The organism is Providencia burhodogranariea DSM 19968, assembly GCF_000314855.2.
In the GTDB taxonomy this organism is placed as follows: Bacteria; Pseudomonadota; Gammaproteobacteria; order Enterobacterales; family Enterobacteriaceae; genus Providencia; species Providencia burhodogranariea.
In genome coordinates this window covers 1,278,194-1,335,864 of the sequence record NZ_KB233222.1, presented here as the reverse complement: position 1 = coordinate 1,335,864, position 57,671 = coordinate 1,278,194, and the positions used below count along the sequence as shown (strand labels likewise).

Below are 57,671 nucleotides of genomic sequence, written 5' to 3'. Positions count from 1 at the left end.
GCTGGCGAATAACGCGCAACTTGATCGTGCTTCGGCAATAATGATGTACTGGTCTTTAGGGGCTGCGTGGTATGTTCAATATGCTGAGGAAGAAGAAATACCGGAACATGAGCAAAATGCTTGGCAGTTAATCAAAATGCTTGAATCACGTTGTTTAAACGGTTTCTATGCAGATCATGGTATTTGGTTTGACGCAATGCATTCTGATAGAGGAGGGGCAGATAATTATCCTCATTTAATCGTGAAACGGCCGATCCCTGAAAGTATGCTTGTTGCAACGGCAGGAAGAGAGTATGTCGAACTCGAAGATGATAATTATGATGAAGGCTTGCCATTACCGCTTGCAGAGCAGATCTTTGCTTTATACGAGATTTAATTAAATAAGGGCACTTAGTTTTTTCGTATATGCCCAATTGTAATAGGATAGTTCGATTCCTACATGCTGCTCGAATTATTTTGTGTATATAATAGAAAAAAATAAGCCTGATAAGAAGCTGACTTATGGATCCTCTACACAGCATTACTCTCACTCTGTTTTTATTTGTCCTGACTTTTTTTAATCCAGGAGCAAATTTATTTGTTATTGTGCAAACCACGCTAAGCTCTGGGAAACGGGCGGGCTTAACATGTGGATACGGAGTTGTCTTAGGAAATGCAATTTACTCAGGTCTTGGTTTGTTTGGTTTAGTAACGTTGATGGCTGAATTCGGCGAGTTTTTTTCTATCATAAAAATCTTAGGGGGAGCGTATCTGTTGTACTATGCGATATCAACCTTTAAAAACAAAACTCAGCTCAATCTCAATACGAATACTCAAGCAGAAAATTTTCGCGCAGTGATTTATTTTAGGCGAGGTTTAATTTCTGACTTATCAAATCCACAGACAGTTTTATTTTTCATCAGTATTTTTTCAACAACGATTACAATTAATACACCTTTATGGGCAAAACTTGTCATTTGGCTCACTATTATTGTAGCCTCTTTAATCTGGCGAATTATTCTCTGCCAAACTTTTTCATTAACATCTGTAAGACGGACATATTCGAAAATTCATAAAATGTTCGGGAAAGTAATTGGGATTATATTGGGTGGATTAGCGTTTAAATTAATTTCTCAAGGCGTATGGGAGTTAATCTATCGTGAAAAACCTGATTTACTATAAATCAGATTGCTAGCTCTTTACATATGATTTTTTTATGTAAAGAGTAAAGTAATTAAATATAGTTAATTACTATCACAATGAAAGTTACCATTTATAGCCTACACCAATGATGTAGTTAGTGTTGCTAGAATCACCTTTTTCTGCATTTATTTTTTCTCTAACTATATTAGTATTTAAATTTAAAGAGTCGGTTAAGTAATACATCATCCCAATACGCATATTTAAATCAAGGCTAACATCATTATTGAAACCTCGACCGATACGACCTTTTGTATAAACACTCATCGTTTTAGCAAAAAGATATTGGTTAAAATCCCAAGATAGAGAACCTTCCATATATTTTTCATCATTGTCATCTCGATATTTTAACTGCTGATAACTAAGAAGACCCGTAAATGAGAGTGAACTTAACTCATCGTTCCAAACTTGCCAACCTGGGCCAGTGCCCATTCCGCCTTTTGATTTGATCTCCTCAATCCAGTCATGCTGATATGCGAAGGAACCTCGCCAAAAGAACGATGTAGAGATAAAATGGTCAAGTTGGTAACCTAAGTTATAGTAATAACTATTAATTTTTTTATCATCTTTATTTCTGGTCATCGAGGCATTAAGGCCTTGACGCCATTCGCCTTGTAATATTTGCATATTACCATCGAGTGAGTATTTTTCACTTTTTGATGCACTTTTATTATATGATCCACCAGCATTGAGTGAGCCTGTTATTTTATAATCTTTAGGTATTTCACCTTCAATTTTTTTACTCAAAACCAAATCATTAGTAATAGGAATGGGGTGACTATTTTCACCATTAATTAAAATAACTTCACCATCTTTAGATTTATTAATTGAATCAACTTTTTTCCATGCGGAAAAATGTTCATTTTTAATGATGGCTGGCTCAGTAATGTTAAAAGACTTAATTTTATTAAGTTCAATTCTTAATTGACCTGCATATTCAGTTGTTATCAGTGCACTATCGCTGTCAATTATTTTAATATTTCCTGATATCAAATCACCATTTTTTAAATAGATATTATCCGCAATAGAGTACGTTGCAAATGGAATTAAAAATAATATGTAAAACTTACGCATTGCATTAAACCTTATACTTGACTAAGCGTATAAAACAACAAACCCTAGTATTTATGAATTTAGAACGCAAGTATTTTTACGAAAATAAACAATGCAAGTGTTTATACTTATTTTCTGGTGTTGCATTTAAGAACTATTGAGTGGCATTGCGTTATATAGGGAAATATTACAATTTAAAATAAATTAATAAATATCTGCACTATATGTTTAGATATATGAACAATTAGCGTTGTTGTTATCTCGACACAAAGCAAATGGCAGGTATTAGAGTTAGTAGAATAATTCAAACTTTAGACATAAATATGATTTTATTTTGTATAATAGATTTTTTTGAGGGAACGAGTTCCTTCAATGTGTTCCTATCTAACCATGAGGTCTCCATGTCGTTCTCTAAATCTGTGCTCGCCCTTACTGTAATTGCAGCCTCTTTTTCAAGTTACGCGATCAAAGACGCATCGTTAATGATTGTTGATGGCACTATTCTTACTATGAATCCACAAAACCAGGTCATCGAGAACGGTACTGTGGTCGTCAAAGACAATAAAATCATTGCGGTTGGTGGTTCTGAACTGGCGAAAGAATACAAAGCAGAGCAGGTTCTCAATGTTGATGGCGATATTGTTATGCCAGGCCTAATTAATACACATACCCACGCTTCAATGACTGTTTTTCGCTCACTTGCAGATGATGTACCTGATCGCTTGCATCGTTATATTTTTCCACTAGAAAGCAAAATGGTTTCACGTGATATGGTTCGTATCGGTGCAAATTTAGGGAACGTGGAAATGGTTAAAGGTGGCGTTACCACCTATGTTGACATGTATTATTTTGAAGATGAAGTCGCGAAAACAGTTGATAAAATGGGTAACCGAGCAATTCTGGGGGAATCAGTTATTAAATTCCCAGTTGCTGATGCTCAAAATGCTGATGAAGGTATTGCATATGCGGTTAATTTTATTAACCAATATAAGGACCATCCTCGTATTACTCCGGCATTCGCTCCTCATGCTCCTTATACTAATACAACTGAACATTTACAGAAAATTGCTAAACTTTCGCAAGAGCTTGATGCTCCAGTTATGATCCATTTGGCAGAAACTGATCGTGAACAAGAAGAAATTGCTAAGCGTACTGGTGGTAAAAGCCCTGTACAATATATGGCCGATATTGGTGCACTGAATAATAAAGTTATCGCCGCTCATGCGATAATGGTTGATGATAAAGATATCGATTTACTTAAAAAATACGATGTAGGTGTTGCACATAATATGAGTGCTAACATTAAATCGGCTAAGGGTGTTGCACCCGTTACGGCGATGCTAGAAAAGGGCGTCCGTGTTGGACTTGGTACTGATGGTCCAATGTCGAGTAATACGTTAACCACAATGAATGAACTTGGCTTAGTTGGTAAAGTCCATAAATTAGCAAATAAAGATCGCTCAGCAATGCCACCAATTACTGTTGTTGAAATGGCAACCATGGGCTCGGCTAAGGCTATTCATATGGAAGATAAATTAGGTTCTTTAGAAGTAGGTAAACTAGCGGATATTATAGTTGTTGATACTAAATCACCAAATATGGTTCCAATGTATAGCCCGTATGCAGCTTTAGTTTATGGCGCAAATGGTAGTGATGTTCGCCATACTATTGTTGATGGCAATGTGCTAATGCAAGATCGTAAACTTCTTACCGTTGATGAAGCCGCCATTATTAAAGAAGCACAAACATTTGCTGGTAAGGTTCGTGAAAGCGTTATTGCTAGCGGTGAAGTGGTTAAATAACACGCTATAATAAAGCCTGAATCACAGCCAGTATAAGTTACTGGCTGTGATGATAAAGAGAGTATGATATTAATAATAACAAGTGTTAATTTAAGTTAAGTAGTCATCATTATCAAAATAATCATTTTCTAGCCACTGGTTGAGGGAACGCTTGTTTAACTGATTAATTTTAAGTTTTTCAATAGAATAATATTCAGGAAATGTGGGTTCATTCTCCGTTGATTTTAACTCTAATATTTTTATCTTTTTTTGTGCTGCTTCTTTTGAACCTAAAATAGAGTCAATATGGCGGTAAATCTGACCAAAGCCCTCATTAAATATTGAAGCAATATAAATATGGTTTACTAATTGATATTGATTCTCATATTCCACAATTTTGATATTTTTAATCTCGACAATTTTTTTATCATTAGTGCGAATGATGCTAGGGGATTCTCCTTCGATGGAAGATAGATCTTTGATAAACGTTTCTTGAGCTATTTTAGCTAATGATAAATCATCAAAAACACCAACTACATAATCGGCACCTTCGTAAGCAGATACTATCATTAAGCAAATAAAATATTTGTACATCCGTTAGGCCATGTAGATAGGTTATACATACCAATTTTATACACAACAATATGTGCGGATGAAAGTAAAGAGGGTAAGGTTTTCGCTAAAGTGGATAATTAGCGTGTTTCATATGCATGGCCTATTCAAAGCTAATTATAGAAAATAATGCAAAACCCATGTTCTTGATAGTCAATTAATCAAGTAAAGTGTTATATTATTGGTTCCAATGCGATGACCGAGGTAATGAAATGAAAATGTTAACGCTACAAGAAATGACCGATGCTCAAAGGCTTAGAGTCTCAACTCGATTAGGTCAGGAAAGAAAAAAATTGGGGCGCGAATTAACCAACGCAGAGCATGGCCGAGTAAAAACAGAAATTGTTACAGAAATCTCGAAAGAAGTTGAGCTAGAAGCTAAAAAAGTTAGAGTACAGAAAAAGAAAAATAAGGCAGTCTCAAGTGATGAAACTTATAGCTGGTCATCCAATAACCACAGCCGAGGGCTTCGTTAGAAGTTAAAATTTAATAGCGGTAACGCGATACAGTACAATAAATTCAATACTTACAGAGTCATCATTCTGACTCTGTAAGTACCGTTAACTAAAATTTTCTGTTGCTGAAAATTAAAAGGAGTCATTCACATTTAAAGGTATTTTAATTTCATTAGTCGCTAATAAAGCTACGCTCTTAAGATGTCCTAACCCCAAACATTAGCAGACAGTAATAATATTGATTTATTTTTGGTCAGGTCATATTTGGTATTTTTATCGTAATGATTTATTACCTTCCCCTGTAGAGTAATTACCTTTTATATTTTAATTTACTCTTCTTAAACAATGCCTTACCTAGACCATTGGTAAGCAAGCACTCGAGTATTCTAGTGAAATATTAGCAAGCTAAAGTAATCCTTGGTTAGCTATCAATCTAACTAAATTACAGAAAGCTTTGTATGAGGAATGAATAAAGTTGTTTGCACATAATAGTAAATTTTAGAAGTGATTCCGGGGGCTAAGCTCACAGATGTAGAACTATATAGAGATACTACATTTTGGAAGATAAGCACTAAGGATTACATATATTGTTGTTAATTTTAGTATGCAAAAGGGATGTGCTTTATCTGCTGTATCTAATTACTTATATATTAAATAAGTAATTTAACGTAATTAATGTGCTAATAAGGTGTAATTAACTCGATGTTTAATTTTTAGATAGAGGAGCTTTGACTTTAAAACGTTTACTTACTTCTTTATTTAACATCTAAAATGTATCTGATTATTTCAAATTGAAATTTAATATTTCAAATATCATCTCTGTTTTGTATTGACTTCATTTCTTAAATTGATTTTTATTTTATTTTTAAGTCGATATTGTAGTTTGTGTTAATGTTATTTTTTTGTTATCAACAAAGATAAGTAACAAAAATTTCATGCGAATATATAAATTTTCATTTAGAATAATTAACTGCTCAAATATATCTTTATTAAAGATTAACCTTTTTAGCTTTTATTATCATCAGAGAAGAATTGCTTTTTCTAGTAGACTATTGTAAGTGAATTATGACCAAATAATCCAATTTAAGCGTAGCTAACCTTTATTGGGAGTAAAATTAAACATTTTTCGGGTGTGATTTTCGTAATTTATTAAATAAAATAATTTCCACTAAATTTTTGTAAAAAACAAACAAAAAAAATCAATCAAGAAGGAGAGCATTATTTGTTAATTGCAAAGCGTTCAATAAATGTTTTTTAATGTTTGCTGATGTTGCATTCCTTTAACATTAAAAACAATTTAATATTTAATTATAGATAAGCTTGTGTTAATTTCATGCTGAAAACCACAATATTATTTGAAACATTTATTGTTAATTTTTTTTCAATTTAACACTAAGAAGAAATTTTGATGTTTTAAATCTTGCATATTACTAGATAGATCACTGATAATAATAATTCTATGTAGTTTCAAATAAACAAAAATAAGTTCAAACTATTTTTTCAAAAAAGAAAATCAATGGAGTTTTAATAATGAAACGTAATATTCTAGCGATAGTAATTCCAGCTCTATTAGCTGCTGGTGCAGCAAATGCAGCGGAAGTCTATAATAAAGACGGCAACAAATTAGATGTTTACGGTAAAGTTGACGTTCGTCATTATTTTGCTGACGGTAAAGGTAGTAATGATACAGGTAGCGAAGATGGTGATGATTCACGCGTTCGTTTAGGTCTTAAAGGTGATACTCAAATCACTGATCAGTTAACAGGCTTTGGCCGTTTTGAATGGGAAACTAAAACAAACAAAACGGAAAAGGAAAATGATAATAAAAACCGTTTAGCATACGCTGGTTTGAAGTTTGCTGATTTTGGTTCAATTGACTACGGTCGCAACTATGGTGTTATTTACGACACAAACGTATGGACTGACGTCCTGCCACTGTGGGGTGCCGACACAATGGCACAAACTGACACTTATATGACAGAACGTAACCGTAACTTGTTAACATACCGTAACAATGATCTTTTCGGTTATGTTGATGGACTTAGCTTCGCACTGCAATATCAAGGCAAAAACACTGAAACCAATAAATCAGGCTCATCTGATGTTTATAAAAATAACGGAGATGGTTACGGTTTCTCAACTGCTTATGACTTAGGTTGGGGTGTGACATTAGGTGGTGGTTACTCTAACTCTACTCGTACTTCAGCTCAAAAAGAAGATTCATCACTAAATGCAACTGGTAAGCGTGCTCAAGCATGGAACGTTGGTGGTAAATTCGATGCTAATAATCTTTATTTAGCAGCTATGTATGGTGAAACACTGAACACAACTCACTTTGGTGAAGATCATACAATTGCTAACAAAACTCAAAACGTGGAGTTAGTTGGTCAATATCTGTTTGATTTTGGTTTAAAACCATCTGTTGCTTATATTCAGTCTAAAGGGAAAGATTTACGTGGTGGATATGGTAACGAAGATCTCGTTAAATATGTTTCTTTAGGTTCTTATTATTACTTCAACAAAAATATGAGTGCAGTTGTAGATTATAAAATTAATCTTCTGAAAAATAATGAATTCACTGAAAGTGCTGGTATTAATACAGATAACGTTGTTGGTCTGGGACTAATCTATCAATTCTAGTTTTTATAGATTGAAGACTCAAAGCCACCCGCATCGCGGGTGGCTTTATGTTTAAGAAACTAATGAGACATAAACATAAAATCATAAATAAAAAAAGGCGAGATAAATATCTCGCCTTTTTTATGGTTCAACCTAATGATGAAAGAAAGAAGAACCAATGAGGTTTAATTATTATAAGGTAAATTAAGATAAATGCTAGCGTATATTTAATTAATAATTCTAATTGAAGGCAACGCGTAATGCGAGTTAACAAAGGTCGCAATTATCATATCAGCAGATTCATTCTAACATTAAAGTGTAAATAGCATTAATGGTTACTTATTATTGATAATAATAGTATTTGATGTGAATTGATTTTTCGTTTCAATTAATAGCTTTTTTATATCTTGCAAGTAAAAACAACAATGGAAAACATTTCACCATTCTTAGGTAGTTATACTCAAAAATGTAAATTTTAATGACCATGTTTTATATGGCAAAGTTTTTCAATTTATTTCTAGTTGTATAAAACTATTTCCTTATTAGTTATCGAAGACAGTCTCCATATAGAAAAATGCAAATTATTTTTTCTTAAAACATACCCAAGATATTACATTATGAACAGTACAGTACGTTGGTTATATTAAGACGATACTAATCTACATAGAGAATATACGGTTAAGTGCCCTAAAAGAATTAGTTATTATCGATATTAGTAGGAGTACCTTTTGATGAAAAATGAAAACTGGGTACCCCGAGAAAATCACGTTAATGGCTAACATTATTTATTCATTAGCCATTGCATGACATCTTCATAATTACCACGGTAGGCAATCCTATTTTGCTTCTGATTCAGTTGATAATTATACATTGGGTCATAATATTCATTTAGCAATGGGCACAGCCAAGTAAAGTGGGCGTCTGTAGAACCGCTGGTTTTTTGGGTTGCTAATGCAATATTCAGTAATTCTGCTAGTTCAGTAGCACGTTGTGATCCTAACCGACGACGAATTGCAGATAAGCCATGATGTAAATATTCGCTATAGCGTTGCCAACCTTGTTCTTCACCATAAACGGTTAAGAAATCATGCGTCATGCGGTCAAAATATTCTTCCTTCAGTCGTTCTAATCGGCGTTCAAATGGGTCTTCAACAACAACCAATAATGCTTGCGCCATTTGTGTACGTAAGGAGTCGGGGAGGCCATTTGAACCAATTGCACGACCTTCATCCTCAAGAACCCAGCGGGTATGCTGCTGCTCTTTTTTAAGCATTTCCACTGCAAGATAGTTTTCGAATGTTGCTTGAGAAGGTTGAGCTTGCAAGGTACTCCCAAAAGAAGAGCCTCTATGATGCGCTATTCCTTCTAGATCTATTCCATCAGATAACGCGCGCACCATAGTCGTTTTGCCACTCCCTGTGCATCCACCAATAAGGATCATAGGGCGCTGTACTAGTTCTTTTGTCGATTCAATGACAGTTTGTCGTAATGCCTTATAACCACCGACGATTAAAGGGTAATCAACGCCAACTTCGTGAAGCCATTTTTGTACGATGTGAGAGCGCATACCCCCACGAGCACAACAGATATAGCCTCCAGGAAAATGAGCACAAGCTTCACGCCAAGATGCCAGTCTTTCTGCTCGAATTTCACCATCGACTAATTGATGACCCAATTCAACAGCCTTTTGTGAACCTTGCTGTTTATAGCATATCCCAACAGCAGTGCGTTCATTGTCATTCATCAAGGGAATATTATAAGCTGCGGGCATTGCTCCTTGAGAAAATTCAATAGGAGCTCGGACATCGATTAATGGCGTTGCTTCAGAGAGTATCTGTCGGATATTTTGAGGTGAAGGGCTTAATTCCATAATAAAAATTGTGATATCAATTCAGGTAACAATAATAACTATTATACGCTTATGTTGGTTAGATGGCACGTGGTGATGGATTTTAGTAATACTGATTATTTAAATTGACCGGATATTCTCTGCATTTAGCGCCAAAATCACTCAGCTAATGAGATGTTTTTGGTTTTGCTATATTAAGTGGTCATGATTTTAATCACTAATATTTAACATGTTGATTTTTCTTTGCTTAACTATCAACTAACGTATTGATAGAACAGAGAGAAGTAACCAAGGTATTAATGCTAGATTTAATGCCGTCCATCCAAGATAATTCAATAAGCCGCCCGAAGCTAATGAACAGGTAAGGCTAACAACGAATATACTCATATCATTTATTGCCTGTGCCTTTTGCTTTTTCTTTTGGCGAATAAGTGGTGCAATTTTAAGCTGAGACAGTACCCAGTAGCAATAAATGAGATAACTGAAAAAAGCAAGAATGGCCCTAAATAGTCAGTTTAAAATAACGTACCACCATAATGAGCTAATAATGGACCAATTAAAGCTGCAATCACACAAACGGTCATTACCATTACTGAAATAATTTAAAATAGCGCTTGAGAGCAGGCTAAAAGCAACACCTGCTGGTGCATAATATTTTTTTGTATCACTGAGTTCTCAGCTAAACAGTGGGGCTATCAGAAATAGTGCATCTTAATTGATTCACAACTTGATCTATATCTGACTTTTCGATCCCGTACCCTAGGCTAAAACGGATTGCACCCATTCCGATTTTTGAGTCAATACCCATGGCAGCTAAAACAGGGGAAATTGTTGTTTGCCCTTCATGACAAGCAGAACCTGTTGATGCTGCAATACCATCTAGCCCAGCCAATACATTAGCTCCAATATGATTCAAAAAACTGATATTTAAAGTATTTGGTAAACGTTCAATTTCATGTCCGTTTAGTACAACATTATCGCCAAAAGTATCATTTAATTGCAGCCAAAAATAATCTCTTAAAGAGCGAATGTTATGATTATAAAGCTCTTTTTTAGCTAGCTCACAGGCAGTACCTAAAGCGGTAGCAAGTAAAATACTTTCTGTACCAGCTCGTATGCCTTGCTCATGTCCTGCACCATGATTAACAGGTTCTAAAGCTGTACCTCGACGAATATAGAGAGCACCAACACCTTTAGGGGCATATAACTTGTGACCTGCAATGCTTAATAAGTCGACATTCATTTTATTTACATCAACCGGTATTTTTCCAATCGATTGAGCTGCATCAGTATGAAAACAAATGTTGTGCTGCTTGGCGATTAATCCGATTTCTTCAATAGGTTGAAGGGTGCCTGTTTCATTATTTGCATGCATGATGCTAATCAGCGTTGTTTCAGAAATGATTGCGTTATTGACATCTTCAGGATTGACGCGGCCAGTGCTATCTACAGGGAGATAAGTGATTTTTGCACCTAAACGTTCAAGAAAAGCCAAAGGATGGAGAATAGAAGGGTGCTCAGTAACTTGGGTAATAATATGTTGTTGAGCTACATTATTGTATAAAGAAAAAAAACGACCTTTTAATGCTAAGTTATTTGATTCTGTTCCGCCACTGGTAAAAATGATTTCATCTGGTTCAGCACCAATTAAAGCTGCGATGTGCTTTCTTGCTTTGTTTAAGTAGGATTTAGCATTTTTGCTCGCCCAATGGTTGCTTGATGGATTGCCGTAAACGCAATCTAAAAGTGATTGAATATTTTTTTGCACTAAAGGATGAATCGGTGTGCTTGCATTAAAATCGAGATATATGGTGGGCATATTGAGTCCAAAAATTTTAAAAGTGATAACGTGGTTAGTTGTCGCAATCCAATCAGATAGATGTTGAATTGTAGGCTTTTTAATCTCAAATAAAAATTATTAAATCTAACTATCTAAATCTTATAATTATTCTTTTTAGAACTTAATGTACTGCGTGTATTTTAAATGAATGTACCTTTTTATCAATAATGAAATTCACATCGATTAATATTACCTATTTGGGAGTATTAAAATTTATTCATAATTAATTACCTTCATTCCCATTTGAGTTATACGTGATTAAACTTAAATGTCTTCCGCATCAAAATAATCTAATTTAAGTCTAGTTTAAGTTATATTCTCATGTGCTTAATCCAAATAATTATTATGTAATTAATCGTAATAAAATAGATGAAATGGATATTTAAACAGAATAATTTTTAGCTATAGGATGTGATAACTTATTCAACACAGGGTTATTACATAATGACAGCTATAGATAACGATTATAAAATTAGCAAAAAAGAAAAGAAATATGCACTAGCATCGTTTATAGGAACAGCTATAGAATGGTACGATTTTTATATTTACAGCACTGCTTCTGCGCTTATTTTTTCAACTCTTTTTTTCTCTAAAAGTACGGATCCAACAGTTGCTTTATTATCTTCATTCGCTGCTTATGGTGTTGGCTTTTTTGCTAGACCATTAGGCGGTTTTATTGCAGGTCATGTTGGGGATAAAATAGGTAGGAAAAAGGTTTTAGTTTATTCATTACTATTAATGGGCGTCTCTACATTTATTACAGGCTTAATACCAAGTTTTGATGCAATAGGTATTTATGCGATTGTGTTGTTGGTTATTATTCGCTTATTACAAGGGTTAGCGAGTGGTGCAGAATGGGGTGGTGCCGCATTACTTGCTGTAGAGCATACAAAACCACAACGTAGAGGCTTCATTGGTTCATTTACACAAATTGGTTCCGCTACTGGTATGCTACTTGCTTCGGCTGCATTTCTTGTTGTGAAATCAAGTATGTCTGAAGATGATTTTATGGTTTGGGGATGGCGAATTCCATTCTTTATAAGCATCACATTAGTCATAGTTGGCTTAATAATTCGCTTAAAAACTAGCGAATCAGAGGAGTTTTTAGAATCAAAAAGAGCAGGTAAGATTAAAAAATACCCGATTATCGAGTTGATGAAACACCATAAAAAAGCGGTATTGGTCACGATAGGCTTAAGAATTGCTCAGCCAGCCATGTATGCAATATTGACAACGTTCATTTTGAGTTATTTAAAAATTAAAGCGTTAGATACAAGCATTGTTTTAACCTCTATAATTGTCGCATCAGCTGCATCTGTAATTACTACGCCTTTCTGGGCATTATTATCGGATAGAATTGGCCGTAAAAAACAAGCGTATTTTTCATTAATCAGTATTGGGTTGTTTGTTTGGCCATTTTTTTACTTTTTAGATAATGGAAACTTAATTTTTCTGCCCTTAGTAATGGCTATATTTTTAGCAATATTTGATGCGGCAATTTACAGTATTGGTGCTGCTTGGTTTGCAGAGCAATTCCCTGTTGAAGTTCGCTATAGTGGGGTTTCTGTTGGTTATCAAGTCGGTACATTACTATCTGGTGGGTTAACACCATTTATCGCTATCGCATTGTTAAAATATAATGACCAAAGTCCTTATTTAGTAGCATTGTACATATCAGTTCTATGCTTAATTAGTTTAGTCGCAGCTTATAAAGCGAATGACCCTATATCTAAAAATACTAAGGATAAAACGGAAGACTTAACTCAGCATAAAGCTGTCACTTTATAATTACAGAAGGTGTTACACCCATGGTTAATACAGTTAAGAATGTAGCCGCGTTAGATAAAACTCAATATCAAACTAATAATTTTAGAACGTTATCGACTAATAGTTGGAATGACGGGGATATATCTAGTAAAGACAAACATCTTATTGCCGTTGCGATCGCACAAGCGACAAATTGTAAGCATTGCTTATTACATCATGCAAAAGCCGCGCAAGATGATGGTGCATCTTTTGATGAAATTGCTGAAATATCTTATTTGACTGGTGTTATTAATATTGCAGGTGAACAACTTTTACAATTAACATCTGAATTGCAGTTAAATTATAATATCAATGGCCGATTAAAAGCTTATACTTCAATAAAGACACGCGACTTTATCAATCAACAGTTGGAATCAAAGTTTGTGGATAAAGAAATAAAAATATTAGCATTAATTGGTATAGCTAAATTCAGACATAATACTTCACTTGTCGAGCATTTTTTAACAATAGCAAATGCTCATCAAATTAATGAAGCTAAACTTACTGAAGCTTTACAGGTAGTCGATATTTTAAGTACGGGTGTTATTTATTCTAATAATCAGGATATTTATAAATTCCTGAACAATTAGATAATAGACTCTAGTTTATTTAAAAAGCCAACTTAACTGTTGGTTTTTTAAATTAAATACATAATAAATTATGATGATAAATATTATGAATCGAGTAGTAAATATTGACTGAAAATGAGAGTTAGTATAAATAAAATGAGGAGTTAGCGAACAGAACATAGAGGCGGTAGGGCGTATGAAAATTAATGTTAAAATTGAGCTCTTAAATTAAGAGCTCAATTTTTAATCTAGTCAGAAGGATGTTTTTTATTCGTAGGTTGGGTTTGTTGTCATGCTTTTAATCACCGAAGTACGTCAGCTTATTGTATTGCTGCCATTTTAATCTCAATCAATGATAACAATAAAAATAAACCGTAGAGGTCAATCAATACTAGGCTAAATACTCAATTATTGACAAACCACCATTGTAATCGGTGCTATAAATAATACCTTGAGAATCAACAAAAACATCACATGATTGGATGACTTGCGGTCTATTTGGGCGAGTATCCATCATTTTTGTCGGTGAAGCAGGAACTAATGCTCCAGTTTCAATGGGTTGATAAGGATTGGATATATCATAGGCACGTACGCCAGCATTTTGATATGTTGCAAAAATCAATGTGGAGCTAATAAAGCTACTGGGACGGTTTTCATGTAAGTTATGCGGGCCAAAATGTGCACCTTTAGCGACATAATCTACTTCGTTTGGCTGCGGGAAAGTGGAAATACTGATTGGGTTTGCAGGATCACGAATATCAAATATCCATATTAGTTTTTCACCATCTTCTTGGTTATCAAGAACCGCCTCATCCAACACCACTAGCAAGTCTCTATCTGGCAATGGCAATGCAGTATGGGTGCCGCCCCCAAAAGGTGGACTCCAGTTACGGTGGCTGATAAGTTCTGGCTGCGCTCTATTTTTTATATCTAAAAGAGTAAGTCCACCGTCACGCCAGCTCGCATAAGCAGTGTCACCACTAATAATCGCGTGGTGTAATGCATAGCGTTTCCCTTCTGGCCAATCAGGCGTTTCACCTGCGAATTTATTCATACCCGGCAACCACCAGCGGCCTAAAATTTCAGGTTTACGTGGATCAACGAGATCAATTGTTAGCAGAATATAATCAGTAAAGCCATCAATCAATGCGGATACATAAGCCCAACGACCACCCACATACCAGATGCGGTGAATACCAATACCATTGACAGGCAAGAAGCTGATTTCTTTTGGTTTATCCGGCGTAGAAATGTCAAAAATACGCAGTCCCGCACTCCAACCTCTATCTTGAACATCGCTAACCGTATCACCAACAGAACGGGTGTAATAAACTTTTTCATCAGCAAAGCGTGTGTCAGCGAATAGGTCGCGCGCATTAATAACAAGTAATAAATCATCATGCGCCTGTAAATGCACATTCCATGTTCCAGGAGGTGCGGGGATATACCCCGCAGCACGTGGATTTTTTGGGTCTCGTACATCAACAATTGAAAAGCCTTGCGACACCATATGGCCGATATAGGCAAACCCACGATGCACCATGACTTGTACACCATCAGGTCGACCACCCTGATCACTATGACCTATTAGCCGCATGTTGCGGCTATAATCAGGTTTAGGTAGCTCAATTGCCATCTCGTGACTTCCTTATTTGTTTTTAGCTTCTAATGTTGCAAACCATGGTGCAACAAAATCATTAGATTGTCCCCAACCTGGAATGATTTTACTTAGTGATGACACATTAACTGCGCCTGGTTGCGCCACTAATAGTGCTTGTGGGATTGACGCTGCCTTAAAATCATAAGTTGCAGGTGTCGGTTCGCCGGCAATTTTATGTGCAATTAAGCGTAGATTGACTGCACCAATGGTTTTAGGATCAACAGCAACGCTGACTTTCCAAGGGCTACCCGCTTCACGCATTAATTGTAGGTCTTGGTTAGAAATATCAATACTGTAGAGTTTAATTTCAGTACGACCATTTTCTTTTAGCGCTTTATAAGCTCCTTGGCTGAAAGCGTCCCATGTTCCCCAAATAGCATCGATTTCACCTTTTGGATATTTCGCCAGTATTGCACCAACTTTATTGGCTGTATCACCTTGGACATCAGAAGAAACTGCGCCAATTGATTCTAATTCTTTGATACCCGGGTTTGCTTTTAAAATTTCTTGATATGCTTCTTGTCGACGATCCATTGGTGGGAAGCCTGCAACCCATAACTTTACAATCTTCGCATTGCCATTAAAATCTTTAACCAATTCACCAAAAGAAAGATTAGTCAGTGAAGCATCATCTTGCTGTGTGACTGTTACACCAGGAATATCACCATTGATGGCAGTATCAAATACCGAAACGGCAATACCTGCATCACGTGCTTTTTTTACGAGAGCCGTTGAGTAAGGGTCACGACCTTGAGAGAGAATAATACCGTCATATTTTTGGCTGATAGCTTGGTTGACGAAATCTTGGAATTTCGCATCATCACCATTACTTAAGAAGGTATTGACTCTAAATCCCAGCTTTTTACCTTCTTGAATTGCACCGGAAACAAATTGCGTGGTGTTGTCATCGGAACCTAAGTTACGAATAATAGCCACACGAACTTGTCCATCATGATTCGCAATAGCGGCAGGAATATCAGTTTGAGTCGCTGCATGACTCGTTAGGGCGCTAAACAACCCTAATAAAAGTAGTGATAGCGTAATTTTTTTCATTGTTATTCCTGTTTATTTAACGTTTTTGTATATAGGTAATGGCAAGCGCCGCAGCGAGTACCAATCCTTTAATAATATCCATGGCGTAATACGGAACTGAAATCATGACAAGCCCATTTTGTAATACGCCTAATAGGATCGCGCCAACTAGAGTGCCTAATGCATTTGGTTTTCCTGAACCGGCGAGTGAAAAACCGATCCATGCAGCTGCAACAGCATCCATCAGGTAACCACCACCAGCATTGACTTGTGAGGAACCAATTCTCGATGCTAATAAAATACCGCCTAACCCAGCTAGTAGTGATGCAATTACGTAGGCAATAACTTTATAACGCGTAGTTCTGATCCCAGATAAACGTGCGGCTTCATGGTTACCACCTATCGCGTACATACGGCGACCATGTTTGGTTAATGACAAGCCAACCTGAGCAATGATAGTGACAACAATCATAATGATAACGATGGTTGGTACTTGTCCTAGTAAGCTGAAAGTTGCCGGAATCGTCCCTTCAGCCATGTCACCATCGGGCAACATCATATTTTCGGTAATAGAACCGCCACCACTATAGGTCATCGCAACACCTTGGATCACAAACATGCTGCCAAGTGTGGCCAACATGTCGGGAATTTTTAGTACGACGATAAGAAATGCGTTAAATAATCCAACTAGTGAGCACAACGCTAATGTCAGTAAAATAGCCTGTGTGGTATCTAATCCATGCCAAACAAACATCGAAATAACGAGTGCATTTGCCAAAGAGGCAGTCGCTCCAACCGAAAGATCAAAACCACCTACAGTGAGTGAAATCGAAACGCCAATCGCAATCACCGTTACAATCGCGATAGAACGTAATATGTTAATAATGTTAAATGGATCTAAAAAGTTATCTGACACCACACCAAAAATTGCGATTAATGCAACAACCGTGAGTAACATGCCCCATTTATAAAGAAAATCAAAAATTCGCTGACGATAAGACATCGTCGCGTTTACTGAAAGGGCTTTGCTCACGCTGCCGTTCCTCCCGTTGAATAATAAAGTAATGACTCTTCGCGGGCATCCTCACCGTTGATTTCTGCCACGATACGTCCATCCCATAACACACAAATACGATCACATAGTCCAACCAGTTCTGAAAATTCACCGGATGCATAAATAATGCCTTTTCCCTCTCTGGCTAGACCATCTATAAGTTGGAATAAATCTGTTTTTGCTTTTACATCTACTCCCTTGGTTGGTTCATCAAAAATCATCACATTTGCGTGACCCTGTAACCATTTACCAATCGCCACTTTTTGTTGGTTTCCCCCTGATAACCGACGCAGTATTTGAGCAGGTCCAGCGGTACGCACTCCAACGCGTGTGATCATTTTTTGTGCCCATTGCCAAGCTTGGCGATGCTTAAAAAATCCCCAGCGTGACAAGCTGTTATCTGCACAGACGGCTAAATTCATATTGATAGATTCATCAATAAAAATACCTTCTTTACGGCGTTCTTCGGGTACTAATGCCAATCCACGAACCACTGAGTCCGCTGGGTCGCGTGGTTTCCAAGCTTGATTGTTTAAGGTTCCTTTTTCGACCCGACATTTAGTTGCGCCAAATAGGGCTTTACATAGCTCTGTTTTACCCGCTCCCGCTAATCCAGCGATCCCTAAAATTTCACCTTTATGCAGTTTAAGCGAGATGTCATGTAGCAAATTGTCATCGTGCAATCCATTGATACTTAAAAGAATCTCATCACTTTGAGCAGCACGTCGAGGGGGATAGATATCACTAAGCTCATGGCCGAGCATCTTTTCCACAATCTCTTCGCCACTAAGCTCTGTCATTGATCCTGATTCGATTAATTTGCCATCTCTTAGCACCGTTAAGGTATCGCAAATTGCTTTCAATTCATGAATGCGATGAGAGATAAAAACAATACCAATACCTTGCTTCTGTAAGCGTCTGACTACCGTAAATAAACGTTCACTTTCATGTTGATCAAGAGGCGCGGTCGGCTCATCAAGGATTAAAAATCTGCAATGATGAGAAAGAGCACGGGCAAGTAATATCTGTTGTTTTTCTGCTAATGTGCAGCTATCAATTGAGCGCTTTAAATCGAAACTCACATCTAATTGAGCAAGTGCGGTACGGGCTTGTTGATAAATCTCTTTCCAACGATAGCAATGACCCGGCTCTGATAACTTATCAAGCATGATATTTTCAGCGATGCTTAACCCCGGTATAAGAGCAACGTCCACTTCTTGCTGTACCAGATGTATACCTGCTTTTTTAGCGTCAAGTGGGATCCGAATTGAAGTTTCTTCATTATTAATGGTTATTTCGCCATCATAATGATTGTGCGTTCCACACAATACGGCCATCAATGTCGATTTTCCTGCGCCATTTGCACCTGTTAATGCATGCACAGAACCACCGTAAAGCGTAAAATCGACATCAGATAATGCCTGAAATCCTGAAAAGGCTAAGCTGATATTGTGCATATCGAGTCGATTTACTGTCATGTTACAAAAACCTCTAATATATTGATTCGTTTTTACTTTTCTCAAACGGTGTTTTTTTAATCATTGTGAATTTTCTTTGATTAGCCGTCCAGATGGCTAGGTATAACATAAAGATAAAAATAATCCATTAAAACTATTCTCTTCAATGATGAAATAAATTCATGTTAAATGATTGGTTTTGAAATCAATGTTAATATCAATGAGTTGAAGTTATTTTAACGTGATTAAAATGTATATTTCTTATTTGATAGAAGGGTAGTATTCACGTTCATTTTTATATTGCTGCAAATAATTCATGATGTTAGTATCTGACCATAAGGATGTTTAGATGTCTAGACGTCGATTTTTTGGCTGTGTATTTACCAATAGAATATAACTAAAAAAGAAAAAACTTTAAGGGAACACCATGATAGAACATCAACAGCTCAAGACCTTGGCGCAAACGTGTCATTGGATAGGGGGTAAGGGCTGGGCACCAGCTACTGGTGGTAATATGTCAGTACGCGAGGATGAAACATGGTGCTGGCTAAGTGAATCTGGAAAAGATAAAGGAAGCCTAACCGCAGAGGACTTTTTACAAGTCGATATCAAAACAAATCATGTGCCATCAGGCCGTAAACCATCGGCAGAAACGGGTTTACATACGCTTGTTTATCGTTTGTTTCCGCAAGTATCTTCAGTCTTACACGTTCACACAGCGAATGCGACGATTTTATCAAGAGTCATTAGTACTGACAAATTAGTGCTTACTGGTTATGAGATGCAGAAATCGTTAAGTGGGCAAGTCAGCCATTTAGATGAAGTGGTCATTCCTATTTTTGATAATGACCAAGATATTGATGCATTAGCAAAACGTATTGAAGAGTATGCGGTACAAAACCCTTTACGTTATGGTTTTTTATTAAGAGGGCACGGGTTAACCTGTTGGGGTAACACGATCCAAGAAGCCGCTCGTCATTTAGAAGGGCTAGAATTTTTACTTGAGTGTGAAATGCAGCGCCGCCTGCTGGAGAGACTATGATCCGCGCTATTGTGACTGACATTGAAGGAACGACAACTGATATTCGTTTTGTCCATAATATCTTATTTCCTTATGCACGCGAACGCTTAGCTGATTTTATTGCTCAATATCAAGATGAAAAATCAGTAAACGAAGCACTTGTTGAACTAAGAGCAGAAATTGCACAGCCAAATGCTAGCACCGAGCAATTGATTGAAACGTTATTACGTTTTATGGATGAAGATAAAAAGTCTACTTCATTAAAAACGCTTCAAGGAATTATTTGGCGTGAGGGGTATGTAAAGGGCGATTTTACCGGGCATTTATATGAAGATGTTTTACCAACTTTTTTAAACTGGAAAACACAAAACATTGATCTTTATGTTTACTCATCTGGCTCAGTCGACGCCCAAAAATTATTATTTGGTTATAGCGATGAAGGGAATTTAACGCCGTTATTTACTGGATACTTTGACACTCGTGTTGGTGCAAAAAGAGAAGAACAATCTTACCGTAATATCGCTGATAATATTGGTATTCCTGCAAATGAATTATTATTTTTATCGGATATATACCATGAGCTTGATGCAGCAAAAGCCGCAGGTTGGCACACAATTCAGTTGATCCGTGACGATGCAGACACAATTAGTACCCATCATCAGGTTCATTTATTTGATGAAATTAAATTGGAGGACATTGCTTAATGAGCGCACTGACTATTTACTCGGAAAATGAATCAACACAACCGCTTTGGTTCAGTGATGATGCGGATAAAATTCGTGAACAACTCAATGCTAAAGGAGTCCGTTTTGAGCGCTGGAACGCTGATCGTGATTTAGGGATTGATCCAACACCTGAATTGGTAATTAATGCATACCAGCATGCAATTGATAAACTTGTTGCTGAAAAAGGCTATCAAAGTTGGGATGTTATTAGTATGCGAGCTGATAACCCGCAAAAAGAGGTATTAAGAACTAAATTTCTATCAGAACATATTCATGGTGAGGATGAAGTTCGGTTTTTTGTTGAGGGCGCGGGGCTATTTTGCCTGCATATAGGAGATAAAGTATATCAAGTATTGTGTGAGAAAAATGATTTAATCTCTGTTCCTGAAGGCACTCCACACTGGTTTGATATGGGGTCACAACCGCATTTTACTGCGATCCGTATTTTTGATAATCCTGAAGGTTGGATTGCACAATTTACTGGCGATAATATCGCTGAAAATTATCCGCGTTTAGACTAACGGATATAAATAAGTTCTCTCTCAATAGAGAATGGACATATTGAGAGAGAAACTACTATTACGCTGCGTTAAATATTCCGTTCTGAACCTGCTCTGGCGTAATAATGCCACTATCTAACACCCAAGCGCTAATTAATGCTGCTGGAGTAACATCGAATGCAGGATTATAAACTTTTGCATTTTCTGGTGCCCAATTAACAGTGCCGAATTGTCCAGAAACTCCCGTTACTTCGCTTGCAGCACGTTGTTCAATCGGAATTAAATTGCCATTAAGACAATTGGCATCTAATGTTGTTTTCGGTGCGGCAATATAAAAAGGGATCTGATGATAATGCGCAAGGACTGCTAAGCTATACGTTCCAATTTTATTCGCGACGTCGCCATTGGCTGCAATTCGGTCTGCACCGACCCAAACGGCATCGACAAGGCCTTTGGACATTAAACTTGCAGCCATGGAGTCACAAATTAATTGATATGGAATATTTAATTCACCTAACTCCCAAGCAGTTAAACGTCCTCCCTGTAATAAAGGACGGGTTTCATCAACCCAAACATGGTCAATTTTCCCACTTTCAAAACCACGGCGAATAACCCCCAAAGCAGTACCGATCCCAGCAGTTGCTAATCCACCAGTATTGCAGTGAGTCAGAATCCGACTGTTTGGTTTTATCAGGGTATTCCCAGCCACAGCAATGGCTTCACACAAATTTTTGTCTTCTTCTACCAGATATAATGCTGCATCTGACAGGGCAGGTACAAAATTATTTTGCTGCAGTACTTTTTTCATGAAATCTAAATTATTCATTAAGTTAACAGCAGTTGGACGCGATGCACGCAGTTGTTCTAATGCCGTCAATAAATCAGGCTGAGAAACGCCTTCTTCGGCTAATAGTGCTAAAAGCAAACTCGCGGACAAACCAATCAAAGGTGCGCCACGAACTCGTAATGTACAAATATGGTCAACAAGTTGTTCAACCGTATTTGCGGGTAGCCAAATTTGTTTTTGTGGGAGTGCTTGCTGATCGAGTATCCACAATTGATTATTTTCTATTTTTAAGCTTGTGGTTTGAAATGATTGCATAATTGTTAAATCCATATTGCTTTATTTGGTGAAGTTATGCCAATATACACAGAATCATTATAGACGTCTAAACATCTTTACGGATACTTGGGCTAATATGACATAAGTTTAAATAATACGTTAAATACATGAGCAGGGGATTAATATCTATGTCGCACTACCAAACATTCACAGCAAATGACGCGATTGCTTACGCTAAAAAACATGGTGGGCTGGAAGATCCTTCAGTATTAGTCTCTGCTGACGAAATTGGCGACGGCAACCTAAATTTAGTGTTTAAAATCCGTGATGCACAAAATAATAGCCGTATTATTGTAAAACAAGCACTACCGTACGTTCGTTGTGTTGGTGAATCATGGCCATTAACATTAGATCGTGCACGCTTAGAAGCGCAAACACTGATTGAGCACTATAAGCATTGCCCACAACATACAGTTAAAATTCATCATTATGATGCAGAATTGGCTGTAATGGTGATGGAAGATCTCTCCTCACATCAAATATGGCGTAATGATTTGATTCAAGGAAAATATTACTCACACGCATCACAGCAGCTTGGAAGCTATTTAGCGGAAACCCTTTTTCATACTTCTGATTTTTATTTAGCACCGCATAAGAAGAAAGCGCTGGTGGCTCAATTTATTAACCCAGAAATGTGTGAAATTACGGAGGACTTGTTTTTCAATGATCCGTATATTGTCCATGAGCGTAATAATTATCCAGCTGCATTAGAAAATGATGTTGATAAATTAAGAAATGACCATGAGTTAAAAATTGCTGTTGCTACACTTAAACACCGTTTTTATTCTCATGCAGAAGCTTTATTACATGGTGACATTCACAGCGGATCAATTTTCGTCGCGGATGATAGCTTGAAAGTTATTGATGCAGAATTTGGCTATTTTGGGCCAATCGGTTTCGATATTGGTACGGCGATCGGAAATTTATTACTTAATTATTGTGGTGTCACTGGCCTATTATCTGCTCGTGAAGCTGCGAAAGCGCAAGAACAGCGTTTAAATGATATTCGCGATTTATGGTTCCATTTTTCAACGTTATTTACGCAATTAGCTAAAACTAAAACACGCGATATCGCATTATCATTCAGTGGCTATGTTGAAACATTTTTACAAAAAGTACTGACCGATAGCATAGGTTTTTGTGGTACAGAATTAATTCGTCGTACAGTAGGATTATCACATGTTCTTGATTTAGAAAATATTGCAGATGAAGACACTCGCCATGAATGCGCTCGTCATGCAATTCGCCTAGGCCGTCAATTAATTTTAAGTGCAAATCAGATTCATAGTATTGATGAACTACTCACTGAAATTAAACGAGTTTCTTAACTTGGTGAAAGAGTAGAATCAAAGCTTGTCAGTCAGCTAGAACGTACTTTGAGGCTGACTGACAGTGCAACCGAGGTAAATTAAAATAATTTATAACAATGAAGATAGGCATCCAGTATATAAATTATAGGCAGTTAACATCTCTTTCTCATCAAAATCAAATTTAGCTTGATGGTGTCCTGCGGTTCTATCGGCACCCACGACAAAATAAAGTGATTTACCACCATGACGTTGTACGCGTTTTGCAAGGATGGTTGCGTCTTCACTTCCTCCGAAAGGTTTTGTTGCAATTGCTGTTAACTCACTATGTTGCATAACCACATGATTTAATATATCAATATCAAACCGTAATACAACTGTGGGGTCTGGTTTCCCACTATCGTTCATTTTTCTATTGCGCTAAGTGCTACAGCTGTAACGATCAATCCACCACCTATCAATGTTTGTATACTTGGTAAGGTGCTAAACCACAGTGTTGCAAAAAGAATCGCCCAGACAGGTTCTAGTGAAATAATAATAGCCGCTTTATTGGGGTTAATGTGTCTTAATGCAAAGGTAAGTAGGCTGTAAGCCAATCCTGTACACATCACACCAATAAACATTAAATGCCAAAAGCTTTCATTGAATGAGTCGATAATAGCTTGATAACCCCAAGGCAATGTCACTAATGCGCAAGCCAAACACTGTATAAGTGAAGATTGAATAGATAAAGCGGCGGTTTTTGCATAGCTATTATAAAGAATAATGATCGCATAGGATAAACCCGCAGCTAAAGCCCAGAGGAGTGCGGTACCATCTTCTTGGGAAAACAGTGCTGTTGGGGATATCACAAATAAACCAATGACAACTAATAGCATCGCAATCACGGAACGGCTTGAAATAGGCGCCCCAAATAACAACTTTCCTAATAAGGTGACAAATACAGGAAAGCAGGCAAATCCAAGCGTGCCAATCGCTACTCCACCTTTTTCAACGCCAATAAAAAAGCAAACCCAATGTCCAGCGAGTAAAACACCATTAACTGACAAATGAAACCAATCGCGCCATGCAAGTTGGTTCCATTGAGAGCTACGCAGGATTAAAACAATAATGAATAATGTAATTGATGCCCATAATGCACGACCAGTGACAATTCCGGTTACCGGAAATGACAAGTCTTTGGCTAATACAGCAGATAAACCAAATAGCATGGTACAAATTTGTACGCCAGCTGAAGAGCGAAATTGAATTGTAAACATATATTCCTCCAGCCAAAAATTGTAACGTTGAGAATGTTATTGTAAAAGCGCATAATTCAGGATGAAATCATTCGATTTTCAAATAGGTAAGATTATGAGTAAGCAGGATCTTGAAATTCAATGGTTGAGAACATTCTTGTCAGTTGCTCATACGGGCTCAATGACAGCATCATCATTACATCTGAATCGTTCTCAATCGGCAATCAGCATGCACATCAAAAAAATTGAAGATGTTTTGGGAACGCGAGTGTTTAATCGTGAGACTAAAAATATTCAGTTAACCTCCGCTGGCCATGAGCTAATCAGATATGCAGATACTATTTTGAAAATTCATGCTCAAGCGATACATCATGTCTCAGGTAATGAACAGCGTGGAAAAGTGAGTTTAGGCATTCCCGATGATTATGCGTCTTATTATTTATCTTCGATACTTCGCGCATTTAGCCAGCGTTACCCGAAAATTGAAATCTCACTGATATGTGAGCCATCTTCACAATTGATCCCTAAAATTGAGAGTGGAGAACTCGATGTAGCCATAATAACGAGGGATGATCACTCACGCGGAATATTCTTGATCAGTGAGCCACTGATTTGGGCGGGAACAGCAGCCGCATTAATTTTAGATGGTGGTCCTTTGCCTGTAGCAATGTATGAATTTGGCAGTGAGGCAAGAAAAAAAATTACTCATATCCTGAATACCATGCCTGATGGTTATCGAGTTATCTATAACAGTCCTTATATCGCAGGGCAGATAGCGGTGGCTGAGAGTGGCCTTGCTATTTCAGTGCTGACTCGATGCTGTGCTCCTGCTCATCTAATTTTACCCGTGAGTGACATTCTGCCAGATTTACCTGTTCTGGATATCGCCGTTGTTAGAAGTGAATTCCAAAAAGAGAACCTGATCGCTAATCTATTAGTTGATGAAATTATAGATACGTTCAAAAGACACCATTGATTAATTTAATGCTTCAGTACTCGATATTAATCAATCATCCGATTGCCCTTACACCATTAGGGACAAAGCTATGCCACCGTTCTAAAGTATAATTAAATACGATGGTGAAAAACTAACGGTGAAATTTTGATTTAAAATTAAATATAATAAATTATTAATTATTTGTTTTTAATGTTAATTACTAAGCAATTACTAACATTAATTATATATATTGATTTATCAGTAATATGTTTTTGATTATAGCTCTTAATGATTATGCTGGTATTTTTCTGTTTTTCATGGTTTTTCATGGTTTTTTTGTTTTTATTTTATCTTATGGTTATTTTTATAAAATTAGGCTGGGTGTTTGTTTTTCATGAACATTAATGGTTTATATTTATTAATATTATGACGATGTCTTTTTGTGTTTTTACGGTTTTTATATAAGCAAATAGATTCGAGTAATAACTTAACTATTGAACAATGGAATTAATAAAGTGATTTATCACTAAACATCATATAATCAGAGTTGCCAGTGTTAATTAAATGTTATAGCTTGATGGCTCAAGGTTATAGGGAGGCTAAAAATGTCGATATTTAAAGAAGAACCTGACATTCAAATTACAATGTCAAAATCTGAAATTAATTCTAAATATAAATACTGGCGCATACATTTAATGATTGTTAGTTATATCGGATATGCGATTTTTTATTTTACGCGTAAAAGTTTTAATTTTGTGATGCCTGAGATGTTGGCCGATCTTGGGATAACAAAAGGCGATATTGGAATGGTAGGCACAGCGTTTTATTTAACTTATGGTGCATCAAAATTTATATCTGGAATTGTAGGTGATCGGTCTAATCCGCGTTATTTTATGGGATTAGGGTTAATTGCTACTGGTATTGTCAATATTTTATTTGGCCTAAGCTCTTCAGTCACGATGTTCATTTTTTTATGGATGGTAAACGCATTTTTTCAAGGTTGGGGCTGGCCTCCTTGTGCAAAAATACTAAACACGTGGTACTCACGTAATGAGCGTGGATTATGGTGGGCAATTTGGAATACTTCACATAATATCGGTGGTGCAATTATACCAATATTATCTGGTAGTATTGCATTAGCACTAGGTTGGCGATATGGAATGATTATTCCAGGCATTATCGCAATTATTATCGGTATTGGCTTGTGTATTTTTCTTCGGGATAGGCCTCGTACAATGGGCTTACCAACGGTAGGTGAATGGCGTAATGATTTAGAGGAAATAAAATACGAAGAAAAGGGGGCTGGTTTAGCATTACGTGAAATACTTAATCAATATATTTTTAAAAATAAAATATTATGGGTCTTAGCGATTTCATATGCGGTTATTTATATTGTAAGAACAGGTATCAACGATTGGGCTAACTTATATCTTATTGAAGCGCATAGTTTTAATTTACTTTCTGCTAACGCCGTTGTAATGATGTTTGAAATTGGCGGTTTTTTTGGTGCCATTGTTGCTGGTTGGGGTTCAGATTTAATATTTAAAGGTAATCGTGCTCAGATGAACGTTATCTATGCACTGGGTATTATTGTATCTTCATTCTGCTTGTGGGCAGTTCCAGTTGACAATACCTATGTATTTTCATTTTTATTTTTTATGACGGGTTTCTTTATTTTTGGTCCACAATTCTTAATTGCAATGGCGGCAGCAGAAAATTCGCATAAGAATGCCGCTGGCGCATCGACTGGTTTTGTTAGCTTATTTGCTTATATCGGCGCCTCTATTGCTGGATATCCATTATCAATTGTAATTGAAAAATATCAATGGAATGGATTCTATTCATTGTTATTAGGATTATCTGTCTTTTTGGTTTTATTATTAACTCTAGCAATGGTAATGACGAAAAAAGAAAAATAATATGAATAATGAAGTGGCCTGTAATTTACAGGCTACTTCAGCGATAATTTACAGATATCAAATGGGAAATATCTGTCTCCTAGATTATTACGTTTATTTTTAATTCCTGCTGTTAAAATATGCAATAACACCAAGGTATCCTCTAAATTTAATTTAGAGGCATCCCTGAATTAAATTATTTATTATCAAATAGATACATAATAATTGCACTGGCAATGTAGTTGAACGTATATCCCTTAGATTATTACTTAAACATACCACAATTCGATTTTTATCTTATGTAAGGCATCGAGTGTGGAAGGGATTATGTTCTGCAGTTAATAGGGAACTGAACTAAATTCAAACTCATCAGACCTATCAGATAAAATAAATCCTCTGGATTTTGCACTAAGATTAATGAGTAAACGAAAAATACAACAAATCAATTGGGGTAAAAATGCAGGTAAAGGATATCACTATGGCTAAATATTCACTCTCAGTTTGTGCATAAATGCTTTTCTTGGATCTTCCATTTATTGAGCGTGTTAAACGTCTCCATCGAATGGGATTCGGTGTTGAAATATGGGATTGGACACAAAAGAACATCGATGAATTAATTGATACCGGTGCAAAATTTACGTCTATGACGGGGTATATTTCCGGCAACTTAATTGACGATGTTGCAATAGAAAAGCTACTAAATAGTGCCTCATTATCAATAGATATTGCGAAGCGCTTGGAGTGCCCATCATTAAATTTACACGGTACCGGATTGAGTAATACCGGATTACCCGTTGATCCTATCGAGCATGTGACAGGTGAGATGTGGTTGAAGGCTCAGGAAACATTAGTAAAGCTTGCTAAATTGGGTGAACAATCGAAAAAAGTGTTTACGTTGGAAAACTTGAATACACAAATTGATCATCCTGGCACTCCTTTTGCGAAAGCTGAAGATACATTAGCGTTAGTGAGAGCCGTTAACAGTGCTGGATTGAAAATGAATCTAGACCTATATCATGCACAAATTGGTGAAGGGAATTTAATTGAGTTGATACGACGTAGTCATCAATATATTGGTGAAATACAAGTTGCAGATGTACCGGGTCGTAAAGAGCCAGGTAGTGGAGAAATTAATTATCCTGCGATTGCTCGAACATTAAAAGAGATCAATTATGATGGCGTAGTTGCAATGGAGGGATGGGCTTCAAGCGATCCGATTATAGCATTAAATGCATTTCGCCAAGCATTCACTTAACGGCTGTGAGCTTGTTGGTTATGGTACTTCCGCTGATGCTTGGCATCTAACAGCTGGGCCAGAAGATGGTAATGGTGCAGCAAGAGCCATGATGACCGCAATCAACCAAGCAGGAATAAAACCGACCGATATTCAGCATATTAATGCTCATGCAACTTCAACACCGGTCGGTGATAAAGGGGAGTTAGCTGCAATTAAAACGATATTTGATGACAATTCCGTTGCAGTATCGTCAACAAAATCAGCCACAGGGCACTTATTGGGGGCAGCTGGTGGAATTGAAGCGATATTTACACTTTTGGCATTAAGAGATCAAATGGTTCCACCAACATTAAATTTGCATAATCCCGATGAGAATGCTGAGGGCATTAATCTTATTGGACTTAATGTACAACAATTACCATTAAGTTATGCACTATCAAATGGATTCGGATTTGGCGGTGTAAATGCCAGCTTATTATTTAAGAAATGGCTAGCTTAAATTTTTTTGGGCAATCTCTGTCATTGCCCTTATAAAGCGTACTATGGGTTCATTCATATGTCCCTTAACATAAATAATGTAGTTTTAAACTGAAAATAATTAGCAAAAAGTGCTATTTATTTAGATTGGAAAATAAACAATATTGACATAAGTTTGCATCCATCACTCATTCCATCAGTTTTTTTTACAAATACACACGTTTAGTAATGATAATTAATACTATATGGTAATGCTTATCATTTAGTTATTGGCATGCTAATATCCAGCCGCTTATAAATTAGATTGGTTTTTCCTTTATTTATTGGGGTGTTGGATTAAATGACTAACAAAAATTTCCGCCTTACACCGTTAAATGCGTGCCTGCTATTGTGCTCATTTTCCGTTCCTTCATGGGCTGCAACGATTAACACTACACAAACAGCTAACAACACACAAAATAACGATGCAGTACAATTTAACCCTCTGAAAGTTTCTACTGAGGGTGGCGGTAGTGAAAGCGAAAATAATGAAACTCAAAATAGTATTTATAGCACGCCAGCAGCCGTTAGTTATGTGAGTGGCAAAGATATACAGGAAAAACGTAATGGTGACATTAATTCGGTACTGCGTGCAATTCCGGGTACTTTTACGCGAGTGAGCTCAAGCCAGCCGGGAATAGAAGTAAATATCCGCGGTTTTGAAGCAGACGGTCGTGTTAATACAATGATCGATGGCGTACCACAAACCTTTCGTAACTCAGCAGGGCATGCATCTACGGGAGGGGAATTGATTTATGTTGACCCCAATTTACTCAGTGGTGTAAGTGTTGAGCGCGGCAGTATCAATGGTGCGGCCGGAATGGGAGCATTGGCTGGTGCGGTTAACTTCCATACCTTAGATTTTGATGATGTGGTTTTATCAGGGCAAAATGCAGGTATTAGAACCTTAACTAAATATGGTAATAACGGTTCAGGCTTCTCTGGCATGTTATCCGGTGGTGCGAAAACGCAGTTAGATAGCGGTGCAGAAGCGGATGTTGTGGGTGGATTTAGTTATAGTAATTATCATAACTATAGACGTGGTGGCAAAGATGGTGAAATGAACGTACCTAATGCCAGTAATTCACCAAAATCTGGTTTACTCAAATTCCATGTAAAAGCTGATGATGCTAATGATTTTAAGCTAGGAGCTCGTTGGTATAACAATGGCTTCTTAACTTCTGGTTATTATTGGGAAATGAAAAACTCTACCTATACCTTTAACTATGCCTTTACCCCAGATAATGATCTCGTTGATTTTAAATTCAATAGTTACTATAACGTATCAAAAATGTCGTATGACCCGACGATTGGCGGTTCTTATACTAAGCGAGAAACCGAAGCGACTACCATTGGTTTTGATTTAGCGAATACTAGTCGCTTTAGTTTCGATAATACCTATTGGTTCACATGGAATTATGGTGGTGCTTATTCTCATGACCACTATGCAGTGAATGAATATCGTGGTGCTAACCCTCCGGGAAAAATGGATAAAGCACGTGCCTTTACTGATCTGACCGTTGGTTTGGGCATGTTTGATCTGACTGGCGCAGTTAACTATGACTATTGGAAACTTTCGGGACATCGTGGCCCTTGTGAGCCAGGTATTGGATTCTGTCCACCGACAGGCGGCGATGTTGATGTATCAAACAGAAGCCAAGCGGTTAACCCCAAGGTCACTTTAGCGGCGAACCCTGTAGATTGGTTACAACCTTATGTAAGCTATGGCCAAACTTCGCGTCCACCTTCTGCTCGTGAAGCTCTTTGGGCGTTAGCGCCGATTGGTGCAGGAACCGGTGGTGGTCAATACGCTAACTTAGATCTAAAACCAGAAACAAGTAAAGGTTGGGAATTAGGTACTAACGTATTAAAAAACGATTTGTTCTTTAGTAACGATGTTTTGCGTTTAAAGGTTAACTACTACAATTATGACATTAAAGACTTTATTTATAACGCGAGCGTAGCGGTTCCGGGCGAACAATATAAAAAACTGCTCTGGGTGAACTCGCCGGGTACGACTAACTCAAGAGGTACGGAGATACAAGGAACTTATGATGCTCGCGTCGCATATATCAACCTAGCCTATACTCATGCTAAAAATGATCAGCCTGTGGGTTGGGGAACGGGTATCGGTGTAGGTGATATCAGCTTTTTACCAGATGATACAGCAACTATTGATATAGGTGTCCGACTGTTCGATGAGGATCTAACCCTTGGTACCGCGATGGATTATGTCAGTGGGAATACGCAGGCAAGTGGATTTGGTAAAACCGAGCGTAAAGAGAGCTACCGTTTATACAGCGTCTACGGTTCTTACAAAATCAACAAACACGCTTCTACATTCTTTAATATAGAGAATCTGACTAATGAATCATACAGTCCAGCAATGTCCGGTGATGCTGAGGAGAAATCAGGTCGCGGACGGACTTTTGTCGTAGGATTAACCACTCAATTCTAATCATTTTTATTTATATTTTGCGTATAAGGCCAGCATCTTACATCGATAATGTTGGCCTTATTGGAGATTAAATGGAAATAGGCAAAAATGCTGCGTTAAGTGAGTTATCTGTTTCTATTACAAAGTCATAATCATTTCGTGCCATGCCATACCACCGTGCTCTGACCCTGAAGGTTTGATATAGCTGTAGCCAAATTTTTTATACAGCTCGATGTGATGGGTTTTACACATGAGATGAATGGATTTCTTCCCTTTCTCTTTCATCATATTAACGAACTCACGCATCATAAGGCTAGCGTAGCCTTTACACTGATAGGCTGGATCAAGTACGACTGACATAATCACGACGTTGGGTGCTGCGCCGTCATGCCCGATCAGCTCCTTGAACTCTTCATCTGACATGACAACTTCCCAGGCACATCCTGAGTTGATAAAGCCGATAACTTGACCGTTGAGCTCAGCGCAGACAAATCCTTCGGGATACTGCTGAATACGTATAGCAATTTTTTCCCGCGTCGCTGCTTCATCGCCTTCATAAGCTTCACTTTCAATGGTATAACAGCGTTCTAGGTCAGTTTTGCTGACTTCGCGAAAAATGGGATTGGTCATATTATTACCTTTAGTTATTGGTGCTGGACGTAAATATTATACTCACCAAGAATTACACCGTCTCTATAGAAGATGAGTATCATAAAATTGTTGATTTATTCAAATAGCCCCTCGACGTGTCAATTTACGTCGTTCTGACTTGTTTAGAGTAACATTGGTGACATTGGCGAAAACGACCCTTTGAAGATATCAAAGTAGCGTTAGAATTGAGCTTGGATATGCAGCCTGAAGATATAAAAGATTTATATAATAAATTTCATAAGTAAAGTGGCGGTTAACTCGCTACATGCTTAATAAATGAAGTTATAGTCAGTTTTATTGAAAAGGATTCGACTATTTCGACATCAAAACTTATCCCAATAGAAGTATAAAAGGTCTTCAGTGTATTCAATTAGGTGAGGGGGGCTATTTATATAGTCACCTATTGAGATAATTTAATTTTGCTAATTACAGCGAGTCTATGAGTGTGAACATCACGGTCATTTCCCCAACAGAATTTATCCCACGTATTATAAAAATCAGACATTGTATTTACAGTGGTTAAAGGTCTCTCTTCTAGTGTTCCGTCAGAAACGTAAACGTAGTAACCAGCACTCATTGCCCAGTCAATCATTCCTTCCCAAAAACGTTTTCCATCACCTGTTTGTTCTTCATCAGACACAACAATACTATGGTCATTAAGTAGGTTTGCGAAAAAAGTACGTGGTAGCTCTTTTACAGCATCACGATGTTTGGCTGAAATAGTTCTCCAAACTTTAATCTGAGTACATGTTTTTTTTCCATAAACAATATCAGTACGGAAACATAGTTCAACCAGATAGGCTGTTTCAGGCTCATCACCTTCAGCAACCAGTCTATACTGGTCACTTTTTGAGGATTTTACAAGCCTGTAGCCGTGAGGAGTAATATAACCAGGCAATGTAAAATCTTTGACGCCGGATTCCAAAAAAACCTTGGTATAATCGATATTTTTTTCAGGCACTTTTAGCTTTGTGTTAAAATCCGCATCTGTGTCTGGTATTACATAAGGCATTGACCGATTACCCCTTGGTGGCGTTATTCTAGTATTCATGATATGCCCTCGCAAAGTTGGACAATCTATAATTTTAGTATACACGAAAAAACATTTGATCACATATCCGTCGTTTGTTTGCGAGTTTACAATAAAGCTTATCTGTGCAGCCAATTAGTTACTGCTATGGCGAATAATGAAATACTAAATTGTGAGTTTAAGTTTCATCGAATCTATATAATGAAATAATCGACAATATTATTTATAAGATTGTAAAATTGATGTACTCCAGTCATGAAATGCTCTAATAGCAGGGCGTAAATGTTGGCTTTGTGGGTATACCAAAGATAATGGCAGATCAAAAGAATAGCCGCCCAGACAAGGGATTAATTGGCCATTATCAAGGTAAGAAGCCGCAAGATAACTAGCGATACGAATTAAACCAATTCCTTGAATTCCAGCCTGAATATAAGCATCTGTATCATCTACAACTAATAACTCTTTCATACGAATTGCAAGTTCAACGTCATCTTGAGTAAAAAACCACTCTGTCGTACGGCCTGTTCGATGATTGAGATAACCAACTGCATAGTGATTGATTAGTTCTTCAAGATTATCTGGTTTACCATGTTTATTAATATAATCTTGAGAAGCAAAAACTGACCATTTAAATTTGACAAGAGGGCGCGCAACCAGTGTTGTTGAATCTTCTATTACACCGGCTCTGATAACACAGTCGAACCCTTCTTGTATTAAATCCACGATGTTATCACTTGAACATAGCATTAATTCTAGCTCAGGATAGCAACGAAGAAATTCTTTTATATGAGGCATAAAGCAATGTCTGGCAAGCGACTGTGGCATACCAATTTTTAATCTGCCTTTTGGTAAAGCGCTTCTGCCTGAAAAAGAAGATTCAATAGCAGAGATATCGTTGAGTATTTTCTTACAGCTTTCGTAATAACTTTGACCTTCAGCTGTTACGCTCAATTTCCTTGTTGTGCGTTGTAGTAATTGTAAACCAAGATATGTTTCTAACTCTTTTATGACTCTAGATACTGTTGAACGCGGTAATCCCAAAACTTCAGCTGCTTTGGCGAAACCTTGAGTTTCGACGACATAGACATACAGCTTCATCGACTCTAGTTTATCCATTTGACGTCCTAATAAATTAATATTTTATTGTTCCATTTTTGCGAACAGTCTAACCCAGGTTCAGATACTTATTAAAACATAATGGCAGTAGTAATATTCATCGCAAGTTAGATATTTCATGTGTAAGTGGATAAGGATACTTGAAGTGAATATAAATAATATTAATTTAAATGAAAAGATATTAGTGCTTGGAGCAGGACAATTAGGTTCAGCAGTATTGGATTCACTTGTACCTGAAGTGACTAAGAGAAATGGAACGGTAACTGTTGTTGTTTCACCCACATCCCTTGATAAACAAGGAAATGTGATTTCCGACCGCCATCGTAAATATGCAGCTATGGGGGTAACATTCATCGCTGTAGATATTGCAACAAAAGGTATTGATAACTTAACGCCTATTTTTAAACCTTTTCATACAGTGATTAATTGTATGGGCTTTATTGCAGGTTCAGGTACACAGCTAAAAATCACACATGCCGTGCTAAAAGCAAACGTTCAGCGTTATTTCCCGTGGCAATTTGGAGTTGATTACGATGCTATTGGTAAAGGTAGTGGTCAACCCGTATGGGATGAACAATATGATGTACGAGAAGTTTTGCGGAATCAAACCTCAACCGAATGGGTTATTGTTTCCACAGGGATGTTTACTAGCTTTCTTTTTGAACCTGCATTTGATGTTGTTAATTTATCTGAAAATACGATTAATGCTCTGGGGGGATGGGGTACTCAGGTTACCGTGACTTCACCTATTGATATTGGCCGCCTAACGACAGATATTTATCTTCATCAGCCACGTATTGTGAATGAAGTTGTATTTATTGCAGGAGAGACACTCTCTTATCGTGCACTAGCAGATGTTGTTGAAAAAATCATAGGGAAGCCTTTTATCCGAAAGGCATTTACCTTAGCGTATTTGCAAAAAGAACTTAATGATAAACCAGATGATCAAATGCTTCGTTATCGAGTGGCTTTTGCTAAGGAAAATGGGGTTTGGTGGCCTATATCACAAACTTATAATGTGCAAAATAATATTCAAACTCAGAATGTAGAGGCATGGTTGAAAGAGTTAATTTTATAATATTGTTTACATCATGAGTTCTGTCGTGTCCCTTAACCACCAATCTTTTATGAATACTATAAATTCAGTATGGTTGGCTCATATTGAGAAGTTGGTGGTTAAGATATTATTGTTAGTAGAGAAAAACAATACACCTATTCCGTTTGCTCACCCCAAGGATTAACGCTTTTAGAGGTTGGTTCTTCTGTAATCATATCATCAAGAGAATCAAGATATAGTGCTTCAACCTCTGCGCGAGCCCAAGGAGTTCTGCGAAGAAATTTTAAACTCGATTTGACACTAGGGTCACTTTTAAAACAATTGATTTTAATAATATTACTAAGTTCAACCCAACCGTAATGGGCAACGAGAGCATTGACCTGCATCTCAAGTGTTACACCATGTAAAGGGTCTTTAGAAACGTGTGCTGTCATGGTCCATCCTGCATTGGCATTAAAAACATGTGAAGATTACAAGAAAGAAGAATGAGAGGCAATGAAATGCTGAGTTAGGCTCATGCTAGCAGCCAATCGAGTTCATTTATTTGGTGAGCTATCCTTAGTGTTCGTTTCAGTCGTTCTATAATGGATGATAAATGTCTATACATTGGAATAATGTAAGCTAAATAAATCAATGTTTATCCACGAGCCTCGAATTTCCTTCGCTTATAATACAACGTGTCTGTTATTGCTCGCTCAAAAAACATCGTATAAGTTGTTTTAAATTTAAGTAGGTAGAAGGCTTCAACATTCAATAACATGGGGTCAATATCGCTGTTATCGAGCATTATGCTGGTGGACAAATATATTAATGATTAATCCTGATTTCATTGCAATACCCACAGTCGTTATCTTTATGCAGTTTCATTATCATGAATAAATAACAGGAATTTATTGAATCATATATACAAAAATGACTGCTATTGAGTGCAGCCATTAGATAACTAAAATTTCTATTTATTCATCATTTGGATAACAATTTTTCTTGTTTGGTATGGTAATAAAATAAATACAACAAACCGATAGGGGCTATGAATATTGAAAATCCCCAGCAAATTATCATGGTGATAACTTTAGTCGCTAACAGTAAGATTGCATTAACAATAAATACGTTATCACCCATCACATAACCAATAATTTGCTCATAAACAAATCGTGAATATGGATAAAGCAGGGCATTTATTGTCGCAATAAAAAAAAGGCTAAATGAACTTCCTTCTGTATTGCTAAAACCGATCATAAATGGAACTGCTGAAATAGCAGCACCAAATAATAGATGACGTAAGTAATAATTTAGTTTTAAACCACCAAATGTTTTAGAAAAAATATTTTTTGCTTGTTCTTTCATTGACAACCTATTTATTTATCAGACCGCAGGGAATGCAATAATCATAAAATTCTTTAACTATAAAATGGTTCATTTATTAGCCAACATATTTGTGATTATTAATTTTCATCGATAGTATGAAGAAATGAAAAGAGATTTGGATAGGAATAATCGCAATAAACTCCATTAATAACATGTCGTTACTAATGGAACCAAAGATTCGTTTTATTTTTGAGCAACACATTTAGCATTAATAATACTTATGTAATATTGTTAGTATGGTTATAATTTACCGGGTGGTTATGAAATTAGTCTCAGTAAATAACTCAACGAGTCATAAATGGATTTTATCGATATATAACAAGAGCTATCATGATGCATATGAGATATCTTTTTATGATGAACTAATTTGCAGTAGACAGGAGAAAATGTCACAAATAATGCGATAGTTAGGTGACTTTTTTTATTAACGCATAGGTTTTCTTGACAAAAAAAACAGTGAAGGCATATTCAGATATGGTTATTTTAGTTGCTATATGGGTACTTCATTAATTTATAACCTTACAACAATTCATTGTAACGGAAGAATATCAAGTCTACCCCGTTGCACATAACATCAACAATCCAGATGATATTAAATAAAAAAATGACAATCGTTCTAATTCTGTCCATTCTTGTGGCTATTATAGTAGGTTACAAAGTGTTTTCGCGCGACTATCCGAATTATCCTGAAAGTGCCAATTACGATAATATAAAAAAAAGATTTATTAACCCACAAGAACTACGCAGTGTAACCATAACTGATGGTATATCTGGATTATTCAAAATGTTGGGTGGAGAAAGCCAATATGCACCCAAAGCAACATTTCAGATGGAAAAGCCGGATTGGTCATTATTTTTAAGTGACGATGGTATCAGTCGGTTTATTTGGTTGGGTCATTCCACTTTATTAATGCGTATTGGCAAACAAACCATAGTGACAGATCCTGTTCTAGGTTCATCAGTATCACCATTAGTTATTAATATGCGCCGATTTCAGAAACCCGCAGCACCACTTTCTGAATGGCCTCAAACAGATGTTGTTCTAATATCTCATAATCATTATGACCACTTTGAAAGTGAGACTTTGCAGGAAATGGCGAAGACAAAAGTGCAATTTATTGTACCTTTGGGAATGGGAGAATATCTTAAGCCTTTTGGTATTGATCAAGCCAATATTAATGAGCTAGATTGGTGGCAAACAATTGAATATGCAGGTATCCACTATACATTAGTACCTGCATTGCATAATTCAGGTCGCAGTCTAAGTGACAGTAATAAAAGTTTTTGGGGTGGCTATATTGTTCAGCAGGACGATGAAACTATTTATTATAGTGGTGATAGCGCATATGGTCCGCATTTTACTGAAATTGCTCAACGATTCCCTAACATTAGTATTGCTTTTATTGAAAATGGCCAATATGACCGGCGCTGGCCAGATGATCACATGCTACCTGAAAAGACTGTACAGGCAGCTGTAGATATAAAACCTCGACGTGTAGTTCCCGTGCATTGGGGGGCATATACAATGGCGTTTCATCCGTGGAATGAGCCAGTGCGAAAAAGTATTCCGTTGATGAAACAAAAGGGGTTACACCCACTGACACCTTATCAAGGGCAAGTTTTTGATGCAGAAACTAAAACACAGGAATGGTTTTTAAACGTCGAGTAAATTGAGTTGGGGGAACTTGATTGGGAACCAAATCCCCTGATAACAATTATTCAAAGAGCAATATATCGCACTAGTATTAGTGTTTTCTAGATAGGCGTACAATAATCTCAATCTTTAATTACGATTCGGTATAACGAATCGTAATTAAAGATTGAGATTATTGCCATTATTTCTAATTAATACAATAAATCAACTTGCTCTGGCTCTGAATAAAGAGTTAACCCACTACGATTGCTCCATTTAAAAATAGCTTGATAACGAACATTGTCAATTCCAGAAATTATATTATCTAAATCCGTATTGGAAAATCTTATTGATTTATTTTTGGCCCAAGCGGGGAGATTGTTAATTAAATATTTGAATTCGACAATTGTAATCCCCTGATTATTTGTGTAAATGTTTTCTATCGATTTCACCTTGATTTTACCATAACAAAATCCGAGTCCTTTAGAGAACTCATGTTTACCATTTCTACTGAGTTCCCATATTTTTTCCCCTGATTTTAAGTGCGAAAATGCCAGCCCAGATTCAACAAATGATTCCATTTTCGCATTAAGCCAAAGATCATTACCAATAATGACTGATACAGGCCATTTCGTTGGGCCAAGACATAATGGTTGTTTATTGTAAAAATCTTGGATCTTTTTTTGATATTCAGCATTATCGTAACTATAAGCTTGAGTAGTAAACTGCATTATAAATATGATAAATAAAATTCTCATTTAAATTTACTCATATCTAGAAGCTTAAAGGCTTCATCTACATTCAGGTATTTCTCATTTGTAAGATAGCTACCTGTTGGCTGCCAGTACAGCTCTGGAACACCTGGATCCGTATGATTACTGACTATTTTATAACGTGTAAATTTAATTTTTGTATAGTCAGTTAAATCAGATCTGTTATATAGTTCTGAAAATTTTATCCCTTTTATCATAAAGTAAGTATTTTTATATTGATGTAATTCAAAATCAACTATTTTAGTCATTGAAGCTGATAAACTAAAGTCACTCCAAACAAAACCATCATCATCAGGAACCAGAATAATAGACCAGCGATTGTTCTTTCGCATAAAAAAAGTCGCAGTATGATTAGGATGTGAAGTGTTATTATCAAAGGAAGCGAAAAAAACAATGTCTTTAGTACCATTTCCATTAAGGTCTATATAATTATGGCCATCTTTTAATTTTACTAGTGTACTGCTATATAAATTAAAGCTTAAGGAAAAAAGAATTATAATAAGGAACTTTTTTGATATTATCATTTTGCTGACCTCACTAATCTAAAACCTATGTCTGGCATAACAAATCCTGCACTGTGAACATCACAACTTGATAATATACCCGGCTGCAAATAGCTACCTCCACAGAAATAATACATTGCATTATTGAATGTAGTCTCACTGTCATAAACCCATTCATAAACATTACCACTCATATCATAGAGCCATAGAGCATTCGCTTTTAATTTACCTACAGGGGAAGTACCAAATTGGTCAGTATTTGGTGTAGGAAACCAAGCTACCTCTTTAACATTATTACTTCCTGAATAATAATTCCCATAAGTTCCATCTTCTAAAGCTGGTTTGCCGCCTCTTGCAGCAACCATCCACTCAATCATAGTAGGTAATCGATAACCATTGGCATGATAGTTGACTATGAATTTATATTGAGAAGTATCACGTAGAACGGTATTTTGCTCTGTTATATATACAGGGGATAATCCTAATTTCTCACTAAGAGCATTAGCAAATATGATTGTATCTAACCATGCTATATTGGTAATGGGATGTTCTTTATTATCAGCTTCTGAGGAGCGGCAATCATCATAGATTGAACCATTACAACCATCATTGAAGTTATAACCATGACCTCTAGCCCAGAGTAGAGTTTCATTATAGGAATTATACGTTATTTCTGTACGCATAATATAATAACTATCGAGTGTAACATTAGTATTAGATTGATAATCATATTTACCAAACACAGGTCCCACATAATAGTTACCTTGTACGACTAAACTCTCATTCATTAATGAAAATGAGTAACTAGAAGCGTAAATAAGTTTAGGAATTATAAAAATGAATACAACGAAATATTTCATAATAAACAAAAAAGTTCTACCTATAAAACGTAATAGTTTCAAACGCATTGATATTACTGGATAAAAGGAATTGATGAGTTTATATCAGCTTATGATCTTAAGACAAATGGTAAAAACTATCAGGTGGTAATAGCTAAGCTTATGTATACTTTAATATGATATTTCAAGAAAAATAAATTTTTATTTCTCTAATGCAGTAGATAATCGAAAACATAAATTTATTGCCATTAAATGAATCAATATTAATTATATAATTTAAAGTAAGAGTAGGGTTTTTTATTAATGTTTGTTGAATAGTAGAATGGTAAGTTATTATCTATCTCTCCATAACTGATTATTTAGGTAAATTAATGAAATTCGATAATATTGAGGCAGTTAGGCAGGTAATTGATAGTTTAGATGCACAGTTAGTTTCGCTTATTGCACAGCGCAGTGAATGTGTAAAAGCTGCTGCTAAGTTTAAAAAGGATAGTGAAGCAGTTCGTGCTCCTGAACGAGTACAGCAAGTAATTGATAAGGTAAGGGAGCAAGCTAAACTAAATGGGCTATCAGAAGACATTATTGAACAGGTTTACCGCACAATGATTACTGCATTTATTGATTTTGAACTGCAACAGCATGCAAAATTAGAGCAACATAATTAATACTTATGTTTATTTTATCATATTGGCACAACGTTAAATTTCTACCTGTTTATATGGAAAAATAAGCTAAGCCGCCAAATGTGGCGGCTTATATCTACGCTAGATAACTTAAATGGCAACTAATCCTCGCACACCTTCATGACCCATATTTTTTCCTAATCCTTTTTGTATTATCTCACCTCGTGACATTACTAAATAAGTGTCTGCCAGTTCAGCCGCGAAATCATAAAATTGTTCAACCAATAAAATGGCCATATCACCACGCTGTGCCAGTTGTTGTATAACTACACCAATTTCTTTAATAACTGATGGCTGGATCCCTTCGGTGGGTTCATCAAGAATAAGCAACTGAGGTTTACAGGCAAGAGCACGTCCGATAGCTAATTGCTGTTGTTGCCCACCGGATAGATCTCCTCCACGACGCATTTTCATTTCTAGCAACACAGGGAATAATTGATAAATTTCTTCTGGTATGACCTTCGCTTGTGCGCTAGGAAAGCATGAAAGCCCAATCAGTAAGTTTTCTTCTACGGTTAGGCGAGGAAATATTTCTCGTCCTTGAGGAACATAAGCGATACCGGCTTGAACTCGTTGATGCGGTTTGTGGTTATTAATCATTTTATCCTGCCAGCGTATCTCACCTGATTTGGCTGGAATTAAACCCATTAAACATTTTAATAACGTTGTTTTCCCCACGCCATTTCGACCTAGAAGGCAGGTAATTTCGCCTTTTTTAACTTCAAACGATAAACCACGAAGAATATGACTGCCGCCATAATATTGATTTAGTTCAGAAACTTGTAACATATTAGCGCCCCAAATATACGTCGATAACGCGATCATCAGCTTGCACTTGGCGTAATGAACCTTCAGCTAACACTTGCCCTTGATGTAGTACGGTTACGTGATCGGCAATGGTTTCTACAAAACCCATATCGTGTTCCACTACCATTAATGAGTGTTTACCCGCTAAATTACGGAATAGTTCCGCTGTGTACTCAGTTTCAGCATCAGTCATGCCAGCCGCTGGCTCATCAAGCAACAGTAAATGTGGCTTCTGTACTAGCAACATACCAATTTCAAGAAATTGTTTTTGCCCGTGAGAAAGCAAACCTGCTTTACGCTGCCGCTTGTTACCAAGCTTTAGCAATTGGAGTGTTTCATCAATATGATCCCGTTGCTCACTATTGAGCTTAGCTCGTAGGCTACCCCATACCGATTTATCATCCTTTAACGCAATCTCAAGATTTTCAAATACCGTTAATGCCTCAAATACCGTGGGTTTTTGAAATTTACGACCAATCCCAGCTCGTGCAATCTCGACAGGCGATAGACTGGTTAAATCGATATCTTGATCGAAAATGACTCTGCCAGTATCTGGCTGTGTCTTACCCGTTATAACATCCATCAGCGTAGTTTTACCCGCGCCATTGGGTCCAATAATACAGCGTAATTCACCAACCCCAATTTGTAGTGACAGATCAGTTAGTGCGCGAAAGCCATCGAAAGAGACATTGATATTTTTGAGCAACAGCACTGGGTCATTTTGATCACGAAAGCGATCTGCTAGTTGGATCTTCGTAAATAGTTGATCAGTCATCTCTCCTCCGACGCACTAACCCAATAACACCACGCGGTAAAAATAACGTAACTAAAATAAACATTAAACCAAGGAAAAATAGCCAATATTCAGGGAATGCAACGGTAAACCAGCTTTTAGCGCCGTTAACAATCACGGCGCCAAATAACGGGCCAATCAAAGTGCCACGACCACCAATAGCCACCCAAATCGCAGCTTCAATCGAGTTAGTCGGGGACATTTCACTGGGATTAATGATACCGACTTGTGGAACATAGAGTGCTCCAGCTAATCCACACATCACAGCAGAAAGTACCCAAACAAATAATTTAAAACCTTTAGGATCATAACCACAGAACATCAGACGGTTTTCAGCATCGCGCACGGCAGTCAGCACGCGACCAAATTTACTGCGCGCTAATGCAAAACCAATTATTAGGCTAATCAAAAGGAGTAATACTGTCGCGACAAAAAGACTGATACGGGTGCCAGTGGCTGTGATATTAAAGCCAAGTAGGGTGGTGAACCCTGTAAAGCCATTATTGCCACCAAAGCCAGTTTCGTTACGAAACAGTAATAGCATGCCTGCATAGGTAAGTGCTTGCGTCATTATTGAAAAGTAGACACCTTTAATCTTTGAGCGAAAGGCAAAAAAACCGAAGATCAATGCCAGCAATCCTGGAACTAAAACAATTAAACAGAGCGCCCAAGCGAAGTGTTGAGTTCCTGTCCAAAACCATGGTAATTCATTCCATGATAGAAATGACATAAATGAGGGAAGGCCATCTCCCGCAGCTTGGCGCATTAAATACATCCCCATCGCGTAACCACCGAGAGCAAAAAATAGACCATGACCTAAGGATAATAATCCCGCGTATCCCCACACCAGATCAAGAGCTACTGCAACAATGGCATAGCAGAGGATCTTGCCGACCAAGGTCAGTGTGTAGGTTGAAACAGCCAGTGGATGACTGGCGGGCAATAGAGCTAAGAACGGCATAATCAATAATAGCAGTGTAATAATGATGCCAAGACTGAGGGCTAGGCGTGGTACTTTACGAACCACAGTTAAAGTGAATGGTTGGCTCATTAGTCAATAATCCTCCCTTTGAGAGCAAATAAACCTTGTGGTCGTTTCTGAATAAACAACACGATAAAGACTAAAATTAGAATTTTGCCTAGAACTGCGCCTACTTGTGGCTCAAGGACTTTATTTAGGATCCCTAAGCTAAAGGCCGCAACGACAGTACCTGCCAACTGGCCTACACCTCCTAATACCACAACGAGGAACGAGTCGATAATATATCCTTGACCCAACTCAGGGCCAACATTGCTTAGTTGTGAAAGTGCCACACCACCAAGGCCAGCAATACCTGAACCCAAGCCAAATGCCAGCATATCGACACGGCCAGTAGGAACGCCACAGCAGTCTGCCATGGCGCGGTTTTGTGTTACCGCACGCAAGCTTAACCCCATACGGGTTTTATTTAGTAATAACCAAGTTAGGCCTAGTACGGCAAATACAAATAAAATCACTGCAATTCGGTTATAAGGCAGAACTAGGTTTGGTAATACCTGCAGCCCACCAGAAAGCCAGCTAGGATTAGATACCTCTAGGTTTTGAGCTCCAAATAGCATACGTATCAGTTGAATTAGCATTAGACTAATTCCCCAAGTGGCAAGTAATGTTTCAAGTGGCCGCCCATACAAATGACGGATTATGGTACGCTCTAAAAGCATGCCCATTATGGCTGCAACTAGAAAAGCGACAGGTAATGCTATAAGTGGATACCAATCCAGCCATTGAGGTGCAAACTGCTGAAACAAATTTTGAATCAACCAAGTTGCATAAGCACCTAGCATAAGCATTTCACCATGAGCCATATTAATTACACCAAGTAACCCGTAAGTAATCGCCAATCCCAAAGCTGCCAATAGCAGAATTGATCCCAATGATATACCACTAAACGCCTGACCGAGTAGGTCACCCCATAGAAGGCGATGTTCGATTTGTTGCAGGCTTTTTGCCGCTGAAGTACGAACTTGTGCATCAGGCTCATTATCAATATGAGTGAGCTGTTGAAGCTTTACCTGACTATTAGGGTCATTTGATTCTCCCAGAAGTTTTACCGCTTTGAGCCGTATTTGAGCATCACTGCTAGCCAGTTGTAGATTTGCAGCAGTAATCGCCAAAATAGCATGCACCTTAGTATCGCGCTCACCAGCAAGATGTTGTTCAATTAATGGTAATTGCTCTATCGTTGAGTTACGTTGTAACTTCTGTGCTGCTTGTAAGCGTATAGTGGGATTATTACTCACTAATTGATGAGCAGCCAAAGCGCTGGCAATTAACACACGCAGTCGGTTATTTATAAACAGCTTTTTAGTTTCACCATTCGGTTTTTTAGCCGTATCGAGAGAGTAAAAGTTATCCCCCTGTTGATTAAAAGGCTGATGATCTTGGTCAATGACCACTGTTTCATTACTCAATGCTTCTAATAGTGGTAGGCGATTATCCTGAGGTACAGCCGCCCATTGTTGGAGTAATATAACCTGTTGGGGACGGCTTGCTGCTGTGAATTCAGCTGCTGTCCCTGCATTAGCAAACAGCGGTAGCATCAGCAGCAAGCTGAGAAATAAGTTTCGTAAGGTCATTTTGCGACTCCGATGCTTAAAATAGATTAACGGAGATTGAAGTAACCTCCGTCGAGGTGGTTAGTCAGTGGTTTTCATTGGGGAGTCAGGCTTCTTATCATTACCCTCGATATACGGACTCCATGGTTGAGCACGTATTGGTTTATCGGTCTGCCAGACTACGTTAAATTGGCCATCCGATTCCACTTCACCAATCATGACGGGCTTGTGCAGATGATGGTTGGTTGGATCCATGGTGAGAGTAAAGCCACTTGGAGCTGAAAATGTCTGTCCAGCCATTGCAGTTCGTACTTTATCTACATCAGTAGTGCCAGCTTTCTCTACTGCCTGAGCCCACATATGGATGCCCACATAAGTTGCTTCCATCGGGTCGTTAGTAACTACCGTACCTGCATTAGGTAAATTATGTGCTTTGGCATAAGCGCGATAATCCTCAACAAATTTTTTATTGGTTGGGTTATCTACGGATTCAAAGTAGTTCCACGCCGCGAGTTGACCTGCTAATGGCTTCGTATCAATGCCACGTAATTCTTCTTCGCCCACTGAGAAAGCAATAACTGGGATGTCAGTGGCTTTAATCCCTTGATTGGTTAGCTCTTTATAGAAAGGCACGTTAGAATCACCATTGATGGTCGATATTACTGCTGTTTTACCGCCAGCAGAAAATTTCTTAATATTGGAAACGATTGTTTGGTAATCGCTATAACCAAAAGGCGTGTACACTTCTTGAATATCTTTATCCTCTATCCCTTTTGAATGTAGAAAAGCGCGTAGGATTTTATTTGTAGTGCGTGGATAAACATAATCAGTGCCCAGCAAGAAGAAACGTTTTGCACCGCCACCATCATCACTTATCAGGTATTGCACCGCTGGAATTGCTTGTTGGTTAGGAGCTGCGCCGGTATAGAACACATTGGGTGACATTTCTTCCCCTTCGTATTGCACTGGATAAAATAAAAGACCATTTAGTTCTTCAAATACTGGCAATACTGATTTACGGGATACTGATGTCCAAGCACCAAATACAACGGATACTTTATCCTGAGTCAGCAACTGGCGAGCTTTCTCCGTAAATAGCGGCCAATTAGATGCTGGGTCAACGACGACTGGCTCCAATTTTTTACCCAGAACACCACCTTTGGCGTTAATTTCATCAATAGTCATCAGTGCTACATCTTTTAACGGTGTCTCTGAAATCGCCATAGTGCCAGACAGAGAATGAAGGATCCCCACTTTAATGGTATCAACAGCCTGAACAGTAAAGGTAAAACCTATGAAGCTCATAGTCGCAGAAACGACAAAGGCCTTAATCAACGAACGTCTTTTCATCATTTAATTCCCTAATATGTAAACTGTGGTTATTGGGTAACTTGAAGCTTTGCTTGATGTAACATGTGTAACGTGATTTTTCTGACCTCTGCTTTACTCGCGGCGATATGCTCAGTCAGAATATGTTGTGCCAGTCCAGTTTGTTGTTGAAAAATCGCCTGTAAAATTTTAGAGTGCTCTTGATAAGTGGCATTTATCCTGTCGTCACGAGTAAAATCAAGGCGTCTGACAATGCGGATTTTTTCTGTTAATTCGTTATGAATCCGGAGCATTTCTTCGTTATTCAGAGTTTTGACCAGTGCAATATGGAAGGCTTCATCCTGCAGTGATACCAACTTGCCATCTTGAATCGGTAAGTTATCGATCCAGAACAACCTCAGTTCGGCTAAAAGGTTTTGGCAATGCTGTATAGGTTGATAACCTAGACGTCGTACAGCTTCACACTCCAGAACAGTACGTAAATCGTATAGCTCTTCGAAATATTCGAAATTAAGTGGTTTTACCTGCCAGCCACTACGAAACCAAGCTTCGACATAACCTTCACGTTCTAACCAGAATAGTGCCTGACGTACTGGTGTACGACTGACTTCCATCCGTTCAGCAATTTCGCTCTCGCTAAAATGATCGCCGGGTAACATACGAAATTCGAAAATATCGTTCTTCAGAGCTTGATAGACTTTCTCCGACAAAGCCTCTCGACGAACTTTGCTGCGTTGTATGTTTGTCATCACGGAACTTCCTTATTATTCCAGCCACAGCAAATTATCACCCGGACTCACCGAACGGCCAGCCTGACAGGCAATGCGCTTTACTGTGCCACTTTGTGGTGCCACAATGGATAACTCCATCTTCATTGCTTCAACGATAATCAGGGTTTGACCTGTAGTGACAACATCAGCAGGCTGAACTAATACTTTCCAAACATTACCGTTCATGTCTGCACAAATAGGTAGAGCACTTTCATCGATATCTTTAGGCGAATGAATTATTTCGTTGATGTTTACCGTTTCTGCTTCTTCTTGTTCCCAGAGTGCGACTTCTTGCTCAAAGGCTTTGGACTGACGGTTGCGAAATTCAGCGATGGAATCTGCATGTTCTGCCAAAAACTGTTGATGTTCAGCAAAATCAAATTGTGTCTCTTCGATACGAATTTGGGCACGGCCTTCACGGAAATCCTCACGTAACACCGTCAATTCTGATTCACTCACCGGATAAAAACGCACTTGATCGAAGAATTGCAGTAGCCAAGGCTGGCCAGCCTCAAACTGTGGGTTTTTCAAAAATTTATTCCAGATTGGCAACGTTCGACCAACTAACTGATAGCCGCCGGGTGAATCCATTCCATATATACACATATACATACCGCCGATACCGACAGTGCCTTCGGCAGTAAAGGTGCGTGCAGGGCTGTATTTGGAACTTAAAAGACGATGCCGTGGGTCAATGGGGACGGCACAGGGTGCGCCAAGATAAACATCGCCAAGGCCTAGGATCAGATAACTGGCATCAAATAGGGTATCGCGCACGACTTCACGGCTGGATAATCCATTAATACGCTGAATAAAATCAACGTTATTGGGTAACCAAGGAGCATTAGTGCATACGGTTTCTTTGTAACGTGTTACAGCATCGAGAGTAGCACTATCTTCAAATGCCATTGGCAACCAAACAATACGAGATGGTACTTTTAACTGATTAACATTCCCCAAGCCAGTTTCCAGCTCTAACAGTAACGCTATTAATTGCGATTGCTTTAAAATCAGGTTGTTATAACGAATTTGTAGTGAGCGTACTCCAGGGGAGAGTTCTTCTACACCACTAACTACACGTTCACGTAATACATTCATTAATAAATGGACACGCAAACGTAACGCCAAATCTAATTGATTATCCCCATATTCAATCAGTACATATTTATCACCGGCCTGACGATATACTACGGTTGGTGTTTCTTTAGTTGCAGGTAAAGCGGCTAATAAAGTGGCAGAACCAATCTCAGTAGCGGCGAGTGAAGGCACATCAAAACAGGTAACGGGTACAGTATGGAGAGTTTCAATGCTGTGTAACTGAGCTTTTTCAAGCTCGGCCGCTTGCTCTATGCTGATTGGATAAAAACGAATGCTATCCCCAGGCTTGACTTGCCCAACCTTCCATAGTTCAGCTTTAGCAATGGTTACTGGGCAAACAAAGCCTCCCAAACTAGGACCATCGTGTGTCAGAATTACGGGGAAATCACCCGTAAAATTGATCGCTCCAATGGCATATTCACAATCATGAACATTTGAAGGGTGTAATCCGGCTTCACCACCGTTTGCTCGTGCCCACGTGGGTTTCGGACCAATCAATCGCACACCTAACCGGTTAGAGTTGTAATGTACTTGCCAGTCGCTAGCAAAAAATTCCTCAATCGCAGTTGGTGTAAAAAAATCAGGTGCACCATGGGGGCCGTAGAGTACGCCAATGTACCACTCGCGACTATAATGCGGAATTAGTGCTAATTCTATCGCTTGAGGTTCGCTAATTGGTGCTGGTGTTGTGCAGGCAGCTAATTGTGGTTGCGAAATTGGTAGCATATCCATTATTCTCAGTATGCGTCCAGCATGTCCCCCAAATTGGCCAAGAGAGAAGGTTGAGCGACTACCTAAATATTCAGGGACATCAAGGCCATTACGAACGGCAAGGTAAGTGCGACAACCACTTTGTACACGACCTAAACTCAATATTTGACCGGATTTCACGGTGGTAGGTACCCAATAGCTAACGGGTATGCCATCGAGATCCGCAGGGCAATCAGCACCGGTCAAAGCAATCACGGCATCCTTATGAAAACGCAGTATTGGCCCTTGTAATGTAAATTCCAGCCCAGCTGCGCTTTCATGGTTACCGACGATACGGTTGGCAAGGCGAAAAGCAAAATCATCCATTGGACCAGATGGTGGAACACCAATATTCCAATATCCAAGTCGACCGGGAAAATCTTGAATACTACTGAAGGTGCCTGGCTGTAGTACTTCAATCATACTTGCAGAAGGGATAAAACTATCAAGAAAACGCGTCCATACCTTACCAGTGGTAAAAGATTCGGTTGCAACAATTTGGCGTAAATAGTCAAGATTAGTGGCGATGCCATGCAATTGTGTAGTCGCTAATGCTTCTTTTAATTTTATCAACGCGACATCACGACTACTTGCATGAACAATCAACTTGGCAATCATAGGATCGTAGTAGGTTGAGACTTCAGTGCCAGTGTTAACCCAACCATCCACACGCACATTTTCTGGGAAGCTAACTACGGTTAATATACCGGGACTGGGTTGAAAGTTTTTCAGTGGATCTTCTGCATACAGACGCACTTCAATCGAAACACCTTGGGGTGCTTGTTGCATACATGCCCAATCTAGTTTGTCGCCAGCAGCTACTTTTAGCATGCATTCTACTAGGTCAAGACCCGTGACTAACTCGGTAACGGGGTGCTCGACCTGCAAACGTGTGTTCACTTCCAAAAAATAAAAGGCATCATTATCACGGTCGTAGATATATTCCACGGTACCCGCACTACGATAATTAACCAGTTCTCCGAGACGCACAGCCGAAGCCAGTAGTGCTTCACGAGTCGCTTGCGGTAGATCAGGCGCCGGAGTTTCTTCTACTATTTTTTGATTGCGGCGTTGTAGTGAACAGTCCCGCTCACCTAAGGCGATAACCTTGCCATGACCATCACCGAAAATTTGAACTTCTACATGGCGGGCACGATCGATACAACGTTCGATAAATACACCAGCATCACTGAAGAATTGCTCTCCCAAGCGACGTACACTTTCCCAAGCATTAACCAATGAATCAGCATCTGCACAGCGAGTTAGCCCAATACCGCCACCACCTGCGGTGCTTTTTAGCATTACGGGATAACCAATATCTTCAGCAGCAACTAAGGCTTCTTCTATACAGCTAAGCAAGGCGGTTCCGGGTGTCATTGGTACACCTGCGCTAGCAGCTAAATCACGGGCACGATGTTTGAGGCCAAATTCGGCAATTTGCTGTGCTGTTGGACCAACAAATACAATACCAGCTTGTTCACAAGCCGTGGCAAACGGAAGACTTTCGGAGAGAAAACCATAACCCGGCCAAATAGCTTCAGCACCACTTTGTTTCGCGGCAGTTAGAATTTTGTCGATACGTAGATAGCTATCACTTGCTTTGTCTCCTCCTAAAGCGATCGTTATGTCAGCTTCTTTAACATGTTGTGCATTACGATCCACATCGGAATAGACCGCCACACTTTTTATACCAAGGCGTTTAAGGGTACGGATGGCACGACAGGCAATTTCGCCACGATTGGCAATTAAAACAGTACTAAACATAATTATTTACTCCGTTGTGTTGCTAGCCAATTACGCCAGCCGCCAAATTCAGTGATTTCCAGTGCATGTTTCAGCGCCTCTGGTTCACAAATAAAGCCTTTAACGCTACGACCATCTGCAAGCGTTAATGAGCCTATGCCAAGTGGTGCTGGAATTTCAGCTACAAATTCGCCAAAACGTGCAAGAGGAATATCCCAAAGCTCAACGCTAATTGCTGATCCTTGTTCATCGCGCAAAAGACCGGGTTTTTTTATTGTGCTATCTAGCAACGCAAACAATCGATAATGGTTAGATGTTACCGTTTCTTCTACCAGCACAGCTTGGCGAGTAGTGAGTTGGAAATTTAGTGGCATCCCCGAGAGATGAGCCCCCACGACAGCAACTCTGACGTGATTTTTTGAAGGAGGCAGTACACGACATTGAGTTGGTTGTGATTGACCTGTGGCGCCGAGTGGTAACAATAATTGTTGCTGCCAGCGCAAGCCAAATTCAGCTAGTGCTCGATCGTGCCATGCTGGTGCAATTACTGTGATACCGGCTGGTAAACCATCGGTTCGGAAAGGTGCAGGTAATGCTAGAGCTGAAAGATCTGCTAGATTAGTGAAATTGGTGTAAGTACCAAACTGCGAGTTGTATTGTATTGGCTGCTGTTTCATTTCTTCTAACGTATGGATTGTTGGTGAGGTGGGCACTATCAACCCATCAAAGGCAGACAATGTTTGCTGGATGTGACGAGTCAGCTCCGCACGTAAGTATTCAGCTTTATAAGCTTCTACTGCGTTGTAATTCAGGCCTTTACTTATAATGTCATAAACTACAGGGTTCATTTCTTTAGGTCGGTTCAGTACTTCACCTATGGCAGCTGTGCGCTCAGCAACCCAAGGGCCACAATAGAGCTGCTCTGCTAATTGATGAAAAGGCGTGAAGTCAATAGGGTGTAAATTAGCGCCACTCGCTCGTAGTTGTTCCAATGCTGCATCCCATGCGGATTCGGCATATTGATCATTGAAAAATTCGGGATTATCAGGGATAGCAAAATTTGCTATATATTTGATATTGGCAGGAGCAGTTTGTGGGTTGATGCGGGAATAGGCATCACTAGGATCGTAACCTCCAGCCAAACTCGCGATAGTAAAAGCATCTTCTACTGTCAGAGCAAATATAGAAATTGTGTCATTTAAGCGACAGGCAGGAACGACACCACTAGCAGATAACCAACCTTTGGTAGGTTTAAGGCCGACAATATTATTAAATCCTGCGGGGACTCGGCCAGATCCTGCGGTATCGGTTCCAAGTGAAAAAGGGACTAAACCACGAGCAACGACAGAGGCTGAGCCAGAACTAGAACCTCCACTGACATAATCAGGGTTAAAGCTGTTAGTGACGTGCCCATAAGGAGAACGAACACCCACTAAGCCAGTGGCAAATTGGTCGAGGTTAGTTTTTCCCACGACAATAGCGCCAGCGGCTTTAAGTTTGGCAACTGCGGTTCCATCTGTATCAGCACAGTAAGCAAATGCCGGGCAAGCTGCGGTGGTCTGCCAGCCAGCAATATCAATATTATCTTTAACTGCAAAGGGAATACCGAATAATGGAAGCATTTGAGGCGTTTGCTGATAAATGGGAAGTATATTGTTTAATTGTTCACGTATCTGCTGTTTAGTTGCAATATAAATCCATGCCAAATCATCTTTGGAGAGGTTTTCAATAAATTGTATTAATATCTCTTCGATATTATCGGCATTAAGAGATATATGTTCTTGCCATTCTTTGAGAGTATTTACTTTTAATGTTCTCATTGATAAATCCATATCGGTATACAAGATAGAACTCATTAAGCAAGTAACATGCCAGTTTTCATCCGTTTGATTTTTAACTGTAATTTTTTTGTGAAGAACTTTTCCACTAATAAGAACTCCATTCTAGGGCAATAATTGCACCAAAAATGTTATTATTTAAAATGCAACCATAGAATTTCATATGTCATTGACTAACGTATAATGGTGATGAAGGAATTAATAAATTCAGGAACAATTGGAGTTCTATTAATCAATGAAAAGAGGCTAAACAAGACTTATAAATTAGCTTAAATTACTTTAAAATTGATGTGTATAAATAGCGGTATTATAGATTAAATTATTAAGTAAAATTCTAAGTAAATCAGGAATAGGTAGTAAATATATTCTGATTTTATATTTATATAAATATTTTGCTATGTAGATTAAGATTTATAGATGATAAATTTATTAATCATAATTAATTTGATGAGATAAGTTATTGCTCTAGAATTGATTGGTTTATTTTTTAATAGCTAATTGTTTGTATTATTAAATGTTATTATGCTTTTTTTAATTTGTTAGCTGTATTGAAATATGATTTTAGCATCTATCGCATCATCTGAACTTGAGGGATTACTTCATTTTATTTAGAAAAAATATGCTGACCATTGTTTACATGTTAAGTATATTTACTTTGTTTTATATATACTCAATATTAGATATAAAATAGTGCGCCTTTTATTGTCTTTACGACTCTAATTAAAATAAGAATACTTGCTAAAAATAGAGATGTTTTATATTTTACGGGCGTATACTAATCATTAGCAAACATATAATTTTAATTACGATGGAGCTATATCATGAATTTAATCATTACTGAACATCAACCCTTTGGTACATTACTGGGATATGCTCCGGGTGGGGTAGCTATCTATTCATCGGATTACAACTCGCTATCAGAACTTGATAAGAATGATGATATCTCCTTTAGAAGTTATATTGGCAATGAATATATGGGCTATAAATGGCAGTGTGTAGAGTTCGCTCGCCGTTTTTTATATCTTAATCATGGTGTTGTGTTTACCGATGTTGGCATGGCATATGAACTTTTTTCTTTGCGATTTTTACGGCATGCCGTCGATGATGGTATTTTGCCTCTTGAGGCCTTTAGTAACGGAAGCCAAGTCAAACCAGTTGCTGGAAGCTTGTTGGTTTGGGGGGAGGGAGGAGAATTCACAAAAACTGGACATGTCGCAATTATCACTCAGGTTTATGAAGATAAAATCCGTATTGTGGAGCAGAATGTTATACATCATAAATTGCCTAGTGGTCAGCAATGGACAAGAGAGTTACCACTGATATTCGATAATGGTGTATACACGCTCAAAGATACCTTTTCTGATACTCATATTCTGGGCTGGATGGTGCAAACAGATAATAATCAATATGCTTATATTGAGCCAGAAGTGAACCCTAAATTAATGCAACTTCATCTATCAAACTTAGACAATAAGGTCGATTTTAGTAAAAAATGGTTGGATGAATCGAATCCAATAGAACAAGCTTATGTTAAAGCAAGTCATGGGCATAAATTAAATGCCAATCCCCATGAATATTTTACGATTTCGACTACGGCTGAAAGTAAATTGATGCAAGCAACTAATGAAGTTCACCTTATGTATTTGCATGCAACTGAAAAAGTATTAAAAAATGATAATCTACTGAAATTATTTGATATTCCTAAAATTCTCTGGCCTCGTATACGTCGCTCTTGGCAAAACCGTCGTCATGACATGATCACAGGACGATTAGATTTTTGTATGGATGAGCGTGGATTGAAAGTCTATGAATATAATGCTGACTCCGCATCCTGCCATACTGAGACAGGGATTATTATCGATAAATGGGCACAAGTAGCTCAATTAACAACGGGTCGAGATCCTGGGGCGCGACTAATTGAAATGCTTACCGATACATGGAAACATTCATCCGCTAAGCCTTTTATTCACATAATGCAGGATGCAGATAGTGAAGAAGATTATCATGCGCTATTTATGGCTCGCACTATTACCGACGCAGGCTTTGAATGTAAAATTATTCATGGTTTTGATGAATTAGTCTGGGATGAAACTGGGCAAGTTCTTGATGGTGAAGGGCGAGTCTTAAAGTGTGTTTGGAAAACATGGGCATGGGAAACTGCTCTTGAGCAAATTCGCGAAGAAAGTGAACATGATGCTGAACACCCAGCTCTACCAGTCCGTACTGGGCATCCACATCATAACGATGTTAGGTTAATTGATGTACTGTTAAAGCCTGAAATTTGTATTTTTGAACCATTATGGACCTCCATTCCGAGTAATAAAGCTATTCTGCCTATTCTATGGTCATTATTTCCTCATCACCCTTATCTTTTGGATACCGATTTTGAGATCAATGATGAATTACGTGAGACGGGTTATGCCGTAAAACCAATAGCAGGTCGTTGTGGTAATAATATAGGTTTAGTCGATCATCTTGATGAAATTATAGATAAAACTTGCGGCAAATTTAATCAGCAAGAAAATATCTACCAGCAGCTATGGTGTTTACCAAAAGTCGCTGATCGTTATATTCAAGTGTGTACATTTACTGTTGGGGGGCATTATGGTGGAGTTTGCCTTCGTTCTGATCCATCATTAGTTATCAAAAAAGACAGCGATATGGAACCGCTGTGGATATTAGATGATGAAGATTTTCTTAAGCAGCCATAATAATGTTGGGGAGAATATTCTCCCCAACATCCGATAGTTTCTAATTCGCTTAAGTTTTAATTAGACATTTAAGATAACTATCGTGTGTATAAGGCAGAAAGTAATCCTATGTGAAATTTAACAGACACTCAGTTTTAGCGGGTTAAACACTTTTATTTTACCTATGATTAAATTTAAATAATGGATTTATTAGATTATCCGCAAATTGTAAACTTTATGCAGGGTCAGTTAAATCAAGAATTTGGCGGTTATTTGCGATTTGAAGGCGGTTTAGACAACAGCGCTTAATCTCAGGAGTAAACAGGTCGTAATACTCAAAATTTTCATTAATGCTATAGAGATTATGTAAGACGGTTCAGGGAAATTAAATAGGGGATGTTAACCCCCTTTGATATCTAACTATTTATTTTTTAAGAATAATATTTAGAATCTTATTTTTTAGACCAGCGATTTGAACGACGAAAAGTGCCAAAGTCGTTAAATCTAACACCATTTTCTTTCATTACATTATGTGCTACACGCGCAGACATCTGTCGGATATAAAATGGTTCATTAACAACAAAATGATGAATACTATGAGTACTACCAAAATTAGCGCTGAATAAATTTAAAGGTAAGAACCAGATACTATTAAATACCTGTGTTTGCTGAATCATGTTTTTTCCATCAATATCACCATAATAGTGAATATTGGAGGTAATGAAATGTAAGCAGAACGACCACAAAATATTTGGTCCAATAAGTATCACTGTAGCCATATTAAGATAGTGTATAAATGCTAATTGAGCTTCTGACCATAAAATTGGACTTCCAGATAAATTAAAAAATAAATCAATAGCATTGAAAATTAGAAAACAATACCAAAGCATCCACGTTAATAAGGTAACAGGGAGGAATGACTTTAATCCTAATTTTATTAATTGACCTTTATTTGTAGATGAACGAAGTTCGAATGCTAATTTAATTAATGATAATGTTAAATCAATCGAAAGGAAGAATCTTAATAATCCCCATTGGGTGCCATTTGCAACAATTCTTTCCTCCATATCTTCTGGAGTACCCGATGTTTTATGATGATCAAGATGGAGCTTTCGTCTCATCCATGGGTTCGCGCTACTTGGCCTGACCAACCATACTGTAAGCATCATTAAGTTATGGATAGTTTTATTATTACGAAAATAAAGATTATGGATTAAATCATGTTCTATTTCATGAACAATAGATATAAAAAAAGTATTAAGTAGTAAACATGCCCACCAAGATAAGTAACCATAAACAAAAAGAGTAGAACTTGTAATGAAGAAAGCAATGAATAGTAATAACACGCCTAAACCTATCGTATTTTGATATTTTAACCATTTATGCTTATTCCGTAAGTTTTTATTATAATCCATTATTTCTTTTCTAATATAACTTGTTTTAACTACTTCATAATTATGAGTCATTTTACACCTCAATATAGAGAAAACTAGATTAGTTAAAAATAAGGAATCGAACTCATAATTAGAGAATAATATATATTTAAACATATTATCAATGTTAATTATTATCATTCATTGATTTCTGTTAGTAGTTTAAAGTATATTCATATCGAATATCTCATAAAAAGCCCTATATCTTATGAAAGCGAAATTACCTTATATCGAAGCAAATAGGTGATAGTGTCCACTTCCCTTAAA

Annotated in this window: 48 protein-coding genes and 1 pseudogene (1 of these 49 cut by a window edge); 20 read left to right on the top strand and 29 right to left on the bottom strand. The window is 37.7% G+C overall.

Annotated elements, in window-relative coordinates; translation table 11 throughout:
• Positions 1 to 376: the 3' portion of a DUF4274 domain-containing protein gene (locus OOA_RS05670; protein WP_040691147.1), read on the top strand. The gene continues 140 nt to the left of window position 1, outside the view; only the last 376 of its 516 coding nucleotides appear in the window; its start codon lies beyond the left edge, outside the window; the stop codon is at positions 374 to 376.
• Between the two features lie 125 nt (positions 377 to 501).
• Complete coding sequence (locus OOA_RS05665; protein WP_008911178.1) at positions 502 to 1,161, top strand: homoserine/threonine efflux transporter; 660 nt, start codon at positions 502 to 504, stop codon at positions 1,159 to 1,161.
• Between the two features lie 84 nt (positions 1,162 to 1,245).
• On the opposite strand, the gene OOA_RS05660 is transcribed toward OOA_RS05665, so the two are convergent.
• On the bottom strand, positions 1,246 to 2,253 hold the full coding sequence (locus tag OOA_RS05660; RefSeq protein WP_008911177.1) for a DUF481 domain-containing protein: 1,008 nt from the start codon (positions 2,251 to 2,253) through the stop codon (positions 1,246 to 1,248).
• Between the two features lie 380 nt (positions 2,254 to 2,633).
• Between OOA_RS05660 and OOA_RS05655 the strand changes: the two genes are divergently transcribed.
• Positions 2,634 to 4,034, top strand: coding sequence for an amidohydrolase (locus OOA_RS05655; RefSeq protein WP_008911176.1), 1,401 nt, complete (start codon positions 2,634 to 2,636; stop codon positions 4,032 to 4,034).
• Positions 4,035 to 4,124: 90 nt separating this feature from the next.
• On the opposite strand, the gene OOA_RS05650 is transcribed toward OOA_RS05655, so the two are convergent.
• Positions 4,125 to 4,607, bottom strand: coding sequence for a hypothetical protein (locus OOA_RS05650; RefSeq protein WP_008911175.1), 483 nt, complete (start codon positions 4,605 to 4,607; stop codon positions 4,125 to 4,127).
• Between the two features lie 230 nt (positions 4,608 to 4,837).
• Here OOA_RS05650 and OOA_RS05645 point away from each other — a divergent pair, with 230 nt between their 5' ends.
• Positions 4,838 to 5,101 carry a YjbD family protein gene (locus OOA_RS05645; protein ID WP_008911174.1) on the top strand — a complete coding sequence of 88 codons (264 nt, stop codon included), beginning with the start codon at positions 4,838 to 4,840 and terminating at the stop codon, positions 5,099 to 5,101.
• 1,509 nt (positions 5,102 to 6,610) lie between these two features.
• Complete coding sequence (locus OOA_RS05640) at positions 6,611 to 7,720, top strand: porin (RefSeq protein WP_008911173.1); 1,110 nt, start codon at positions 6,611 to 6,613, stop codon at positions 7,718 to 7,720.
• Between the two features lie 760 nt (positions 7,721 to 8,480).
• Here the strand turns inward: OOA_RS05640 and mnmH are convergent.
• The 3 genes from mnmH to OOA_RS05630 form a co-directional block, all read right to left on the bottom strand.
• The gene (gene mnmH, locus OOA_RS05635) at positions 8,481 to 9,569 is read right to left on the bottom strand and encodes a tRNA 2-selenouridine(34) synthase MnmH (protein ID WP_008911172.1); all 1,089 of its coding nucleotides are present in this window, start codon (positions 9,567 to 9,569) and stop codon (positions 8,481 to 8,483) included.
• A gap of 237 nt (positions 9,570 to 9,806) precedes the next feature.
• Positions 9,807 to 9,935, bottom strand: a complete 129-nt coding sequence (locus OOA_RS20985; protein ID WP_269078030.1) for a hypothetical protein — start codon at positions 9,933 to 9,935, stop codon at positions 9,807 to 9,809.
• Between the two features lie 292 nt (positions 9,936 to 10,227).
• A complete protein-coding gene (locus OOA_RS05630; protein WP_008911171.1) occupies positions 10,228 to 11,367 on the bottom strand; it encodes a cysteine desulfurase family protein in 1,140 nt (379 codons plus the stop codon).
• A 465-nt stretch (positions 11,368 to 11,832) separates the two neighbouring features.
• Here OOA_RS05630 and OOA_RS05625 point away from each other — a divergent pair, with 465 nt between their 5' ends.
• Positions 11,833 to 13,176 carry an MFS transporter gene (locus OOA_RS05625; protein WP_008911170.1) on the top strand — a complete coding sequence of 448 codons (1,344 nt, stop codon included), beginning with the start codon at positions 11,833 to 11,835 and terminating at the stop codon, positions 13,174 to 13,176.
• Between the two features lie 20 nt (positions 13,177 to 13,196).
• On the top strand, positions 13,197 to 13,784 hold the full coding sequence (locus OOA_RS05620) for a carboxymuconolactone decarboxylase family protein (protein ID WP_008911169.1): 588 nt from the start codon (positions 13,197 to 13,199) through the stop codon (positions 13,782 to 13,784).
• A 370-nt stretch (positions 13,785 to 14,154) separates the two neighbouring features.
• Here OOA_RS05620 and OOA_RS05615 read toward each other — a convergent pair whose 3' ends face one another.
• The 4 genes from OOA_RS05615 to OOA_RS05600 are packed head-to-tail and all read right to left on the bottom strand — an operon-like array spanning position 14,155 to position 18,987.
• Complete coding sequence (locus OOA_RS05615) at positions 14,155 to 15,399, bottom strand: LVIVD repeat-containing protein (RefSeq protein ID WP_008911168.1); 1,245 nt, start codon at positions 15,397 to 15,399, stop codon at positions 14,155 to 14,157.
• Between the two features lie 12 nt (positions 15,400 to 15,411).
• On the bottom strand, positions 15,412 to 16,476 hold the full coding sequence (locus tag OOA_RS05610; protein ID WP_008911167.1) for a sugar ABC transporter substrate-binding protein: 1,065 nt from the start codon (positions 16,474 to 16,476) through the stop codon (positions 15,412 to 15,414).
• A 16-nt stretch (positions 16,477 to 16,492) separates the two neighbouring features.
• Positions 16,493 to 17,488 carry an ABC transporter permease gene (locus tag OOA_RS05605; RefSeq protein WP_008911166.1) on the bottom strand — a complete coding sequence of 332 codons (996 nt, stop codon included), beginning with the start codon at positions 17,486 to 17,488 and terminating at the stop codon, positions 16,493 to 16,495.
• Positions 17,485 to 18,987: a sugar ABC transporter ATP-binding protein gene (locus OOA_RS05600; RefSeq protein WP_008911165.1), complete on the bottom strand. Its 1,503-nt coding sequence runs from the start codon at positions 18,985 to 18,987 to the stop codon at positions 17,485 to 17,487. Before OOA_RS05600 ends, OOA_RS05605 begins: the two co-directional genes overlap by 4 nt.
• A gap of 406 nt (positions 18,988 to 19,393) precedes the next feature.
• Between OOA_RS05600 and OOA_RS05595 the strand changes: the two genes are divergently transcribed.
• The 3 genes from OOA_RS05595 to OOA_RS05585 are packed head-to-tail and all read left to right on the top strand — an operon-like array spanning position 19,394 to position 21,233.
• On the top strand, positions 19,394 to 20,008 hold the full coding sequence (locus tag OOA_RS05595; protein ID WP_008911164.1) for a methylthioribulose 1-phosphate dehydratase: 615 nt from the start codon (positions 19,394 to 19,396) through the stop codon (positions 20,006 to 20,008).
• Positions 20,005 to 20,691, top strand: coding sequence for an acireductone synthase (mtnC, locus tag OOA_RS05590; RefSeq protein WP_008911163.1), 687 nt, complete (start codon positions 20,005 to 20,007; stop codon positions 20,689 to 20,691). Before OOA_RS05595 ends, mtnC begins: the two co-directional genes overlap by 4 nt.
• A complete protein-coding gene (locus OOA_RS05585) occupies positions 20,691 to 21,233 on the top strand; it encodes a 1,2-dihydroxy-3-keto-5-methylthiopentene dioxygenase (RefSeq protein ID WP_008911162.1) in 543 nt (180 codons plus the stop codon). The genes mtnC and OOA_RS05585 overlap by 1 nt, the downstream gene beginning before the upstream one ends.
• A gap of 58 nt (positions 21,234 to 21,291) precedes the next feature.
• Here OOA_RS05585 and mtnA read toward each other — a convergent pair whose 3' ends face one another.
• Positions 21,292 to 22,314 carry an S-methyl-5-thioribose-1-phosphate isomerase gene (mtnA, locus tag OOA_RS05580; RefSeq protein WP_008911161.1) on the bottom strand — a complete coding sequence of 341 codons (1,023 nt, stop codon included), beginning with the start codon at positions 22,312 to 22,314 and terminating at the stop codon, positions 21,292 to 21,294.
• 149 nt (positions 22,315 to 22,463) lie between these two features.
• Here mtnA and mtnK point away from each other — a divergent pair, with 149 nt between their 5' ends.
• Positions 22,464 to 23,663 carry an S-methyl-5-thioribose kinase gene (gene mtnK, locus OOA_RS05575; RefSeq protein ID WP_008911160.1) on the top strand — a complete coding sequence of 400 codons (1,200 nt, stop codon included), beginning with the start codon at positions 22,464 to 22,466 and terminating at the stop codon, positions 23,661 to 23,663.
• Positions 23,664 to 23,753: 90 nt separating this feature from the next.
• On the opposite strand, the gene OOA_RS05570 is transcribed toward mtnK, so the two are convergent.
• Positions 23,754 to 24,050: a zinc-binding metallopeptidase family protein gene (locus OOA_RS05570; protein ID WP_008911159.1), complete on the bottom strand. Its 297-nt coding sequence runs from the start codon at positions 24,048 to 24,050 to the stop codon at positions 23,754 to 23,756.
• A complete protein-coding gene (locus OOA_RS05565) occupies positions 24,047 to 24,901 on the bottom strand; it encodes a DMT family transporter (RefSeq protein WP_008911158.1) in 855 nt (284 codons plus the stop codon). The genes OOA_RS05570 and OOA_RS05565 overlap by 4 nt, the downstream gene beginning before the upstream one ends.
• Positions 24,902 to 24,995: 94 nt before the next feature.
• Here OOA_RS05565 and OOA_RS05560 point away from each other — a divergent pair, with 94 nt between their 5' ends.
• From OOA_RS05560 to OOA_RS05540, 5 genes and pseudogenes are all read left to right on the top strand, one after another.
• A complete protein-coding gene (locus tag OOA_RS05560; protein WP_008911157.1) occupies positions 24,996 to 25,856 on the top strand; it encodes a LysR family transcriptional regulator in 861 nt (286 codons plus the stop codon).
• Positions 25,857 to 26,422: 566 nt separating this feature from the next.
• Complete coding sequence (uhpC, locus tag OOA_RS05555; RefSeq protein ID WP_008911156.1) at positions 26,423 to 27,736, top strand: MFS transporter family glucose-6-phosphate receptor UhpC; 1,314 nt, start codon at positions 26,423 to 26,425, stop codon at positions 27,734 to 27,736.
• 490 nt (positions 27,737 to 28,226) lie between these two features.
• On the top strand, positions 28,227 to 28,970 hold the full coding sequence (locus tag OOA_RS05550; protein WP_008911155.1) for a TIM barrel protein: 744 nt from the start codon (positions 28,227 to 28,229) through the stop codon (positions 28,968 to 28,970).
• Positions 28,971 to 28,977: 7 nt separating this feature from the next.
• Positions 28,978 to 29,451: pseudogene (locus OOA_RS05545) on the top strand (beta-ketoacyl-[acyl-carrier-protein] synthase family protein); the annotation flags it as partial.
• Positions 29,452 to 29,769: 318 nt separating this feature from the next.
• On the top strand, positions 29,770 to 31,926 hold the full coding sequence (locus tag OOA_RS05540) for a TonB-dependent receptor domain-containing protein (RefSeq protein ID WP_008911153.1): 2,157 nt from the start codon (positions 29,770 to 29,772) through the stop codon (positions 31,924 to 31,926).
• Between the two features lie 117 nt (positions 31,927 to 32,043).
• Here the strand turns inward: OOA_RS05540 and OOA_RS05535 are convergent, their stop codons facing one another.
• The 3 genes from OOA_RS05535 to OOA_RS05525 form a co-directional block, all read right to left on the bottom strand.
• Positions 32,044 to 32,535: a GNAT family N-acetyltransferase gene (locus OOA_RS05535; protein WP_008911152.1), complete on the bottom strand. Its 492-nt coding sequence runs from the start codon at positions 32,533 to 32,535 to the stop codon at positions 32,044 to 32,046.
• Between the two features lie 421 nt (positions 32,536 to 32,956).
• Entirely contained in the window at positions 32,957 to 33,607 is a 651-nt protein-coding gene (locus OOA_RS05530) for a hypothetical protein (RefSeq protein WP_040690825.1), read from the bottom strand.
• A gap of 198 nt (positions 33,608 to 33,805) precedes the next feature.
• Positions 33,806 to 34,702: a LysR family transcriptional regulator gene (locus OOA_RS05525; protein WP_008911150.1), complete on the bottom strand. Its 897-nt coding sequence runs from the start codon at positions 34,700 to 34,702 to the stop codon at positions 33,806 to 33,808.
• A gap of 145 nt (positions 34,703 to 34,847) precedes the next feature.
• Between OOA_RS05525 and OOA_RS05520 the strand changes: the two genes are divergently transcribed.
• Complete coding sequence (locus OOA_RS05520) at positions 34,848 to 35,780, top strand: aromatic alcohol reductase (protein WP_008911149.1); 933 nt, start codon at positions 34,848 to 34,850, stop codon at positions 35,778 to 35,780.
• A gap of 134 nt (positions 35,781 to 35,914) precedes the next feature.
• Here OOA_RS05520 and OOA_RS05515 read toward each other — a convergent pair whose 3' ends face one another.
• Positions 35,915 to 36,193, bottom strand: coding sequence for a VF530 family protein (locus OOA_RS05515; RefSeq protein ID WP_008911148.1), 279 nt, complete (start codon positions 36,191 to 36,193; stop codon positions 35,915 to 35,917).
• A gap of 529 nt (positions 36,194 to 36,722) precedes the next feature.
• Entirely contained in the window at positions 36,723 to 37,106 is a 384-nt protein-coding gene (locus tag OOA_RS05510) for a hypothetical protein (protein WP_008911147.1), read from the bottom strand.
• Between the two features lie 679 nt (positions 37,107 to 37,785).
• On the opposite strand from OOA_RS05510, the gene OOA_RS05505 reads away from it, so the two are divergent.
• Positions 37,786 to 38,796, top strand: a complete 1,011-nt coding sequence (locus tag OOA_RS05505) for an MBL fold metallo-hydrolase (protein ID WP_008911146.1) — start codon at positions 37,786 to 37,788, stop codon at positions 38,794 to 38,796.
• 176 nt (positions 38,797 to 38,972) lie between these two features.
• Here the strand turns inward: OOA_RS05505 and OOA_RS05500 are convergent, their stop codons facing one another.
• From OOA_RS05500 to OOA_RS05490, 3 genes are read right to left on the bottom strand one after another with little or no spacing between them, the layout of a single operon-like run.
• Entirely contained in the window at positions 38,973 to 39,518 is a 546-nt protein-coding gene (locus OOA_RS05500; RefSeq protein ID WP_008911145.1) for a hypothetical protein, read from the bottom strand.
• Entirely contained in the window at positions 39,515 to 40,057 is a 543-nt protein-coding gene (locus tag OOA_RS05495) for a carbapenem self-resistance protein CarG family protein (protein ID WP_008911144.1), read from the bottom strand. Before OOA_RS05495 ends, OOA_RS05500 begins: the two co-directional genes overlap by 4 nt.
• The gene (locus tag OOA_RS05490; protein WP_008911143.1) at positions 40,054 to 40,944 is read right to left on the bottom strand and encodes a formylglycine-generating enzyme family protein; all 891 of its coding nucleotides are present in this window, start codon (positions 40,942 to 40,944) and stop codon (positions 40,054 to 40,056) included. The genes OOA_RS05495 and OOA_RS05490 overlap by 4 nt, the downstream gene beginning before the upstream one ends.
• Positions 40,945 to 41,246: 302 nt before the next feature.
• Here OOA_RS05490 and OOA_RS05485 point away from each other — a divergent pair, with 302 nt between their 5' ends.
• Positions 41,247 to 41,540: a chorismate mutase gene (locus OOA_RS05485; protein ID WP_008911142.1), complete on the top strand. Its 294-nt coding sequence runs from the start codon at positions 41,247 to 41,249 to the stop codon at positions 41,538 to 41,540.
• 108 nt (positions 41,541 to 41,648) lie between these two features.
• Here OOA_RS05485 and urtE read toward each other — a convergent pair whose 3' ends face one another.
• From urtE to atzF, 8 genes are read right to left on the bottom strand one after another with little or no spacing between them, the layout of a single operon-like run.
• On the bottom strand, positions 41,649 to 42,347 hold the full coding sequence (gene urtE / locus OOA_RS05480) for an urea ABC transporter ATP-binding subunit UrtE (protein ID WP_008911141.1): 699 nt from the start codon (positions 42,345 to 42,347) through the stop codon (positions 41,649 to 41,651).
• Between the two features lies 1 nt (position 42,348).
• Entirely contained in the window at positions 42,349 to 43,140 is a 792-nt protein-coding gene (gene urtD, locus OOA_RS05475) for an urea ABC transporter ATP-binding protein UrtD (RefSeq protein ID WP_008911140.1), read from the bottom strand.
• Entirely contained in the window at positions 43,133 to 44,209 is a 1,077-nt protein-coding gene (gene urtC, locus OOA_RS05470; protein ID WP_008911139.1) for an urea ABC transporter permease subunit UrtC, read from the bottom strand. The genes urtD and urtC overlap by 8 nt, the downstream gene beginning before the upstream one ends.
• Entirely contained in the window at positions 44,209 to 45,774 is a 1,566-nt protein-coding gene (gene urtB, locus OOA_RS05465; RefSeq protein WP_008911138.1) for an urea ABC transporter permease subunit UrtB, read from the bottom strand. Before urtB ends, urtC begins: the two co-directional genes overlap by 1 nt.
• 60 nt (positions 45,775 to 45,834) lie before the next feature.
• The gene (gene urtA / locus OOA_RS05460) at positions 45,835 to 47,103 is read right to left on the bottom strand and encodes an urea ABC transporter substrate-binding protein (protein ID WP_008911137.1); all 1,269 of its coding nucleotides are present in this window, start codon (positions 47,101 to 47,103) and stop codon (positions 45,835 to 45,837) included.
• Positions 47,104 to 47,132: 29 nt separating this feature from the next.
• Positions 47,133 to 47,831, bottom strand: coding sequence for a GntR family transcriptional regulator (locus tag OOA_RS05455; protein ID WP_008911136.1), 699 nt, complete (start codon positions 47,829 to 47,831; stop codon positions 47,133 to 47,135).
• A gap of 15 nt (positions 47,832 to 47,846) precedes the next feature.
• Positions 47,847 to 51,464 carry an urea carboxylase gene (gene uca, locus OOA_RS05450; protein ID WP_008911135.1) on the bottom strand — a complete coding sequence of 1,206 codons (3,618 nt, stop codon included), beginning with the start codon at positions 51,462 to 51,464 and terminating at the stop codon, positions 47,847 to 47,849.
• Positions 51,465 to 51,466: 2 nt separating this feature from the next.
• Entirely contained in the window at positions 51,467 to 53,263 is a 1,797-nt protein-coding gene (gene atzF, locus OOA_RS05445; protein ID WP_008911134.1) for an allophanate hydrolase, read from the bottom strand.
• An 839-nt stretch (positions 53,264 to 54,102) separates the two neighbouring features.
• Between atzF and gss the strand changes: the two genes are divergently transcribed.
• The gene (gene gss / locus OOA_RS05440; protein ID WP_008911133.1) at positions 54,103 to 55,992 is read left to right on the top strand and encodes a bifunctional glutathionylspermidine amidase/synthase; all 1,890 of its coding nucleotides are present in this window, start codon (positions 54,103 to 54,105) and stop codon (positions 55,990 to 55,992) included.
• 431 nt (positions 55,993 to 56,423) lie between these two features.
• Here gss and OOA_RS05435 read toward each other — a convergent pair whose 3' ends face one another.
• Positions 56,424 to 57,437, bottom strand: a complete 1,014-nt coding sequence (locus OOA_RS05435) for a fatty acid desaturase (protein WP_008911132.1) — start codon at positions 57,435 to 57,437, stop codon at positions 56,424 to 56,426.
• Between the last annotated feature and the right edge of the window lie 234 nt (positions 57,438 to 57,671).

Coding starts and splice junctions, on each gene's coding strand:
- OOA_RS20985 (WP_269078030.1), bottom strand. CDS start 9,935: ATGAGTATATTCGTTGTTAGCCTTACCTGTTCATTAGCTTCGGGCGGC.
- OOA_RS05560 (WP_008911157.1), top strand. CDS start 24,996: ATGAGTAAGCAGGATCTTGAAATTCAATGGTTGAGAACATTCTTGTCA.
- urtE (WP_008911141.1), bottom strand. CDS start 42,347: ATGTTACAAGTTTCTGAACTAAATCAATATTATGGCGGCAGTCATATT.
- OOA_RS05530 (WP_040690825.1), bottom strand. CDS start 33,607: ATGAATACTAGAATAACGCCACCAAGGGGTAATCGGTCAATGCCTTAT.
- OOA_RS05540 (WP_008911153.1), top strand. CDS start 29,770: ATGACTAACAAAAATTTCCGCCTTACACCGTTAAATGCGTGCCTGCTA.
- OOA_RS05665 (WP_008911178.1), top strand. CDS start 502: ATGGATCCTCTACACAGCATTACTCTCACTCTGTTTTTATTTGTCCTG.
- OOA_RS05500 (WP_008911145.1), bottom strand. CDS start 39,518: ATGAGAATTTTATTTATCATATTTATAATGCAGTTTACTACTCAAGCT.
- OOA_RS05490 (WP_008911143.1), bottom strand. CDS start 40,944: ATGCGTTTGAAACTATTACGTTTTATAGGTAGAACTTTTTTGTTTATT.
- OOA_RS05640 (WP_008911173.1), top strand. CDS start 6,611: ATGAAACGTAATATTCTAGCGATAGTAATTCCAGCTCTATTAGCTGCT.
- mtnA (WP_008911161.1), bottom strand. CDS start 22,314: ATGCAATCATTTCAAACCACAAGCTTAAAAATAGAAAATAATCAATTG.
- OOA_RS05570 (WP_008911159.1), bottom strand. CDS start 24,050: ATGAACGATAGTGGGAAACCAGACCCCACAGTTGTATTACGGTTTGAT.
- OOA_RS05620 (WP_008911169.1), top strand. CDS start 13,197: ATGGTTAATACAGTTAAGAATGTAGCCGCGTTAGATAAAACTCAATAT.
- OOA_RS05645 (WP_008911174.1), top strand. CDS start 4,838: ATGAAAATGTTAACGCTACAAGAAATGACCGATGCTCAAAGGCTTAGA.
- OOA_RS05535 (WP_008911152.1), bottom strand. CDS start 32,535: ATGACCAATCCCATTTTTCGCGAAGTCAGCAAAACTGACCTAGAACGC.
- OOA_RS05550 (WP_008911155.1), top strand. CDS start 28,227: ATGCTTTTCTTGGATCTTCCATTTATTGAGCGTGTTAAACGTCTCCAT.
- OOA_RS05650 (WP_008911175.1), bottom strand. CDS start 4,607: ATGTACAAATATTTTATTTGCTTAATGATAGTATCTGCTTACGAAGGT.
- OOA_RS05510 (WP_008911147.1), bottom strand. CDS start 37,106: ATGAAAGAACAAGCAAAAAATATTTTTTCTAAAACATTTGGTGGTTTA.
- OOA_RS05610 (WP_008911167.1), bottom strand. CDS start 16,476: ATGAAAAAAATTACGCTATCACTACTTTTATTAGGGTTGTTTAGCGCC.
- OOA_RS05435 (WP_008911132.1), bottom strand. CDS start 57,437: ATGACTCATAATTATGAAGTAGTTAAAACAAGTTATATTAGAAAAGAA.
- urtD (WP_008911140.1), bottom strand. CDS start 43,140: ATGACTGATCAACTATTTACGAAGATCCAACTAGCAGATCGCTTTCGT.
- OOA_RS05455 (WP_008911136.1), bottom strand. CDS start 47,831: ATGACAAACATACAACGCAGCAAAGTTCGTCGAGAGGCTTTGTCGGAG.
- OOA_RS05600 (WP_008911165.1), bottom strand. CDS start 18,987: ATGACAGTAAATCGACTCGATATGCACAATATCAGCTTAGCCTTTTCA.
- gss (WP_008911133.1), top strand. CDS start 54,103: ATGAATTTAATCATTACTGAACATCAACCCTTTGGTACATTACTGGGA.
- urtA (WP_008911137.1), bottom strand. CDS start 47,103: ATGAAAAGACGTTCGTTGATTAAGGCCTTTGTCGTTTCTGCGACTATG.
- OOA_RS05485 (WP_008911142.1), top strand. CDS start 41,247: ATGAAATTCGATAATATTGAGGCAGTTAGGCAGGTAATTGATAGTTTA.
- OOA_RS05660 (WP_008911177.1), bottom strand. CDS start 2,253: ATGCGTAAGTTTTACATATTATTTTTAATTCCATTTGCAACGTACTCT.
- uca (WP_008911135.1), bottom strand. CDS start 51,464: ATGTTTAGTACTGTTTTAATTGCCAATCGTGGCGAAATTGCCTGTCGT.
- OOA_RS05655 (WP_008911176.1), top strand. CDS start 2,634: ATGTCGTTCTCTAAATCTGTGCTCGCCCTTACTGTAATTGCAGCCTCT.
- OOA_RS05585 (WP_008911162.1), top strand. CDS start 20,691: ATGAGCGCACTGACTATTTACTCGGAAAATGAATCAACACAACCGCTT.
- uhpC (WP_008911156.1), top strand. CDS start 26,423: ATGTCGATATTTAAAGAAGAACCTGACATTCAAATTACAATGTCAAAA.
- mtnK (WP_008911160.1), top strand. CDS start 22,464: ATGTCGCACTACCAAACATTCACAGCAAATGACGCGATTGCTTACGCT.
- mnmH (WP_008911172.1), bottom strand. CDS start 9,569: ATGGAATTAAGCCCTTCACCTCAAAATATCCGACAGATACTCTCTGAA.
- OOA_RS05565 (WP_008911158.1), bottom strand. CDS start 24,901: ATGTTTACAATTCAATTTCGCTCTTCAGCTGGCGTACAAATTTGTACC.
- OOA_RS05625 (WP_008911170.1), top strand. CDS start 11,833: ATGACAGCTATAGATAACGATTATAAAATTAGCAAAAAAGAAAAGAAA.
- OOA_RS05615 (WP_008911168.1), bottom strand. CDS start 15,399: ATGGCAATTGAGCTACCTAAACCTGATTATAGCCGCAACATGCGGCTA.
- OOA_RS05495 (WP_008911144.1), bottom strand. CDS start 40,057: ATGATAATATCAAAAAAGTTCCTTATTATAATTCTTTTTTCCTTAAGC.
- mtnC (WP_008911163.1), top strand. CDS start 20,005: ATGATCCGCGCTATTGTGACTGACATTGAAGGAACGACAACTGATATT.
- OOA_RS05525 (WP_008911150.1), bottom strand. CDS start 34,702: ATGGATAAACTAGAGTCGATGAAGCTGTATGTCTATGTCGTCGAAACT.
- urtC (WP_008911139.1), bottom strand. CDS start 44,209: ATGAGCCAACCATTCACTTTAACTGTGGTTCGTAAAGTACCACGCCTA.
- urtB (WP_008911138.1), bottom strand. CDS start 45,774: ATGACCTTACGAAACTTATTTCTCAGCTTGCTGCTGATGCTACCGCTG.
- OOA_RS05595 (WP_008911164.1), top strand. CDS start 19,394: ATGATAGAACATCAACAGCTCAAGACCTTGGCGCAAACGTGTCATTGG.
- OOA_RS05515 (WP_008911148.1), bottom strand. CDS start 36,193: ATGACAGCACACGTTTCTAAAGACCCTTTACATGGTGTAACACTTGAG.
- atzF (WP_008911134.1), bottom strand. CDS start 53,263: ATGAGAACATTAAAAGTAAATACTCTCAAAGAATGGCAAGAACATATA.
- OOA_RS05630 (WP_008911171.1), bottom strand. CDS start 11,367: ATGCCCACCATATATCTCGATTTTAATGCAAGCACACCGATTCATCCT.